50 protein-coding genes, 1 tRNA gene and 4 pseudogenes (2 of these 55 cut by a window edge) are annotated in these 57,671 nt (G+C 59.0%); 34 read left to right on the forward strand and 21 right to left on the reverse strand.

All coding sequences use genetic code 11. The features are described from left to right. Window positions 1-476, forward strand: the 3' portion of a protein-coding gene (locus V6582_RS06945; RefSeq protein ID WP_156634586.1) for a PRC-barrel domain-containing protein. It extends 58 nt beyond the left edge of the window; only the last 476 of its 534 coding nucleotides appear in the window; its start codon lies beyond the left edge, outside the window; the stop codon is at window positions 474-476. A gap of 119 nt (window positions 477-595) precedes the next feature. On the opposite strand, the gene V6582_RS06950 is transcribed toward V6582_RS06945, so the two are convergent. Beyond that, window positions 596-2,017, reverse strand: a complete 1,422-nt coding sequence (locus tag V6582_RS06950) for an MDR family MFS transporter (protein ID WP_156634587.1) — start codon at window positions 2,015-2,017, stop codon at window positions 596-598. A gap of 337 nt (window positions 2,018-2,354) precedes the next feature. Here V6582_RS06950 and V6582_RS06955 point away from each other — a divergent pair, with 337 nt between their 5' ends. Beyond that, window positions 2,355-3,332 carry an MBL fold metallo-hydrolase gene (locus V6582_RS06955; RefSeq protein WP_156634588.1) on the forward strand — a complete coding sequence of 326 codons (978 nt, stop codon included), beginning with the start codon at window positions 2,355-2,357 and terminating at the stop codon, window positions 3,330-3,332. A gap of 44 nt (window positions 3,333-3,376) precedes the next feature. Here the strand turns inward: V6582_RS06955 and V6582_RS06960 are convergent, their stop codons facing one another. Beyond that, the gene (locus V6582_RS06960; RefSeq protein WP_156634589.1) at window positions 3,377-3,826 is read right to left on the reverse strand and encodes a nucleoside deaminase; all 450 of its coding nucleotides are present in this window, start codon (window positions 3,824-3,826) and stop codon (window positions 3,377-3,379) included. A gap of 72 nt (window positions 3,827-3,898) precedes the next feature. Here V6582_RS06960 and V6582_RS06965 point away from each other — a divergent pair, with 72 nt between their 5' ends. The 3 genes from V6582_RS06965 to V6582_RS06975 all read left to right on the forward strand — a co-directional run bounded on the left by V6582_RS06965 (window position 3,899) and on the right by V6582_RS06975 (window position 7,697). Then, window positions 3,899-6,082, forward strand: coding sequence for a pseudouridine synthase (locus V6582_RS06965; protein ID WP_349508939.1), 2,184 nt, complete (start codon window positions 3,899-3,901; stop codon window positions 6,080-6,082). Between the two features lie 6 nt (window positions 6,083-6,088). Continuing rightward, a complete protein-coding gene (rsmD, locus tag V6582_RS06970) occupies window positions 6,089-6,649 on the forward strand; it encodes a 16S rRNA (guanine(966)-N(2))-methyltransferase RsmD (RefSeq protein WP_156548521.1) in 561 nt (186 codons plus the stop codon). Window positions 6,650-6,818: 169 nt separating this feature from the next. Beyond that, complete coding sequence (locus tag V6582_RS06975) at window positions 6,819-7,697, forward strand: patatin-like phospholipase family protein (protein WP_071202464.1); 879 nt, start codon at window positions 6,819-6,821, stop codon at window positions 7,695-7,697. Window positions 7,698-7,745: 48 nt separating this feature from the next. On the opposite strand, the gene V6582_RS06980 is transcribed toward V6582_RS06975, so the two are convergent. Next, window positions 7,746-9,554, reverse strand: coding sequence for a monovalent cation:proton antiporter-2 (CPA2) family protein (locus V6582_RS06980; protein ID WP_156634591.1), 1,809 nt, complete (start codon window positions 9,552-9,554; stop codon window positions 7,746-7,748). Between the two features lie 212 nt (window positions 9,555-9,766). Between V6582_RS06980 and V6582_RS06985 the strand changes: the two genes are divergently transcribed. From V6582_RS06985 to lpxK, 6 genes are all read left to right on the forward strand, one after another. Further along, a complete protein-coding gene (locus V6582_RS06985) occupies window positions 9,767-11,113 on the forward strand; it encodes a TldD/PmbA family protein (RefSeq protein WP_156634592.1) in 1,347 nt (448 codons plus the stop codon). Window positions 11,114-11,155: 42 nt separating this feature from the next. Beyond that, window positions 11,156-11,968 carry a 3'(2'),5'-bisphosphate nucleotidase CysQ gene (locus V6582_RS06990; protein ID WP_156634593.1) on the forward strand — a complete coding sequence of 271 codons (813 nt, stop codon included), beginning with the start codon at window positions 11,156-11,158 and terminating at the stop codon, window positions 11,966-11,968. Window positions 11,969-12,081: 113 nt separating this feature from the next. Beyond that, window positions 12,082-12,318 carry a DUF4170 domain-containing protein gene (locus V6582_RS06995; RefSeq protein ID WP_070151784.1) on the forward strand — a complete coding sequence of 79 codons (237 nt, stop codon included), beginning with the start codon at window positions 12,082-12,084 and terminating at the stop codon, window positions 12,316-12,318. 168 nt (window positions 12,319-12,486) lie between these two features. After that, complete coding sequence (gene waaA / locus V6582_RS07000; RefSeq protein ID WP_156634594.1) at window positions 12,487-13,806, forward strand: lipid IV(A) 3-deoxy-D-manno-octulosonic acid transferase; 1,320 nt, start codon at window positions 12,487-12,489, stop codon at window positions 13,804-13,806. Next, window positions 13,803-14,543, forward strand: a complete 741-nt coding sequence (locus V6582_RS07005) for an HAD family hydrolase (RefSeq protein ID WP_156634595.1) — start codon at window positions 13,803-13,805, stop codon at window positions 14,541-14,543. The genes waaA and V6582_RS07005 overlap by 4 nt, the downstream gene beginning before the upstream one ends. A gap of 10 nt (window positions 14,544-14,553) precedes the next feature. After that, window positions 14,554-15,624 carry a tetraacyldisaccharide 4'-kinase gene (lpxK, locus tag V6582_RS07010; protein ID WP_156634596.1) on the forward strand — a complete coding sequence of 357 codons (1,071 nt, stop codon included), beginning with the start codon at window positions 14,554-14,556 and terminating at the stop codon, window positions 15,622-15,624. Window positions 15,625-15,660: 36 nt separating this feature from the next. Here lpxK and V6582_RS07015 read toward each other — a convergent pair whose 3' ends face one another. Continuing rightward, a complete protein-coding gene (locus V6582_RS07015; RefSeq protein ID WP_156634597.1) occupies window positions 15,661-15,891 on the reverse strand; it encodes a DUF2093 domain-containing protein in 231 nt (76 codons plus the stop codon). Between the two features lie 116 nt (window positions 15,892-16,007). Further along, window positions 16,008-17,861 carry a DNA mismatch repair endonuclease MutL gene (mutL, locus tag V6582_RS07020; RefSeq protein ID WP_156634598.1) on the reverse strand — a complete coding sequence of 618 codons (1,854 nt, stop codon included), beginning with the start codon at window positions 17,859-17,861 and terminating at the stop codon, window positions 16,008-16,010. Between the two features lie 363 nt (window positions 17,862-18,224). On the opposite strand from mutL, the gene V6582_RS07025 reads away from it, so the two are divergent. Further along, on the forward strand, window positions 18,225-19,889 hold the full coding sequence (locus V6582_RS07025; RefSeq protein ID WP_156634599.1) for a response regulator: 1,665 nt from the start codon (window positions 18,225-18,227) through the stop codon (window positions 19,887-19,889). Between the two features lie 397 nt (window positions 19,890-20,286). Next, a complete protein-coding gene (locus V6582_RS07030; protein ID WP_156634600.1) occupies window positions 20,287-21,654 on the forward strand; it encodes a putative bifunctional diguanylate cyclase/phosphodiesterase in 1,368 nt (455 codons plus the stop codon). Here V6582_RS07030 and V6582_RS07035 read toward each other — a convergent pair. The 3 genes from V6582_RS07035 to V6582_RS07045 all read right to left on the reverse strand — a co-directional run bounded on the left by V6582_RS07035 (window position 21,643) and on the right by V6582_RS07045 (window position 24,564). After that, window positions 21,643-22,065 (reverse strand): VOC family protein, encoded by a 423-nt coding sequence (locus tag V6582_RS07035; protein WP_156634601.1) that lies wholly within the window; start codon window positions 22,063-22,065, stop codon window positions 21,643-21,645. The genes V6582_RS07030 and V6582_RS07035 overlap by 12 nt on opposite strands. Before the next feature lie 14 nt (window positions 22,066-22,079). Beyond that, a complete protein-coding gene (locus V6582_RS07040; RefSeq protein WP_156634602.1) occupies window positions 22,080-22,865 on the reverse strand; it encodes an RlmE family RNA methyltransferase in 786 nt (261 codons plus the stop codon). A 133-nt stretch (window positions 22,866-22,998) separates the two neighbouring features. After that, window positions 22,999-24,564 carry a Ppx/GppA phosphatase family protein gene (locus V6582_RS07045; RefSeq protein ID WP_420360232.1) on the reverse strand — a complete coding sequence of 522 codons (1,566 nt, stop codon included), beginning with the start codon at window positions 24,562-24,564 and terminating at the stop codon, window positions 22,999-23,001. A gap of 286 nt (window positions 24,565-24,850) precedes the next feature. Between V6582_RS07045 and V6582_RS07050 the strand changes: the two genes are divergently transcribed. From V6582_RS07050 to V6582_RS07060, 3 genes are all read left to right on the forward strand, one after another. Next, window positions 24,851-25,093 carry a hypothetical protein gene (locus V6582_RS07050; protein WP_156634603.1) on the forward strand — a complete coding sequence of 81 codons (243 nt, stop codon included), beginning with the start codon at window positions 24,851-24,853 and terminating at the stop codon, window positions 25,091-25,093. Between the two features lie 33 nt (window positions 25,094-25,126). Further along, window positions 25,127-25,200, forward strand: a tRNA-Gln gene (locus V6582_RS07055). A 145-nt stretch (window positions 25,201-25,345) separates the two neighbouring features. Then, the gene (locus V6582_RS07060; RefSeq protein WP_156634604.1) at window positions 25,346-25,591 is read left to right on the forward strand and encodes a DUF6538 domain-containing protein; all 246 of its coding nucleotides are present in this window, start codon (window positions 25,346-25,348) and stop codon (window positions 25,589-25,591) included. 26 nt (window positions 25,592-25,617) lie between these two features. Here V6582_RS07060 and V6582_RS07065 read toward each other — a convergent pair. Beyond that, window positions 25,618-26,480 (reverse strand): annotated as a pseudogene (locus tag V6582_RS07065) (IS3 family transposase); the annotation flags it as partial. A gap of 75 nt (window positions 26,481-26,555) precedes the next feature. Between V6582_RS07065 and V6582_RS07070 the strand changes: the two are divergent. After that, a complete protein-coding gene (locus tag V6582_RS07070; protein ID WP_060718548.1) occupies window positions 26,556-27,584 on the forward strand; it encodes an IS110 family transposase in 1,029 nt (342 codons plus the stop codon). A gap of 258 nt (window positions 27,585-27,842) precedes the next feature. Here the strand turns inward: V6582_RS07070 and V6582_RS07075 are convergent. Together V6582_RS07075 and V6582_RS07080 are read right to left on the reverse strand one after the other, a co-directional pair. Then, window positions 27,843-28,105, reverse strand: a pseudogene (locus V6582_RS07075) (transposase); the annotation flags it as partial. 91 nt (window positions 28,106-28,196) lie between these two features. Beyond that, on the reverse strand, window positions 28,197-33,014 hold the full coding sequence (locus V6582_RS07080) for an AAA family ATPase (protein WP_156631861.1): 4,818 nt from the start codon (window positions 33,012-33,014) through the stop codon (window positions 28,197-28,199). Window positions 33,015-33,445: 431 nt separating this feature from the next. On the opposite strand from V6582_RS07080, the gene V6582_RS07085 reads away from it, so the two are divergent. From V6582_RS07085 to V6582_RS07100, 4 genes are all read left to right on the forward strand, one after another. After that, complete coding sequence (locus V6582_RS07085; protein WP_156631862.1) at window positions 33,446-34,342, forward strand: AraC family transcriptional regulator; 897 nt, start codon at window positions 33,446-33,448, stop codon at window positions 34,340-34,342. 78 nt (window positions 34,343-34,420) lie between these two features. Beyond that, window positions 34,421-34,663: a hypothetical protein gene (locus V6582_RS07090; protein ID WP_337739253.1), complete on the forward strand. Its 243-nt coding sequence runs from the start codon at window positions 34,421-34,423 to the stop codon at window positions 34,661-34,663. Beyond that, on the forward strand, window positions 34,606-34,938 hold the full coding sequence (locus tag V6582_RS07095; RefSeq protein WP_337739254.1) for an isochorismatase family protein: 333 nt from the start codon (window positions 34,606-34,608) through the stop codon (window positions 34,936-34,938). Before V6582_RS07090 ends, V6582_RS07095 begins: the two co-directional genes overlap by 58 nt. Then, window positions 34,935-35,117, forward strand: coding sequence for an MFS transporter (locus V6582_RS07100; protein ID WP_337739255.1), 183 nt, complete (start codon window positions 34,935-34,937; stop codon window positions 35,115-35,117). Before V6582_RS07095 ends, V6582_RS07100 begins: the two co-directional genes overlap by 4 nt. On the opposite strand, the gene V6582_RS07105 is transcribed toward V6582_RS07100, so the two are convergent. From V6582_RS07105 to V6582_RS07115, 3 genes are all read right to left on the reverse strand, one after another. After that, window positions 35,101-35,277: a hypothetical protein gene (locus V6582_RS07105; RefSeq protein WP_156631864.1), complete on the reverse strand. Its 177-nt coding sequence runs from the start codon at window positions 35,275-35,277 to the stop codon at window positions 35,101-35,103. The two genes, V6582_RS07100 and V6582_RS07105, sit on opposite strands and share 17 nt — an antisense overlap. 63 nt (window positions 35,278-35,340) lie before the next feature. Then, a complete protein-coding gene (locus V6582_RS07110; protein ID WP_156631865.1) occupies window positions 35,341-35,763 on the reverse strand; it encodes a response regulator transcription factor in 423 nt (140 codons plus the stop codon). Between the two features lie 38 nt (window positions 35,764-35,801). Beyond that, window positions 35,802-36,437: a response regulator transcription factor gene (locus V6582_RS07115; protein ID WP_156631866.1), complete on the reverse strand. Its 636-nt coding sequence runs from the start codon at window positions 36,435-36,437 to the stop codon at window positions 35,802-35,804. Window positions 36,438-36,606: 169 nt separating this feature from the next. On the opposite strand from V6582_RS07115, the gene V6582_RS07120 reads away from it, so the two are divergent. Further along, on the forward strand, window positions 36,607-37,182 hold the full coding sequence (locus tag V6582_RS07120) for a helix-turn-helix transcriptional regulator (protein WP_197434377.1): 576 nt from the start codon (window positions 36,607-36,609) through the stop codon (window positions 37,180-37,182). Between the two features lie 371 nt (window positions 37,183-37,553). Here V6582_RS07120 and V6582_RS07125 read toward each other — a convergent pair. Then, window positions 37,554-38,402, reverse strand: a pseudogene (locus V6582_RS07125) (LysR substrate-binding domain-containing protein). On the opposite strand from V6582_RS07125, the pseudogene V6582_RS07130 reads away from it, so the two are divergent. From V6582_RS07130 to V6582_RS07165, 8 genes and pseudogenes are all read left to right on the forward strand, one after another. Further along, window positions 38,317-38,814 (forward strand): annotated as a pseudogene (locus tag V6582_RS07130) (VOC family protein); the annotation flags it as partial. The pseudogenes V6582_RS07125 and V6582_RS07130 overlap by 86 nt on opposite strands. Before the next feature lie 172 nt (window positions 38,815-38,986). After that, a complete protein-coding gene (locus tag V6582_RS07135; protein ID WP_420360187.1) occupies window positions 38,987-39,607 on the forward strand; it encodes an alpha/beta hydrolase in 621 nt (206 codons plus the stop codon). Between the two features lie 230 nt (window positions 39,608-39,837). Then, on the forward strand, window positions 39,838-40,527 hold the full coding sequence (locus V6582_RS07140) for a hydrolase (protein WP_156631868.1): 690 nt from the start codon (window positions 39,838-39,840) through the stop codon (window positions 40,525-40,527). A gap of 68 nt (window positions 40,528-40,595) precedes the next feature. Further along, window positions 40,596-40,883 (forward strand): XapX domain-containing protein, encoded by a 288-nt coding sequence (locus V6582_RS07145; RefSeq protein ID WP_156631869.1) that lies wholly within the window; start codon window positions 40,596-40,598, stop codon window positions 40,881-40,883. Between the two features lie 80 nt (window positions 40,884-40,963). After that, window positions 40,964-42,841, forward strand: a complete 1,878-nt coding sequence (locus V6582_RS07150; protein ID WP_156631870.1) for an amidohydrolase — start codon at window positions 40,964-40,966, stop codon at window positions 42,839-42,841. 190 nt (window positions 42,842-43,031) lie between these two features. Continuing rightward, window positions 43,032-43,472, forward strand: a complete 441-nt coding sequence (locus V6582_RS07155) for a DoxX family protein (RefSeq protein WP_156631871.1) — start codon at window positions 43,032-43,034, stop codon at window positions 43,470-43,472. Next, the gene (locus V6582_RS07160) at window positions 43,469-45,067 is read left to right on the forward strand and encodes an MFS transporter (RefSeq protein WP_156631872.1); all 1,599 of its coding nucleotides are present in this window, start codon (window positions 43,469-43,471) and stop codon (window positions 45,065-45,067) included. Before V6582_RS07155 ends, V6582_RS07160 begins: the two co-directional genes overlap by 4 nt. 329 nt (window positions 45,068-45,396) lie before the next feature. Beyond that, complete coding sequence (locus tag V6582_RS07165) at window positions 45,397-46,233, forward strand: alpha/beta fold hydrolase (RefSeq protein ID WP_156631873.1); 837 nt, start codon at window positions 45,397-45,399, stop codon at window positions 46,231-46,233. A gap of 835 nt (window positions 46,234-47,068) precedes the next feature. On the opposite strand, the gene V6582_RS07170 is transcribed toward V6582_RS07165, so the two are convergent. Genes V6582_RS07170 through V6582_RS07180 form a run of 3 tightly spaced genes read right to left on the reverse strand, consistent with a single transcriptional unit; the run spans window position 47,069 to window position 48,899 of the window. After that, window positions 47,069-47,458 (reverse strand): limonene-1,2-epoxide hydrolase family protein, encoded by a 390-nt coding sequence (locus tag V6582_RS07170; protein WP_156631874.1) that lies wholly within the window; start codon window positions 47,456-47,458, stop codon window positions 47,069-47,071. Window positions 47,459-47,508: 50 nt separating this feature from the next. Beyond that, the gene (locus V6582_RS07175; protein WP_156631875.1) at window positions 47,509-48,111 is read right to left on the reverse strand and encodes an NADPH-dependent F420 reductase; all 603 of its coding nucleotides are present in this window, start codon (window positions 48,109-48,111) and stop codon (window positions 47,509-47,511) included. 29 nt (window positions 48,112-48,140) lie between these two features. After that, on the reverse strand, window positions 48,141-48,899 hold the full coding sequence (locus V6582_RS07180) for an SDR family oxidoreductase (protein ID WP_156631876.1): 759 nt from the start codon (window positions 48,897-48,899) through the stop codon (window positions 48,141-48,143). A 109-nt stretch (window positions 48,900-49,008) separates the two neighbouring features. Between V6582_RS07180 and V6582_RS07185 the strand changes: the two genes are divergently transcribed. Beyond that, entirely contained in the window at window positions 49,009-49,935 is a 927-nt protein-coding gene (locus V6582_RS07185) for a LysR family transcriptional regulator (protein ID WP_156631877.1), read from the forward strand. 1,901 nt (window positions 49,936-51,836) lie between these two features. Here V6582_RS07185 and V6582_RS07190 read toward each other — a convergent pair. Further along, a complete protein-coding gene (locus V6582_RS07190) occupies window positions 51,837-53,111 on the reverse strand; it encodes an NAD(P)/FAD-dependent oxidoreductase (protein ID WP_156631878.1) in 1,275 nt (424 codons plus the stop codon). Here V6582_RS07190 and V6582_RS07195 point away from each other — a divergent pair. Then, the gene (locus tag V6582_RS07195) at window positions 53,110-53,343 is read left to right on the forward strand and encodes a hypothetical protein (protein WP_156631879.1); all 234 of its coding nucleotides are present in this window, start codon (window positions 53,110-53,112) and stop codon (window positions 53,341-53,343) included. The two genes, V6582_RS07190 and V6582_RS07195, sit on opposite strands and share 2 nt — an antisense overlap. A 9-nt stretch (window positions 53,344-53,352) precedes the next feature. Here V6582_RS07195 and mqo read toward each other — a convergent pair whose 3' ends face one another. Next, on the reverse strand, window positions 53,353-55,065 hold the full coding sequence (gene mqo / locus V6582_RS07200; RefSeq protein ID WP_156631880.1) for a malate dehydrogenase (quinone): 1,713 nt from the start codon (window positions 55,063-55,065) through the stop codon (window positions 53,353-53,355). Window positions 55,066-55,412: 347 nt separating this feature from the next. Between mqo and V6582_RS07205 the strand changes: the two genes are divergently transcribed. Both V6582_RS07205 and V6582_RS07210 read left to right on the forward strand, forming a co-directional pair. After that, window positions 55,413-56,090 (forward strand): response regulator transcription factor, encoded by a 678-nt coding sequence (locus tag V6582_RS07205; RefSeq protein ID WP_156631881.1) that lies wholly within the window; start codon window positions 55,413-55,415, stop codon window positions 56,088-56,090. Continuing rightward, window positions 56,050-57,456, forward strand: coding sequence for a sensor histidine kinase (locus V6582_RS07210; RefSeq protein ID WP_234889671.1), 1,407 nt, complete (start codon window positions 56,050-56,052; stop codon window positions 57,454-57,456). The genes V6582_RS07205 and V6582_RS07210 overlap by 41 nt, the downstream gene beginning before the upstream one ends. Window positions 57,457-57,562: 106 nt before the next feature. Here V6582_RS07210 and V6582_RS07215 read toward each other — a convergent pair whose 3' ends face one another. Next, window positions 57,563-57,671 carry the 3' portion of a (R)-mandelonitrile lyase gene (locus tag V6582_RS07215; protein WP_156631882.1) on the reverse strand. The gene runs 290 nt beyond the window's last position, so the window shows 109 of its 399 coding nt (coding positions 291-399); its start codon lies beyond the right edge, outside the window; it ends in the stop codon at window positions 57,563-57,565.

Consider the following 57,671-nt stretch of genomic DNA (forward strand, 5'->3'; position numbering starts at 1 on the left):
CGCCAATGGCCTTTGCGCAGAGTGCAACGACGCCAGCCGCGCCCGGCACCACAACAACCGCTCCAAGCACCAGCACCGCCCCGGCAACGACGACGCCTGGCGCATCGGCTGCCATGGATACCTATCTGACCCAGCAGGGCAGCGACCAGTTGGCCGCATCGAACTATGTCGGCCAGAACGTCTATGCCGGTGACAAGAGCATTGGTGAGATCAAGGATCTGATCATGCAGCAGAATGGCGGCCTCGTCGCAGCTGTGATCGGTGTGGGTGGCTTCCTCGGTATCGGCGAAAAGAATGTTGCCGTTCCCGTCAGCAAGATCACGGTGACCCGTGATGCCCAGAACGCAGACAAGCTGCGTCTGACGACCACGGAAACCGCTGAAACCTTGAAGGCCGCTCCGGAATTCAAGACGCTGGAAGACCAGAAGGCCGATGCAGGCTCAACGGCTTCGACGCCAGCCACAGTTACCAAGTAATACAGTGATGGCTAGCCGCACAGGCTAATACCGACAGGCTAGCTTCATGAGATAAAAGGCGGGACCGCAAGGCTCCCGCCTTTTTTATGCGATTTTCTCAGCTGTTATTTTACCAACTGTTATTTAGCAGGAACGTTTTCCGCCTCCACGGCACCGGGTGCCAAAGGCTGTCGATGGCCGGATACGTCGGCACCGGCATTCTTGTCCATGAAGATATAGGGAATGACGGCAGCCAGCGACAAAAAGGCCACGACGGCAAAAGCCATATGAAAATCAGCAAGATCCAGACGACCGCCGGTGAGCATGGTGCTGATTTCCAGAACGAAAGCGGCGCAGGCAACGCCGAGCGCCAGACTGACCTGTTGCAGCACCGAGGCAATCGAGGTTGCCTGGCTCGCCTCTTTGTTGTCGATATTGGCATAGCCCAGCGCATTGGTGCCAGTGAAGAAGAACGACCGGCAGAACCCGGCCAGTAGCAGGAAGAACATCAGCAGCGCATGCGGGGTCTGCGGCGTGAAAAATGCGTTGAGAAATGTGGTCGCGGCACCGCAGACGCCAGCCACGATCAACACGCTGCGAAAACCGGCGGCAGCAAACACCCGGCGCGCCAGGAATTTCGTGCTGATCGCCCCGATGGCGCCGACAAAAGTCGTCAGGCCGGATTCGAATGGTGTCATGCCGAAGCCGAGTTGCAGCATCAGCGGCATTAGAAAGGGAATGGCGCCTGCCGAAATCCGAAACAGCGTCCCCCCGATCTGGGCGGCGCGAAAGGCCGGTTTGCGAAACAGGGTGAGATCCAGAAGCGGTGCCGGATGGCGCCTGGCATGCACGACATAAAGAACGCCGCAGAACAGGCCGATACCAGTTGCGGCAATACCGACAATCGGCGGCAAGGCTGGCAGGCTCATGACCGACAGGCCGAAAACGACACCCGCCGCAGACAGCGACGTCAGGGCAAATCCGGTCCAGTCAATCGGCGCCGTCTTGATGCGCTCGATTTCCGGCAGGAAAATTGTCGATAGGACAACGCCCAGCACACTGATCGGCACATTGATCAGGAAAATCCAGTGCCAGCTAAAATAGGTGGTGATGAAGCCGCCGACCGGCGGTCCGGCCAGCGGACCGACAAGGGCTGGAATGGTCAGCAGCGCCATGGCCGAGACCAGTTCCTCCCGCTTGGTGGTGCGCAGCAGAACCAGACGGCCAACCGGCGTCATCATCGCCCCGCCCATGCCTTGCAAAAACCGGGCAGCGACAAATTCCACCAGAGAGCTGGACATAGCGCAGCAGACGGACCCGACGATGAAAACCCCCATCGCCGCCCTGAAGATCTGCTTGGCCCCGAATTTATCCGCCATCCAGCCGCTGACCGGAATGAAGATGGCAAGCGCTACCATATAAGATGTCAATGCCAGTTTCAGCGTGATCGGCCCGACGCCGAGATCGTTGGCAATGGCGGGCAGCGCGGTCGCGATCACCGTCGAGTCCATATTTTCCATGAACAAGGCCACGGCCAGGATGAGCGGAACGATGCGGTTCATGAGCAGCACTCTTTGAAAATCACGGAAAATCACGGCGAAAATTCAAGGCCCGACGAAAAACGACGGCTGGCGCGTCCTTCTAGTCCCCTCATCCCATATCTGACAATCGTTATCCTCCCGATAAGCCTGGCTATCACGTACACGTTACGCATTGCCAATCATCGGCGACAGGCCATCAACTTTGCCGCAATTCATTCTGTTTGCTGGATAATTTCTCTCCAAAAATCCGGTGAGCCGGAGAAATCACCCGCCGCGCCATTGAAACGGCATAGACCCGCCGCTACCTGTGAAAGCTGTAAGCTATGAAAATGGGGACGAGGAGGTTGTAATGGTTTCAATGAACAGGCGAACAATGATCGCAGGGGCTGCTTTGGGCGCCTTGTCGGCCCCGGCGCTGATAACGCGGGCAGCCTTTGCGCAAGCGGAGACATCGATGGATATCAATCATGCCATGCCCCCGGAGACCCACAGGTTCCAGCTCGGCGGGTTTGAAGTCGTGGTCATCAAGGACGGCACGCGGGTTTCCGACAAGCCGGGCGAGACCTTTGGCATCAACCAGAGCCCGGAAACGGTGTCGGCGCTGCTGCAAAAGAATTTCCTGCCGACCGACAAATTCGTCAACGGCTTTTCGCCGGTGCTGATCAATACCGGCTCGGATGTCATCCTGTTCGATACCGGCATGGGCGAACAGGGCCGCGTCAACGGCATGGGACGGTTGAGCGAAGGCATGATGGCGGCAGGCTATTCGCCTGACGATGTGACCATCGTCGTTCTCACCCATATGCATGGCGACCATATCGGCGGGCTGATGGAAAAGGGCAAACCGGCCTTCACCAAGGCGCGTTATATCGCCGGGCAGCGCGAATATGATTTCTGGACCAATTCCGCCCGCGCAGGCACGCCAGCCGAAGGCGGACAGAAAGCGGTTCTGGCCAATGTGAAGCCGCTAGCCGAGAAAATCACCTTCCTTGGCGATCAAGGCGGCGATGTGGTCTCCGGCATTCGCGGCGAGGCCGCTTTCGGCCATTCGCCGGGCCATATGATTTTCCATGTCGAATCCAAGGGCAAGCGCCTGCTGTTGACCGCAGACACCGCCAACCATTTCGTGCTGTCGCTGCAACGTCCCGATTGGGAAGTGAAATTCGACATGGACAAGGCTCAGGCCGCCGCCACTCGTAAACGGGTGTTCGACATGGCAGCAACCGACAAGGTTGCCTTCCTGGGCTATCACATGCCCTTCCCCTCGGTCGGCTATGTCGAAACGCTCGATACCGGCTACCGATTCGTGCCGAAGAGCTATCAATTCGATCTTTGATCGCTTGCGCCGCGCCGCCAATCGGGGGCGCGGCAATATTTCCGTCATCGCTTGGCGGTGAAAAAATCCTTCAGCAGAGCGGCAGCCTCGGTCTCGCCGATTGCGGCATAGACATCCGGCGCGTGATGGCAGGTGGGCTGGCTGTAAAAACGCGCACCATGATCGACGCCCCCGCCCTTTTCATCGGGTGCCCCATAATAAAGTCGGCGGATGCGGGCAAAGGAAATTGCCGCCGCGCACATCGTACAGGGTTCCAGCGTCACATAGAGATCGGCGCCCGCCAGCCGTTCGTCCTCCAGAATGGCGCAGGCGCGGCGGATCGCCAGGATTTCCGCATGGGCCGTGACATCCTGCAAGGCGCGGGTTTCATTGCCAGCCCGGGCCAAAATGACGCCGTCCTTGACCAGCACGGCGCCAATTGGCACCTCGCCGCGCGCGCCAGCCAGGCGGGCCTCTTCCAGGGCAACATCCATGAAACGGATTGTCGGCGTCATGATGGGTGAACTTTCCACTTAACCAAGCCTTCGCGAACTGATAGGACACAGCAAACGACAGGCAAGCAAAAAATGACCGATAAAGAAAAGTTCAAGCGGCCGGGCAGCAAACCCGCAGGCCGCCCCTTCAAGACATCTGCCGATAAACCCGGCAAATCCGGCCCGAAAAGCTTTGGTGCCCAGAAAAGCTTTGGCGCAAAGTCCGATGCGGCACCGCGTGCCAAATCGGATGCGGCACCGCGCCAAAAACCTGATGCGGGACCGCGCCCCAAACCTGATGCGGCACCGCGCAAGAGCGCAGCACCTGCTGCCAAGACAGGCAGCGAGGACACGCTGAAGCCCGAGCGGATTTCCAAGCTGCTGGCCCGCGCCGGTATCGCTTCGCGCCGTGACGTGGAACGCATGATCATGGAAGGCCGTGTGGCCGTCAATGGCAAGGTGCTGGACAGCCCGGTGCTGAACGCCACCCTGGCCGACAGGATCGAAGTGGATGGCGAGGCCATTCGCGGCATCGAGCGCACCCGGCTCTGGCTCTATCACAAGCCATCCGGCCTGGTGACCACCAATTCCGACCCGGAGGGCCGCCCGACCGTCTTCGACAACCTGCCGGAGGAATTGCCTCGGGTGATGTCGATTGGCCGGCTCGATATCAATACCGAAGGCCTGCTGCTGTTGACCAATGACGGCGGCTTGGCGCGGGTGCTGGAACTGCCGACCACCGGCTGGCTGCGCCGCTACCGCGTGCGCGCCTATGGCGAAATCGACCAGGCCAAGCTGGATACGCTGAAGGACGGCATCGCCGTTGACGGCGTGCTCTACGGTGCCATCGACGCGGTTCTGGACCGCAGCCAAGGCCATAATGTCTGGATCACCATGGGCTTGCGCGAAGGCAAGAACCGGGAAATCAAGAATGTGCTCGGCGCGCTTGGCCTTGAGGTCAACCGGCTGATTCGCATTTCCTATGGTCCGTTCCAGTTGGGCGACCTGCCGGAATCCCAGGTGCAGGAAGTGCGTGGCCGCATGTTGCGCGATCAGTTCGGTCCGCGCCTGATCGAGGAATCCAAGGCCAATTTCGACGCGCCGCTCTATTCCAACGCACCTGCCGAGGAAGACGATGCTCCCGCGCCGAAAGCCAAGGCGAAAGCCGAGGAAGGCAATTGGAAGAAGGAAACACGGGCACCCAAGCCGCGCGGCTTCGACAACCGTGAGGACGCCCGCGAAAAGGCACTCAGCCGGCTCGACACCCGCCGCGACGGCGCAAAGCCTGCCTTTGGCAGCAAACCCGGATTTGGCAGCAAGCCTGGCTTCAAGGGAAAACCTGCTGCCGGGCGTGATGGCGACGATGCCAGCCGCGATGGCAAGCCAAAGCGCATGCCGCTTGGCCAGAGCCGCACCGCCAATGTCTGGATGGCGCCGGGCGCTCGTCCGGTGTCTGAAAAGAAGGCGGCAAGCGACGAAGCTCGCAAAAGCGGGCCACGGTCGCGCCCGGATGGGGCGCCGCAGACCAAGCGTTATGGCCGCACCATGGATGGTGCGCCCACCAAGAGCCTTTCGCGTCACGACCCGGATCGTGGGCATTATGCCGGCAGCGACGATAAAGATTTGCGCGTCAAGGTCAGCCGCGCCCGCGATGCCGAAGGCGAATGGATTCGCGCTGAAGGCCCAGACAGCAAACCAGCCGGACGTGGCGGACGCGATGGCGAAGGCTTTGGCGGCAAGCGCGATTTCGGCGCCAAGCGGGATGGCGCAGATCGTGGTGCCCGGCCTGCATATGGTGACAAACCTGCATATGGTGATCGGCCAGCACGTGGCGAGCGTGCAGCGCCAAGCGATCGTCCATCGCGGGGCCAATGGCCCGCACGTGGAGATCGTCCGGAGCGGGGCGAAAGACCAGATCGCAGCGCGGCTCCGGCCCGCAGTGATCGCCCCTATTCCGGCCGCCCCACCGGAGAAAGAGCCGAACGGCCAACCGGCGACCGGCCTTATGACGGACGGCCAAAATCCCGTTCTGCCTCTGGCGATAAGCCGTCCTTTGGTGGGAAACCATCGTTTGGCGGAAAACCGGCGGGCAAATCCTCATTCGGCGGCAAGCCGTCTTCCGGTGGAAAGCCCGCCTTTGGCGGTAAGCCTGGCGGCAAGCCTTCCTTCGGCGGCAAGCCGGGTGGAAAGTCCGGTGGAGATCGGCCAGGTGCGGGTCGCGGCCCATCGCGCGGTCCTTCTTCCGGCCCATCCGGCGGCCCCCGGGGCAAGAGGTAAGCCGACATGCGGATTGTTGGTGGAGAATTTCGGGGGCGTAGCCTTGCCGCGCCCAAGACCGACGCCATCCGGCCGACCATCGACCGGACACGCGAAAGCCTGTTCAACATCCTGATGCACGCCCATCCCGAATGTCTTGATGGCACGCGGGTTCTCGACCTGTTTGCCGGCACTGGCGCCATCGGGCTGGAAGCCCTGTCGCGCGGTTGCCGTTCGGCGCTGTTTGTCGAAAATAGTGTCGAAGGCCGTGGCCTGCTGTGGGAAAATATCGACAATCTTGGCCTGCATGGCCGCGCCAAGATCCTGCGACGCGATGCCACCGACCTCGGTTCGGTCAGCACGATGGAACCCTTCCATCTGCTGTTTGCCGATCCGCCCTATGGCAAAGGCCTCGGCGAAAAGGCCTTTGCCGCTGCCCACCAGGGCGGTTGGCTGGTGCCCGGAGCTTTGGCTCTACTGGAAGAGCGCGCCGATGTCCTGGTCCAGGCGCCCGAAGCCTTCGCTCTACTGGAAGAGCGGATCTTCGGCGATACAAGAATTTCATTCTTTGCCTATAGACCGGGTTGAAACGGCAGCGCGATTTCTTAAATCCGCTGCGATATAGAGTTTGTCAGAGAAAAGCAGTCTCCGATTTCACAGGACGCTTCGGGCTGCTTTCTCGCATTTTTCTTGCATATCTGACGGAAAGCCAATCGATGCTTTTGTTGGACATGCTCCAAAAGGTCCGTTTGAAATCATGCCGCAGGATGTCCAATCCCATAAATCCCTCGTTGAGGTAGGACCCAGCACGCCAACGGTTGCCGTGGCGTTGGGGGCTGGCGGTGCGCGGGGCCTTGCCCATATTCATGTGCTGGAAGCCCTTGAGGAAATGGGGATCGAGCCTGTGGCGATTGCCGGTTCCTCCATCGGTGCCATTATCGGGGCCGGCAAGGCTGCGGGCATGTCGGCAGCCGAAATGCGTGACCATGCGCTGGAAACCGTCGGCAAGCGCAATGAAGTCTTCAAGCGGATCTGGGGCCTGCGCCCGCCGACCATGCGCCATGCCATCGGCGGGTTCCGGCTCGGACAGTTCAATCTGGAGCGTATTCTGCGCGCCTTCTTGCCATCCCGGATTCCCGATGATTTTTCCGGCCTTGGCATTCCGCTGAAAGTGATCTCCACCGATTATTACGGCCATTGCGAACAGGTCAGCGAAGACGGCGATCTTTATCAGGCGCTGGCTGCTTCCGCTGCCATTCCCGCCCTGTTCATGCCTGTCATGTTGAACGGGCGGCTGATGATCGATGGCGGCATCTTCAATCCCGTCCCTTATGAACATCTGATGGGCCTTGCCGATATCGTCATCGGCATCGACATCGTCGGCGGCCCGGTCGGAGTGGACGATATCCCGAACCGCATTGACAGCCTGTTCGGCGCCTCTCAGCTGATGATGCAATCGCATCTCGCCCTGAAACTCAAGCTTGGCCCACCAGCCATTTTCCTGCGCCCGCCGGTCAATGGTTTCGGCGTGATGGATTTCATGAAGGCCAAGCAGATCTTCGAGGTGTCCGCCCCTGTCAAAGACGAGGTCAAGCGGGCCTTGGAAGCGCAATTTGCGCTTCTCGCTCAGCGCTAGAGTCTGCCTTTCCGGGAAAACCCGGTTCCAGTTTTCCTAAGGCAAACTCTAAGCAGCCGTATCCCTGTCTTTTTCCTGATCTTTCTCGGTCTCATGTCCCCGTTTGGGTTTGATCAGCGGTTCCGGCTGGACAGGTCTGTTATACAGCATGTGGGCGCCGCCCTTGATGCCTTCTACTGCCTGAATGCGCAGGCGCTCATCGTCCCGGCGACGGATATCGGCCTCGATGGCCTCGGCCATGTCCTCATCGACACCCAGCGCCTCAATGGTCTTGCGCCCGAATTTCAAGCCTGATTCCACCGTTTCGCGCAGTTCATATTCGACATTGCGCGCCCGCAGCCACAGGCTGTGAACACGGTCATAGGAGCGCACGAACAGCCGCGCCTGGGGAAATTCGGAGGCGACCAGGTCTACGATCCGGTCGGTGACTTCGCGCTTCTGGGTGCAGACCGCCACCACCTTGGCCTTTTCGATGCCAGCGGCCCGCAACATGTCCAGCCGCGTGCCATCGCCGAAATAAATACGGAACCCGAAGGAGGCGGCCTGACGGATACGGTCGGCGGAATCGTCGATAATCGTCACGTCCCGGCCGCTGGCCAACAACACCTGGGCGGCGATCTGGCCAAAACGCGAAAAGCCGATCATCAACACATCCGAACCGGCACCGTCAAAATCCTCATCCAGCTCCTCATGCTGATCGCGCGACAGAAGCCGGGAGGAGAGCGCCGCGACCACCGGCGTCAGCGCCATGGTGAGCGTGACGATGGAAATCAGCAGCGACGACGTGGCGCTGGAAAACACCCCCGCCGAGACGGCGGTGGTAAACAGCACGAAACCGAATTCACCGCCCTGCGGCAGGATGGCGGCAATGCGAATGGCATCATCATGGCGGGACCCGGCCAGCCGGCATAGAGCGTAAATGCTGATCCCCTTGATCAACATCACCACCGGCACGGCGACGGCCAACAGCCAGAGATTGGCAAAAATCACGTTGAACTGGACGGACAGGCCCACCGCCATGAAAAACAGGGCCTGGAGAATGCCGCGAAACGGCTCGATATCGGCTTCCAATTCATGGCGATAAGAGGATTCGGCCAGCATGACACCGGCCAGAAAGGCCCCCATGGCCATGGAAAGGCCAACCGCCTGCATCAGCATGGCCGATCCGAGCACGATGAACAGGGCGGCGGCAATCATCACCTCGCGGGCGCCGGTGCGGGCCATGACCTGGAACAGCGGATTGAGCAAATAGCGCCCGGCCAGGATCATCGCCAGCGTCGCGGTGACGGCAACGCCGATATCGATCCATAACGAGCTGGGCGCAGGCGCCGCCTGGGCACCGAGAATGGAAATCAGCGCCAGCAGCGGCACGATCGCCAGGTCCTGGAAGAGCAGGACGGAAAAGGTACGCTGGCCGTATTGGCTGTTGAGGTCACTGCGATCATTGAGGATCTGCAACGCAAAAGCGGTAGAGGACAGCGACAGGCCAAAACCGGCAATCACCGCGCCGCGCCAGTCAAGAAGGTCAAACACCAGCGCCACGCCCGTCAGCAGCGCTCCGCCCAACATCACCTGGGCGGTGCCCAGACCAAAAATATCGGCCCGCATTTTCCACAGGGTCGAGGGTTTCAACTCCAGCCCGATGACGAACAGCAGAAAGACGATGCCAAGCTCGGCAACAGAAAGGATTTCCTCCGCCCCGGTAATGACATGGGCGACAGGACCGATGACGGCGCCTGCCGCCAGATAGCCGAGCACCGTGCCAAGGCCGAGCTTGCGGAAAATCGGTGCGGCGACCACGGCGCCGCCCAAAAGTACGAGAGCCTCGGTAAACAACAGGGTGGGTGCGGTGCTCATGCTCAGCCTTTCCGGTGCAAGCCTTCCAGAGCAGGGTTCGACTGATCTGCCCTTGATGCGGAAGGGAATGCAAACTATAGCGACCTCATCGCACCCTATCGAGTGCAAACAGGTCGCTATAGCACTTTATCCCTGCTGCATAATTTTCTCCTCAAACCGATTCCGGTTTACGGAATTATGCAGTAAATGGAAGTGACGAGAAAGGCCAAGCCATGTCATCTGAAAATTCTCCCGAACATCTTTTGTCGCGCGCCCACCAACTGGTCGATCTGGCCCGCAAGGCCGGAGCCGAGCGGGCTGACGCCGTCGTGGTGCGCTCCCGCGCCCATTCGGTCAGCGTGCGGCTGGGCAAGGTCGAACAGACCGAATCCTCGGAAAGCGACGATTTTTCGCTACGGGTGTTTATCGGCAACCGCGTCGCGTCCGTCTCGGCCAATCCGGGCTTTGACCTGACGGCGCTGGCCGAACGCGCCGTTGCCATGGCGAGGGTTTCGCCGGAAGACCCGTATACCGGCCTTGCCGATGAAGAGGATCTGGCCCGGACCTATCCGGATCTGCAACTTTACGACCCGACCGAAGTGTCGAGCGATGCGCTGCGCGATGCGGCCCTTGCCATGGAAGAGGCAGCTCTTGCCGTCAAAGGCGTCAGTAATTCGCTGGGAGCCAGTGCATCGGCGGGCATGGGCGGCTTGGTCCTCGTCACCTCGCACGGCTTTTCCGGCCACTACCAGGCCTCGCGCTTTTCCCGCTCGACCGGGGTAATCGCTGGCGAAGGCACGTCGATGGAGCGCGACCACGATTATGACAGCCGCCTCTATTTCGCCGAGCTGGACAGTCCTGAAGAGATTGGCAGGCGCGCAGGCGAGCGCACGGTGCGCCGGATCAATCCGCGCAAGGCCGATACCGCCAAGAACCTGACGGTTGTGCTTGATCCGCGCGTCGCACGCGGCTTTGTCGGCCATATCGCTGGCGCCATCAATGGTGCGGCGGTGGCCCGCAAAACGTCTTTCCTGCGTGACCGGATGGGCCAGCAGGTGCTGAAATCCGGCCTTGATATCACCGACGATCCGACCCGGGTGCGCGGCTCGTCCTCGCGTCCCTTCGATGGCGAAGGGGTGATGGGCAAGCCTCTGACGATGATCGAGGACGGCGTTTTGCGCCATTGGTTCCTGTCGACGTCGGCGGCGCGCGAACTGGGCTTGAAAACCAATGGCCGCGGCGCGCGCGGTGGCACCTCCGTCTCGCCCTCCTCCTCCAATCTGGCGCTGGAGCCGGGCGACATCACGCCGGAAGCGCTGATATCAGGTATTTCCAGTGGATTTTACATTACCGACATGATCGGCCATGGGGTTGACATGATCACCGGCGATTACAGCCGAGGGGCCTCCGGTTTCTGGATCGAGAATGGCGAACTGACCTATCCGGTGTCGGAAGTGACGATTGCTTCCAACCTGAAGCACATGTTCATGGCGATGACGCCAGCCAATGACATCGACCGCAAATTCGGCGTCGCGGCTCCGACCCTTGCCATCGAAGGCCTGACGATTGCAGGGAAATAACCACATCGACAAGGACCGTAAAGGGTGAGCAGCACAAGCCAAATGCCAGATCTTCAAGCCGATCTCGACCTCATTGCCGAGGCAGCGCGGCAGGCTGGCGAGGTGGCGCTTGCCTATTTCGGGGCCGACCCGGATGTCTGGTGGAAAAACGAGGGCCAATCACCGGTCAGCGCGGCGGATTATGCTGCCAACAGCCTGCTGGAAAAGCTCCTGCGCGGCGCACGCCCTTCTTATGGCTGGCTTTCGGAGGAAAATGACGACGATGAAAGCCGGCTAAGCCGCGACATCGTCTTCGTCATCGACCCGATCGATGGCACCCGCGCCTTCCTGGCCGGTGAAAAGACCTGGTGTGTGTCCGTCGCGGTCGTGCATCGTGGCCGCCCGGTGGCGGCCGCCCTGGTCGCCCCTGCGCTTGGCGAAACCTTTCTGGCGACCGCCGATGGGCAAGCAAGTTTGAACGGCAAAACGATCGCCGTTGCCAACCGCCTGCCCCATCAAAGCCTGCGGGTGGCGACGCCTGCCGAATTGCTCAAGGCCTTCAGGGACGGTGTGCGCGAGCGGCTGGAACGGGTCGCCCATATTCCTTCGCTCGCCTATCGGCTGGCGCTGGTGGCAGATGGGCGGATCGATGCGACGCTGGTGATGAAAAACTCCCATGACTGGGACCTGGCCGCTGCCGACCTCATTCTTGAACGGGCCGGCGGGGCGCTGACCGATATCCACGGCAAGCCGCTGCTCTACAACCGGCCGCAGGTGCGCCATGGCCATCTTCTGGCCGGATCGAACGCCGTCCTGCCGGAACTGCTGGCCGCCTTTTCGGCAGGACCGGAGACTGCATCGGACAAGGGCCGATAAGATGTAGAATGAACAACCCCATGCTGGGCATGGCAGGCGGGCGGCGGCGGTTGACCTTGCTGTAAAAATCAAGCAGATGACATCTGCGGGAGAATGATGATGGGAAAGATGAGATGACCGAGAAAAACGACAGGAAACAGCTTCTGCATCTGGTGTTCGGCGGAGAGCTGAGCAATCTGGCCGAGGTTCAATTCCGTAACCTTGAGGAATTGGACATCGTCGGGATCTTCCCTGATTATGCAACCGCACTTTCCGCATGGAAAAGCAAAGCGCAGCAGACAGTCGACAATGCCCATATGCGGTATTTCATTGTGCATATGCATCGCCTGCTGACCCCTGGCGAACAATAATACCAAGGCTCGAAGCGTCATCTTCCATGGCGCTTCGGATGAAGCGTAGACTTGACTGACATTTGGTGCCGCCCGCGGACCATGACGGTTTGCGGATAAAAACACGCCTGATTGACGGATCGCGGCCTCGCAGCCATGACCCTCTGGCGTATTTAGGGTTGGAGAAGGATGAGCGCATTGGCACGCATCGCACTGACCGCCTATCGCTGGGCAGGGATCGTCGCCTTTCCGTGTGCAGGATTGTTCCTGTCCATTCGCGCCGCCAAGGGCAAGGAAGATCGCTCCCGGCGGCTGGAACGGGTCGGCTATGCCGCCGCCAACCGGCCGCGCGGGCCGCTGGTCTGGGTTCATGCCGCCAGCGTCGGCGAGATGATGGCAGTGACGGCCCTGATGCGGGAACTGCGTCGCTGCGAGATCAATGTTCTCCTGACCACAGGCACGACGACCTCTGCCCAGATTGCCGGTGACCGTCTTCAGGACGGCGTCATCCACCAATATGTGCCAATCGATGCCCTGCCCGCCGTGCGCCGGTTTCTCGATTATTGGCAGCCGGACATGATGATCGGCGTGGAATCGGAGATCTGGCCGACCATGCTTCAAGACCTGCATGACCGGCAGATCCCGCAGATCCTGGTCAATGCCCGAATTTCCGACCGCTCCTTTGCCCGCTGGCAGCGCCATCCCAATGTGGCGTCCTCGCTATTTTCCAAGCTTGCCATGGTGGTGGCGCAATCGGAAGTCGATGCCGAACGGTTCCGCGATCTCGGCGCCTGGCCGGTCAGCGTCTCCGGCAATATCAAGGTAGACACGGACGCCCCACCCTGCGACAGCGATCTTTTGTCGAGCTATGAGCGACAGATTGGCCATCGCAAGACCTGGGCGGCAATTTCCACCGCCGAGGGCGAGGAAAAGATCGCCGCCATGGTCCACCGCGCCCTGAAAGCTCATATGGGCCAGCTCAGCATCGTTGTTCCGCGCCATCCGGAACGGGCCGATGCCATCGAGGCAATGATGATCGAGCAGGGGCTGACGGTTGCCCGCCGCAGCCGCAACGATCCGATCACGCCGCAGACCGATGTGTTTCTGGGCGATACAATTGGCGAAATGGGCCTTTATCTGCGGCTGACGGATATCGCCTTCGTCGGTCGCTCCATGATGAAGGAAGGCGGCGGCGGCAATCCGATGGAGCCTGCCGTGCTGGGCTGCGCGGTGCTGAGCGGCCCGCATGTGGAGAATTTCCGCGAAAGCTACCAGCGTCTGGTGCGCCATGGCGCCGCCCGCGTGGTGCGCGATGCCGAAACCCTGGCGAAGGCCGTGCATTTCCTGATGAACAACCACCTGGCACGCCATAAAATGTCCGATTCCGGCATGGAAGCCGTGCAGGACATGCGCGGCGCGCTGACGGCGACCATCAAGGCGATGGAACCCTACATCAATCCCTTGACCGTCAAGGCGCGCCTCGAACCGAAGACGGCAGCGGGCGAATGACAGGAAGCGGCATTGTGACCGATGATCTTGCCCGATCGGCCCCTGAAATTCGCGGCATCCTGTTCGACAAGGACGGCACGCTGCTGGATTACGACGCCAGCTGGGCGCCGGTGAACCAGCAACTGGCGCTGATGGCCGCCGATGGCGACCAGACGCTGGCCGATCAATTGCTCGGCGCCTGCGGCATGGACCCCGAAAGCGGCTATGTGGTTCCCGACAGTCTGTTGGCAGCGGGCAATGCCCGCGAGATCGCCGAGGGACTGGCCAAGGCGGGCTCACCCTTCGATGCCGATTATCTCACCGAAGCGCTGGATGCGATTTTCGCCAATGCCGCCGAGCTGTCCGTGCCGGTGACCGATCTTGGCGCGCTGTTTGCCAAGCTCAAGGCACGCGGCCTGAAGATCGGCATCGCTTCCTCTGACAATGAGCGCTCGATCCGCGCCATCGTCCAGCGGTTCGGGCTTGAGCCGCATGTGGATTTTATTGCGGGTTACGATAGCGGGTTCGGCTGCAAGCCGGAGCCAGGCATGGTGCATGGCTTTTGCCAGGCAACAGGCCTTGCTCCCGCCCATGTGGCAGTGGTCGGCGACAATAATCACGACCTGTTGATGGGCCGCAATGCCGGAGCCGGGCTTTCCATCGCCGTGCTGACCGGCACCGGATCACGCCTGACGCTGGAAGCGGGTAGCGATTTCTGCCTGAACGACATTACCGAACTTGAACAGGTCCTGGGTTGAGGGGCAGCCGATGAAGCTGCTTGCACCCTCTTTTTGGTGGCAAAAGACCGACTGGTGGAAAAAAGCCGGCTTTCCTGCCCTGGCGCTTTGGCCACTGTCTTTCCTCTATGGCCGAATTGCCGCCCGGCGCATGCGCGGGTCGTCAGCCTATGGTCCCGCGGTACCGGTGATCTGTATCGGCAATGTCACGCTTGGCGGCGCTGGCAAGACGCCAACGGCCCTGGCTCTGGCCAAGGCCGCCCTTGCCATGGGCCTGAAGCCCGGCTTTCTCAGCCGTGGCTATGGTGGATCGGTCCGCCGCCCGACTTTGGTCGATCCGGGCCACCACACCGCCAATGATGTCGGCGACGAACCGCTGCTCCTGGCCTCGGTGGCGCCGACAGTGGTTGCAGCGCGCCGCCGCGAAGGGGCCAGGGAACTGGAGCGCCAAGGCATCGACCTGATCATCATGGATGACGGATTTCAAAGCGCACAGATCCGCATTGACTGCGCCGTGGTGGTGACCGACAGTTACAAAGGCGACGGCAACGGTTTCGTCTTTCCCGCCGGGCCATTGCGGGCGCCGCTGGCAATCCAGTTTCAAAAGCTGGACATGCTGCTGGTGGTCGGCAAGGGCGATGCCGCCATTCCGCTGGTGCGGCGGGCCGCACGCATGGGCAAGCCGGTATTGACCGCGCAGCTTCAACCCCTGCCCGGCCCAAACCTCAGGGGTCAGCGCCTGCTGGCCTATGCAGGCATTGCCGATCCGGAAAAATTCTACCGCACCCTGCGTGAAATGGGTGGAGACATCGTCGTGGCCAGAGGGTTTGGCGATCACCAGCCCTTGTCCGCTGCGGCAATTGCCGAGCTGATCGAAGAGGCTGAGGCCAACGATCTTCTGCTAGTGACGACCGCCAAGGATCAGGCCCGGCTACGGGGTTCAAGTCGGGGGCGTGCAAGTCTGCGTAGCGCGCGACAAGACCGGGCAGAGGAACTGCTGGCCAAATCCAGCGTGATTGAGATCGAGATGATCTTTGATGACCCGGCTGTGCCAGCACGGGTGATCGACCAGGCGCGGGATCGGTTTCGCAGGTCTCGGTAGCGCAAGCCGCATTGCCCGCGCACCGGGTCGGGCCGCTTACCGCTTCTGGTTTGGCAGGTTGCCGGTGCGCTTTTCCGCTTCGAGCGAGGCCGCCGCATCGACATAGGCTTCCTGGCGGTCGACGCTCCAGTATTTCAGCTCATCGATGGTGATCGGCCGGCCGGTGATGGCGCAGACCACGTAGGAGCCGGGAAAGGTAATCTGGAAATCCGCATCCAGATATTTCACCGTGGCCTCGCGATTTCCACGGCTTTCGAAGCGATTCATGGAGTGGTCCTAACTCTCTTCTTGTTCTTGTCGTTTTGTACTGCTTGCCGTTGCGTGCCAAACCGGCAGTAGCATGCCGCCTATAAATGCACACAAACTGCCCTTGCAATCAACCTTCAACTGCGACCGAACAGCCGCTCGATATCCGACAGTTTCAGCTCAATATAAGTTGGACGCCCGTGATTGCATTGGCCGGAACCGGGCGTTTCCTCCATTTTTCGCAGCAGCGCATTCATTTCCTCGACCCGCAGCAGCCGACCGGAGCGCACCGACCCGTGGCAGGCCATGGTGGCGGCCACATGCTCCAGCCGGGCAAACAGGCTGCCCGCCGTTTCCCATTCGGCAATTTCATCGGCCAATTGCCGGACAAGTCCCGGCACATCCACTTCGCCCAGCATGGCAGGCGTTTCGCGCACCGCAATCGCTCCCGGCCCGAACCGCTCGATAGCAAGGCCCAGCCGGTCGAGGTTTTCGGCATGATCCATCAGCCGGTCGCAGTCTTCTTCCGGCAGGCCGATGATTTCGGGAATGAGCAGGCCCTGGCTGGGCAATCTGCGACCCGATAGCGCCTTGCGCATATCCTCAAACACCAGACGCTCATGGGCGGCATGCTGATCGACGATCACCAGGCCGTCCTGCGTCTGGGCGACGATATAATTGGCGTGAACCTGCGCCCGCGCCGCGCCAAGGCGAAACGAGCCACTTTCCATCGCCATCGCCACCGGCTCGGAGATCTGCGAGGGCGAGACATGCCCATCCGCCCGAGCCGCCGGCAGCGCCAGACCGTCAAACCGGTTCTGACCACCATCAAGCGGCCTATGGGGGGATGTATCGACGCTCCATGAAGAAGGCTGCGGCGGGCGTGCATGATAGGTTGGCGTATAGGTGTTACCCGCAGCCCCATTCGTACCCTCGGAAAAACCACCGTCCGAGCCAGGGCGAAAGGCCCGCAGCATGGCCCCGGCCCCTGCCGTCGATGACCGGTCGCCTTCGCGCGCCAAGGCCTGACGGATCGCCCCGACGATCAGGCCACGCACCAGGCCGGGATCACGAAACCGCACATCCGACTTGGCCGGATGGACATTGACATCCACCAGAGCCGAATCGACCGTCAGCGCCAGCACTGCCACCGGATAGCGGCCATGCGGCACGGTTTCGGCATAGGCGCCGCGAATGGCCGACAGGATCAGCTTGTCCTGCACCGGACGGCCATTGACGAAGGCATATTGATGGGCGGAATTGCCACGGTTGAAAGTCGGCACACCAGCAAAGCCGCCCAGATGCACGTCCTCTCGCTCAGCGTCGAGCGCAATGGCATTATCCCGGAAATCGGGGCCGAGAACCTGGGCAATTCGGGCGAGATGATCGTCGCCGGTCGATGGCAATTCCAGGGTCGAGCGGTCGGAGCCGGACAGGACAAAACGGATCTTCGGAAAGGCGATGGCCATGCGCTTGACCATTTCGGTAATCGCAGCGGCCTCAGCCCTTTCGGTTTTCAGAAATTTCAGCCGGGCTGGCGTGGCGAAAAACAGGTCACGCACCTCAACAACCGTGCCGGGATTGCCGGGTGCGGGGCGCACCTCTCCAACCTTGCCGCCTTCCACCGCGATCTGAAAAGCACTGGCGCTGTCTGCTCTGCGGCTGGCAATGGTCAGGCGCGCTACCGAGCCGATGGAGGGCAGCGCCTCGCCGCGAAAGCCGAGGCTCTTGATGTCCATCAACGAATCATTGAGCTTGGAGGTGCAATGACGGCGAACCGCCAGCGCCAGATCCTGCCCATCCATACCGCACCCATTGTCGGTGATGCGCAACAGGGCCTTGCCGCCACCCGCCGTGGCGATCTCAATGCGGCTTGCCCCGGCATCGATGGCGTTTTCGATCAATTCCTTGGCGGCACTGGCGGGGCGCTCGATCACTTCACCAGCGGCGATCTGGTTGATCAAGGTTTCCGAAAGCTGTTTGATGCTCATACGCTTATTGTCGCCAATTGTCGGCCAAGAAGAAAGCCCGGCAAGGGCGCAATTCACCGCGATCTTTCCCTAACTCTCGCCCCTGTCATTAAGGGGGCATTAATCGAATACCAATAGGCTTAATTCAACTTTAATCGTTTTTGATCGCGGTCGCCGAAGAAAACCCGTTGCTCCGGTTGGCGTGACCCACTCCTGCACTGTTTGGTATCATCGCGGCACGACGAAAACGCAAAAAAGCTCTATAGGCTGCATGTTTCTACCGGGAGTCGATTCCGATCCGGCTGGCCATGCAGTAAACATAGGTTGGTAGGATAATGCGGCCGATGCTTATCTTGAACGAGATGCAACGCCTTGGAGGCGAAGATGCATAAGCAACCGGGCGACAGGCAGGCAACGGACCGGACCTGGGCAAGCGCCCTGGTTCTGGAACATAGCCTTCTCGATGCCGTCTGCGATGCGCAGGGCAGCGCGCTTCTGGTTGTCGATAGCGACGATATTATCGTCTATGCAAGCCCGCAATTGTTGAACTTCTTCGAAATTCCGGAATTCTATCTGCAAGCGGGCACCAGGCTCCGGGACTGCCTGGGCGCGATTTACGATCACTGCATCCGCGCCATCCTGTCCCCCAACCCACCGTCAAGAGAAGAATGGCTGGCCGAGCGGGTTGCCTCTCACTGGCGCGAACGTTTCGAAACACTCGATAGAACCGTCAAGAAGCGCACAGTGCGCCAGCTCAATCGGCGGCTTGCCAATGGCTTTGGCATTTGTTCAATTTCCGATATTACCGAACAGAAAAAGCGCGAAGAACAATGGCGCACCGATCTGGAACGGGTCGAAGTAACGGAAAATATTCTCGACAGCCTGCCGCAACCGGTCATGGTCTGGGATCGCCAGCATATCATTGTTGGCATCAATAAGGCGTTCGCCGCCATGATGGGGGTAAGTGAAGACGCCATTCTGGGTCGCCCTGCCGCAGACCTGCTTGAAAGCCGCTTCCTCGCCAGTTTGCAACAGGCTGAGCAGCAGCTCGGTGTTCGCGAGCGTTTCATCCGGATTGCCGATCCCGCTTCGTCGCAAGCCTCACCCGCAGCTTATATCAACCGGATCGGCAAGATCGACCGCAGCTTTTGCGTAGTGACCTTTGCAAGCGTCGACGGCGCCGCCCATCTGCTCCGCCCAACGATCCGGGCAGAAAGCAGAAATGCATCAAGCCTCGCAGCCCACATCAACTCACCCCTATCTCCGCCGCAAAAGCAGCCGCAACCGGCAACCGAGCCTCAACGAGAAGACAGCCTGCGGCAACGTGTGTTGATTGCCAGCAGCGATCCGATTTTCCTCGCAAATGCCGTGGGCGCATTGCCGCAAGAGGCAAGCGATCGCTGCATCGTTCATAGCCTTTACGAATTGCGCGCCGTCATTGAGCTCGCCAGATCGATGGCCATGTCCATTGACCTGATCATTACCGACAGAGCCATGTCCGTCAGCCGGGAGCAGCTTGCACTCGATGATACAACGCGAACCCTCGTCGCTGACCGCAACAGCGTCGCAGCGCGCCTGACCCAGCATCTACAGCCACGGGCTGCGGCGTCTGCGCAGACGGCGCATCACCCGGCAGGCATCGTCCGCGCGCCAAAGAAGACAGTAGAAATCCTTGTTGTCGAAGACAATGAGGTCAACCAGATCGTGTTTTCGCAAATCCTCGAAGGACTTGGACGCAGCTACAAGCTGGCGGTCAACGGTGCGGATGCCTTAGCGATCTGGCAGGCTGAACGTCCCGCCATCGTGCTGATGGATATTTCGCTACCGGATATCAATGGCATGGATCTCTGCCGCCTGATGCGGCAAAGGCAACGGGCCGGAGATCCCCGCACGGCCATTATCGGTGTACTGGTGCCAGCCTTCGACCACGACCGGGGACGGTGCCTGGACGCGGGCATGGACGATGTCATCGTCAAGCCGCTCAGCCCCGACATGATCGAACAGCTTCTGGATCGTCATCTCGAGACAAGCCATCACGCAACGGCATGATGGCTTGATCTGGCGTGTGGCTCTGAAACTGACAAATCTCCTCGTCCAAAATCGAGGTCGCCGGAGAGAAACAGCCAATATCCACTGTTCGGCCCCAGTTCATACCACGCCGGACACCATGGACAGCGCCTTGCATTTTATAAAATGCAAAAATAATACTGGAACGCCCCATATTCGCTGCATAATTGCGTAAACTTCAACCCGGTTTCCCGAAAAGACAAACGGCATCAAGGATCACGCCGGTTTTTCCGCTTCAATGTGAACCTGACGGCCCGCCAGGGGTATGCAGTAAATCACGGGTAAAAATCCACAGTGCCGGCTGGCCAAACGATAGAATTTTATTAATTTTTAATGCGCATGGTAGTCCTGTGAAGTGTGACTTTTTTTGGGATAATGAATGGGTGCGGCCAACACCATAGTGCCAGACATCGATCAGGGAGAGGCCAAGGCTTTTACCGATCCGCTGACGGGGCTTGGCAATCGCCACAGACTGCAGGAGAGAATCCGCAGCCTATCGGCGGAGCGTGCCGCCGATCCCGCACCATTTACCGTGGCTTTGGTCAATCTGGATGGTTTCAAGCCGATCAACGACCTGTTCGGGTCGCTGGCGGGCGATGAAATCCTGTGCCAGGTCGCACATCGCCTCAAGGCCTGCATTCCCGATGGCGCCATTGTCACCCGTCACGATGGCGACGAGTTTGCCGTGGTCCTGCCGCTGATTTTCGAACAGATCAGCGCCGAGCGGATCGGCAATCTGATTAAGGACGTGCTATCGGCGCCCTATGACCTCGGCGACCGCAATGTCCGGCTTTCAGCCTCACTGGGCTTTGCAATCTTTCCCTTTGCCGGAGACGATGTCGACACGCTGATGAAGAGCGCCGAAACGGCGCTTTATCGCTCGAAACGGCGCGGACGCGGCCAGATAACCATCTATTCACGAGAAATTGCCCAGGAAATGCGCCGCTCCACCCAGTTGGAGCAAGCCCTGCGCAATGCGATCATCAACGATGCCGTCGATACGCATTTCCAGCCGATCGTCTCGCTTGCCGATGGCAAGGTTCTGGGCTTCGAGGCGCTGGCCCGCTGGATCGACCCCGATCTCGGCTTCGTCTCGCCAGCAATCTTCGTGCCGCTGGCCGAGGACCGGGGCTTTATCGATACGCTGTCGGAAACCCTGCTGCGCAAGGCTGCGGAAGCGGCGCTGACCTGGCCGCGAGAACTGTTCTTGTCCTTCAACCTTTCCTCGGTGCAATTGACGGACTCCGGCACGGCCTCCCGCACGCTGTCCATCGTCAACAGCGTCGGCCTTGATCCGTCGCGGCTGGAACTGGAAATTACCGAGACCGCGGTGATGAGTTCCGCCGACATGGCCGGGCGGATCATTGCCGAACTGCGTGCGGCAGGCGTGCGCATCTCGCTTGACGATTTCGGCACCGGCCAATCCAGCCTTGGACGCTTAAGGGAATTCACCTTCGACAAGGTCAAGATCGATCGGGCCTTCGTCTCGGCGATCACCACCGACACCACTTCCGAACATATCGTCCGGGCGATCATTACCATGTGCGAAGGTCTGAAGCTGCAAGTGGTGGCAGAAGGCATCGAAACTCTCAGTGAAGCCACCCGGCTCCTGGCCTTGGGCTGCACCATGGGCCAGGGCTATTATTTTGGCAGGCCCGCCGATGCGATGGCAACACTGCGCTATCTGTCACGCCAATATTCCGACTTCGCCGCTCGCAGGCAGACGGGGCCATTTTCAGGCTATTGAGTCGATGGGATTATAATCAGCCGCCAATTCCTCTGGCCGCTCGCAGACCGCCGATAATTTATTGCCATCGGGATCACGGACATAACAGGCATAGAAATGCGCATGAAAAGGCCGCAGACCCGGCGCACCTTCATCTGAACCGCCATTAGCCAATGCTGCCGCGTAAAAAGCCTCGACATCCGACCGGCTACCAGCATTGAGCGTCACCATGGAACCATTGCCGAAGCTGGCGGCCTTGCCATCATAAGGGCTTACGAGCCAGAACCGGCATCGTACATCTGAAGACGCGCCATAGCCGATTTCGTCTTCTTCCGTCACCCGGCGGATGAAGCCAAGCGCGCCGAGGCAGGCATCGTAAAACCGTCCGGATCGCTCCAGGTCGTTGGAGCCGAGCGTGATATAGAGGAGCATGGACCCGTTCTCGCTCAATCCTGATCCTCGTCAGCCGTGGCATCCTCGCGCGGATCATACGGCATGGGACCATCGTCTTCCACTTCATGACCCAGCGCATTGCCGGAGCGCCTGCCTTTGAAGCCCTTGGCGAGCAGGAACATTTCAACCGATTCCTGACGTGATGACGCCGGCTTGATATGGATGACCTGCTTGAAATTCTGCTTGAGCATGTTGAGCAGGTCTTTTTCCGTACCGCCCTGGAAGGTTTTCGCCAGGAAATGCCCGCCTTCGGCCAGCACTTCCACAGCGAAATAGGCAGCCACTTCGCAGAGATGCATGGTGCGAATATGATCGGTCTTCTGGTGGCCGGTGGTGGGTGCCGCCATATCGGAAATCACCACATCCGGCACACCGCCGACCGCTTCCATCAACAGGGCGGGCGCCTCCGGATCGAGAAAGTCGAGTTGCAGGATCTTCACGCCCGGCAATTGCGTCATTTCCAGGAAGTCGATGGCCGCGACCCGGATATCCTCATCGGTGGAACCGGTGACATTGGCGGCAATCTGCGACCAGCTGCCCGGTGCCGCCCCCAGATCGATAATACGTCGGGCGCCTTTGAGAATATTGTGCTTCTCATCGATCTCCAGCAGCTTGAACGCTGCGCGCGCGCGGTAGCCCTCCAGCTTGGCCCGCTGCACATAGGGATCGTTGATATGCCGCTCCAGCCAGCGCCGCGAAGACGCCTTCAGCTTGCCCTTCTTGACCTTCTGGCCCAGTTTTCGTCCGGTGCGGTTGCCGCCGACAGGTGGTTTGGTCATGCTTGCTGCTCAACTCCTGACAGCGCCCTGTGCAAATCCTGCACGCCGGTTCGCTGTAAAACTCTTTTGTGCCCTATGGGATCGTGCAGAAAATTGGAACCCGCACCATCCCATAGGTTTTGTTTGTTTCCGTTTACAAATGCGGGCCACGGTCCCGGCTGCCCGGCGGGCGGCGGCCGCGATTGCGCCGCCAGACCCCGTCATCGGCCATCATGTCGGTCAACAGCCCTTCCCTCAAGCCCCGATCCGCCACCCGCATGCGGCTGGAGGGCCAACGCCTGCGGATTGCTTCCAGAATGGCGCAGCCAGCCAGAACCAGATCCGCCCGGTCCGGGCCGATACAGGGATTGGCGGCGCGGCTCTGGTAATCCCAGGAAAGCAGCTTGGCCTGCATGGCCGAGACCTCGTCATCGCTCAGCCATAGCCCATCCACCCGGCGACGGTCATAGCGCGGCAGATCGAGATGTACGCCAGCCAGTGTCGTCACCGTGCCGGACGTGCCGATCAGGTGGAAATCGACATCGGCAGCAGAATGGCCAAGCGCCTCGACCGAGGGGCAATCGAACTGATCGAGCATGCCCGCCACTTCGGTAATCATCGCTTCGAAAACCGTGGGCGAAACATCGCGCCCACCATGGCGCTCCGACAGCGTGACCACGCCGACCGGCAGCGACGTCCAGTGAGTGATGTGATTGGCGAGACGGCTGGAGCGATTATCCCCGATGCGGATCACCGCGATTTCCGAGGACCCGCCACCGATATCAAACAGCACGACCGAACGGGTTTCGCGTCCGACCAGCGAGGAGCAACCGGACACCGCCAGCCGCGCCTCCGTCTCGCGGTTGATGATTTCCAGCTCAAGCCCGGTCTCCGCCCGCACCCGCTCCAGAAATGCCTCGCCATTCTCCGCAGCCCGGCAGGCCTCCGTGGCGATCAGCCGCTTGCCGCGCAGCTCCACCCCATGCAGTTTGGAGGCGCAAACCTTCAAGGCCTCGATGGCGCGGTCCATCGCCTCCTGCGAGAGCCGCCCCGTTGCAGCCAGCCCCTCGCCCAGACGCACGATGCGCGAAAAGGCATCCACCACCCGGAATTGGCCGGGCCGAGTTGGCTGGGCAATCAGCAACCGGCAATTATTGGTGCCGAGATCAAGCGCCGCGTAGAAATCAACGGGATGGTCGTCGGAAGGCCCATGGCTGGAATGATGACCATGATGCTGTCCGTGATGCGGATGATGGCCCTGTCCTCCCTGGCCCTGTCCACCTTGACCGTGCCCACCATGTCCATGTCCGCCATGGCGGCTTCGGCCATGCTGGGCCTCGCCGGAGGCCGCACCCGGCTTCTGACCCGCGACGGCTGGTGGGCAATAGCTTGCAGAGGCAGGCTTGGCTTCCACGCTGCGGCCAGGCTGCAAGGGACGCACCTGGGCGTTCTGCCGGCCCCGGTTCTTGCGTCGCTTCCGGGGGGATTTTTTGGCAGCACCGCCGGTTTCGCCAGCAAGCGCATTTCCCTGAATATGGGATTCTTTGGTATGAGGCCCCTGCGGATTAGTCCGTTGAATGTTGGATAAGCTCACCTCGCGGGGCGCATACCCGGCAGAGCCTTGATCACGATGATGGTGTTCTGCCTGCCGTTCAGCCGGGGCCGCTGTGCCTTGCGTTTCCACGCCCTGATGCGGAGCAGCATGGCCCTGCCCCGGCAAGGTGTTGCCACGGCCTTTCCTGCGACGCTTACGCTTTCGGCCCGGCGCCTGCTGGGCTGCCTGCTGATCTTGTTGTATGGGACGTCGATCCGGCTCGGCCAAAGCCGTCCGGTCCTGCGTCACGGGGTTAGCTGGCGGCCCGGATTTCCGGCCTTTCCGCTTACCCCTACCGCGTCTCGAAGGCTTACCCTCGGTACGGTTTGACGTTGACGCCCCGTTTTCTGGCGGAAATCCGCCATTGCCAGGGTCTACCACTGATGTCTTCCATAGCGCCGCGCAAAGTCTGATGGGAAAACCTGAGAGGAAAGTCCGTTTCAGATATGCCGCTGGCGATCATTTGATTTTCGTTGGTAAAATTGTAGCAGGCCCGGCAAGCTTCTCCAAACGCTTTTTAAACCCCACCCTCTCCGATCAAAGAAGGCCGAAACCAACGCCACCCAAGGGGCGAAACCGCTACAAAACCGATTTGTTTGAACAGGTTCACTTTTTTGCAAAAAGACAGTTGCAATCAACCAGCTTTTGTTTATAAGCCGCATCCATCAGACGGCAACGCCGCCCCTGCTGGGGAATAGTTCAACGGTAGAACGACGGACTCTGACTCCGTTAATCTTGGTTCGAATCCAGGTTCCCCAGCCAATTCTCCCTAAAAGCCCTTAATTCCTTGATTTTCAAGTCGTGCCGGATATCGTTTTGGCATCATAGGCGACCTGGTGCCCAAAGGTGATGCCCAGCCGAATTCGGCGCGGGCGAACCTTCAGGCTTGATACAGGGTCTGTTCGTCATGGCTGTGCGCCACGAGGTTGAGAACCTCATCCGCCGCGGAAACATCTTCTACTGGCGCCCCCGGGTTCCGGCCGCTTTCACTCAATGCCAGCCCGGCAGCCGGCTTTCACTTAGCCTTCATTGTTCCGACCATAAAAAGGCTCAGATCATTGGCCGAAAGCTCAATACGCGGCTGGCCGAATTGAAGACGCATTCGAAGGAATGCGATGTCCAAGCAGCAGCTCCAGAAACAGTGGACTTGTAACGGATTTGTGCCGGTCACCTATCTCACTATGCCACCTTTGCTTCGAAAGCGATGGGGCTGATGCCGCCCAGATATGAATGGCGCCTACGTGGATTGTAGAAGCCGTTGATGTACTGGAAGATGGCGGTTTCTGCGTGCCGTCTGGTTGGCCAAGTCTGACGCCAGAGCACCTCTGCCTTCAGGCTTTTGAAGAAGGTCTCGACCGCAGCATTATCATAGCAGTTGCCCTTGCCTGACATCGATGGCCGCACGCCGTGGACCTGCAGCTTTTTCTGGAAGTCGTAGGAGCAATATTGGCTGCCGCGATTGGAATGGAAAATACATCCTTTGGGTGGCTGACGCAGGTTTATGCCATTTCCAAGGCTCGGATCGCCAGGTCCTTCTTCATCCGGTCGCTGACAGCCCAACCAACCACGCGCCGACTGAACAGATCGATGACGACCGCAAGGTAGAGCCAGCCCTCAGTGGTCCAGATATAGCTGATGTCGCCAGCCCATTTCTGGTTAGGCGCAGCAGCCAGAAAATCCCCGTCCAGCAGATTGGGAGCAACGCCAAGGTGGTGCTGGCTATCGGTGGTGACCTTGTGGCGGCGTGTGCGAATAGGCCGTATCCCATTGATCTTCATCAACCGTCCCACACGACGCTCGCTCACTTCAAGCCCCACCTCTTTGAGCTCCATGGTCATCCGAGGCCTGCCATAGGTGCCACGGCTCAAGGTATATTGCTCGCGGATGTGCGCCAGCAGCTTCAGATCTGTGCGAACACGCTGGCAGGTGGGGCGCGACGCCCAGGCCCGATAGCCGCGCGTGGACACCTGCAAGACGCGGCATAGTCCTTCGACAGGCCAGCGATCGCGGTGCTCATGAGCGAAGGCAAATCTCACGATTTTTGATGATGTGGACACCCCCACCACTACCGCCGAGAATATCGGCAGGGACCAATCAAACGTTGGAAAGGAAACGGGATGTCCAGGCTGACAATCGGAATCGACCTTGCAAAGAATGTCTTCCAGGTTCACGGCATTGATGACAGCAGTCGTGTCGTGATCGCTCAGAAACTCCGGCGCACACACCTTCTTGCATTCTTTGCCAAGCTGGAGCCGAGTCTGATCGGCATGGAGGCGTGCGGCTCCGCGCATCACTGGGCTCGCGAACTGACAGGCATGGGCCATGAGGTCAAGCTGATGGCGCCGGCTTATGTGAAGCCGTACGTGAAGCGGGGGAAGAACGACATGGTGGATGCCGAGGCGATCTGCGAGGCTGTGACCCGGCCGACCATGCGGTTCGTTCCAATCAAAACCGCGTCGCAGCAGTCGATCCTGATGGTGCACAAGTCGCGTGCTCTCCTCATCCGGCAGAGGACCATGCTGGTGAACGCCTTACGAGGCCATCTCACCGAGATCGGCATCGTGGCGCCGGTCGGGATCGAAAGAACGGCAGAGCTCGTCGAGCGGGTGCTCGCACACGAGCCGACAGAGCTGGACGTTCCGCCGCTCGTGACTGACATTGTCGTATCCTTGGCCAGGCAAATCGACTCCCTGACCGCCGAGGTCAGGACACTTGAAGCCAAGATACGCGAATGGCAACGAACGAGCGAAGCAGGCCGCAGGCTTGCGACGATCCCGGGCGTCGGCGTCATCACTGCCACAGCACTGGCGGCGACGGTGCCTGATGCGTCAGTCTTCAGGTCGGGGCGAGAATTTGCCGCATGGCTCGGGCTGACGCCACGATCGAATTCGTCTGGAGGAAAAGAGCGCCTCGGCAGGATCACGAAGGCCGGGAACCGATATCTGCGAACGCTGCTGATCGTCGGCGCGACAGCCGTCCTCAGGCATGTCAGGCATAAGATGCACGGGCCGCTCATCGAGTGGGTCAGGAAATTGTTGTTAACGAAGCCCCCGCGCCTGACGACCGTGGCGCTGGCGAACAAGATGGCGCGGATCGCATGGGCCGTGATGACTCGGCAGACGGTATACACAAACGCCATCGCATAGAAACCGACGCACCAGCGTCACCGAGTTCGGAGGGCCTGCCAGACGATCGTGATGAATACCGGTTCCGCCGGGGATCAGGACAACCCGTTCGCGAGACTGCATCTGCAGAATGCGCTTTTTTGATTGGGACCATGATCCGCGGATTTCATCAAGGCCCGCGGCCGTTCGGCCGATCATCAGAGAGGCCGGACATATGCGAGCAGCCAGCCGGGTTCAAAAAGATCAGAAGAAAGGCTTGACCGAGGGGGTGTCCACATATGGCTCGCGAAGAACTGCGTAGCTTTTTTTAGAATGTCCCTCTCCTCCTTGAGGATACGGTTTTCCAGGCGCAGCCGCTCATTCTCACGGGCCAGATCGGCCTGTGGCTCCGTTACCAGATCTGTCGGGCGATAGTGAGAAATCCACTTGCCAAGCGTCGACTTGGCCTCACCCAAATCCGCTGCAATCCGTTCCCGTGACAGCCCGATGGTCAGCGCAATCCGAACAGCCTCTCGCTTAAAATCTTCAGTATGTTTCATCATCTCGCTGGTCTCATGATCCAAGCTTAAAACGATCAGGTCACCGGCACAATTCCGTTACAAGTCCAAGGCTTAGCCGATTGCAAAACTGATGTCAGACGGCAGTTTGCCGGTGAATCGGCAGCAAAAATGCAAACGTTGTTCCAACGCTCTCCCCGGTAACGCTTAGCACGCCCTCATGAGCGTCGATGATCGACTTGCAGATCGCCAGGCCCATGCCCATGCCCGTAGCCTTGGTCGTAAACATGGGCTCGAAGATCTGTGATGCGATCTCCGGAGATATTCCACTGCCGAAGTCTCGCACCGTCACCACGATCTCGACTTCGGTCCGTGTCGAGACAATCTCGATCTTGCGGCTTTGGGCAGGAAGATCGTTCATCGCCTCCATACCGTTGTGTACGAGATTCAACACCACCTGCTTGAGCTGAGTCGCATCGCCAAGCACTGTGGCTCCCGCAGCAGACAGTTCGAGGAGGACGTCGGTACCATGGCGCTCGACCTCGGATCTTGCGATGCGCAAAACCTCCAGAATGACTTCATTGACGTCAACGACCTGCTCGACCTTCGGGGCCTGCTTCGAGAGCGCCCGCAAAGCGCGGATGATCTCATGGGCGCGCGAGACGCTGGTCTCGATTTCGGTCAGGACGCTCAGCGTTTCCGCGATGTCCGGTTCGGCGCGGCTAAGCCAGCGAAGGCCGGCACCTGCGTTTGTCGCAATGGCAGACAAGGGTTGGCCGAGCTCGTGCGTGACGGACGCGGCGATACCACCGAGGAGGGTCAGACGCGCGTTCTTTTCGAGTTCAGCTCTGGCGCCTGCAAGCGCCTGCTCACTGCGGGAGCGCAGTTCGTTTTCCTGCAGCAACTTGGTATAAAGCCTGGCGTTTTCCAGCGAAATTGCCGCCTGTGAGGCGAGAAGCTTGAGCAGGGCAACAGTATCAGAAGCGAAGACGCCTTCAAGATAGTCGTTCTGGAGGCAGAGCAGACCAGTCAGTTCGCCACGGCGAAGCAGCGGCACGCAGAGGATGGAGCGGCCGGTCGCGGATACCTTGTCGGCGGCCCAGGCTCCGAAGTCGGACCCGGAGATGACGAAGGGGGTGCGGGTCTGCAGCGCCCGGTCAATCACCGAATAGGGTGGGCTGATGCCATAACGATCCGGATCGAGGGTGCTGACGCGAACGCTGTCGCCTTCAGTCCAAGCGGAAGCCTCCGCCTCCAACCTGCCATCGGAGATCTTGAGCAGCAGCCCGCGATTGGCGCCTGCATGAATGAGCAATCGTGTCATCAAAGTTTCGATGACCCGGTCGAGGACGATCTCCTCCGACAGCGCGAGCGAGGTTCCGAGCACGGTTTCCAGTTCGCCGGTTGCAGAGGCGAGCCCGAGCGTTGGAGAGGGCGGCCGCGCATTGTCGGGCGCACGTGTGGCTAGAAGGGTTTTTGCCTTGCTGATCGCGCCCCAGCGTTCATAGGCCTCGGCCGCAAACGTCAGGTAGGCACTGGCACTGATACGATTGCCCATTTCTACACAGCAGACCGAAGCGCGTTCAAGGGCGAGCGCATGCTCATGCTCGAAGCGTGACGAACTGGCCGCGGTTGCCGCCTTCTCATAGAGGGTCAGGGCGCCAGCATAGTTCTTTTCAAGACGGGCGATCTCTGCTTCAAGCAGCAGCAACTTATTGTTGAAGTTCAATGGATTGAGCTCTGCCCAATAGGCGAAGCGATTGCGAAGCTCGTCCAACCGGGCGCGGTCGCCAGATCCGGTTACCAGATCTCTGCCGCGGGCTGCGATAGCGAGACCAAGGAAAAACTTGCAGTAGGCGGTGTCGATGTGGGCAAGAAGAAAGGGGGTGAGGGCATCGGCCATCATAAGCTTCTCGACCGCGGCGTCATAAGCGCCGTTGAAATAGAGCAAGGTGCCTTCGTAATAAGTCACCCAGAAGGTCGTTGTGGGCGAAACAATCGGCGGGATTTCCGACTTTGGACCTGTTTCAGATCCAGGTTGGCCCGTGCCTTCGGCGAGATCGACGACCAACCGAAGTTGCGCCGCGAGGATGTGCTCAATGTCGGTATAGCCAAAGCGCCGGGTGACAAGGATCGAGTCTTCGGCCTCCCGTCGAATGTTGGGTATCTCGTCGCCCATGACAATGAGATCCGACACGAGATGGTTTCGCGCATAGCACACCCAGCCAACGTCGCCGGCGGTATGGGCGGCATGGATCGCTTCACGCACCAGTTCCAGAGCGTAGGGCATGGATTGGGTCCAGGGCGCGATCTGATCGACCCCCACCAGCACGGAGGTGCGAAGGTGTTCGAACCCGTACTTATCCACCAGCGCCCGGGCCGCGAGGCCGAAGCTCAGGCCATCGTGATAGGCACCGTATTTGTCGGCAATAATTACGCCGAACCAGCCGAGACCATAGGTCGACTCCGGGCAGGCACCGTGCTCCAGCGTCAGCTCAACCATCTTCGCCAAATGAAGAAAGCGGAGGCCGTCTGTGGTGAACACAGAGGAAATCAGTGGTGCGAGCAGCGACATGGCCGCCCGAATTTTCGGATCCTCCATGGTGGGAAGATGTTCGAGATCTGAAATCTGCCTGCCTGCGAGCCGTCGCCGGATGTCGCGATAGGCCTGGTCCTGTTCCTCTTCGCTTGACCCGCGTGCCAGTTTGACGCCGAGTTCGTCGAGACCCAGCAGCGACTCGTCTATGGCGCCGTCATAGTCGGATTTCAGCGTCAGCAAGTTGGCGCGAAGCCGGAAGACAGCGCTTCTGTCCAGGGCCGATCGCGCATACTGGAGGAGATCCTTCAGCCTGGCCTCTGCGGCTTCGAGCGACGCTGCGCCCAACAGCGCCTCACACAGTAGGGTATGCGCACTGAACGATAGCGCATAGTGGTCTGCCCAAAGGTCGTCCTGGACCAAGCTGACTGCAGTCTCTCCGTAACGGACCGCCTGACTGAAGGCCGCAGAGCGCCTTGCATGCACAAGCGCTGCCAGAAGGGCTTCAATAAACAGCTTTCGCTTCTCAATCGGCAGATGTTCGGCCCGACATTGCTCAATCTGATTGGCGATTGCGAAGGCTGCAGCGTTCGTTCCGCAGTCCCATAAAGACATCATCACGTCGACCAGATGGAGGTGGCGCCCGCGCCTTGTCGGCCCGTCCATAAGCCAATAGGCCGCCTCCTGAATACGGTCATGGGCGAAACTCAGTCTTGTCGGCGACAGCAAGACGAAGCCGGAGCGCGCCAGCGGTGCAGCAAGCTGCAGGAGGCTGTCTTCCGATTGGCCCAGAGCGCTGGCGAGAACTGACTTTTCCGCTTCGGGACCGATGCAGGCCATTGTCTGCAAGAGACGAAGTGCCTCCTGCCCCTCCTTTTCCAGGCGGGCTGTCACGAAGGAAATGATGTTTTCGCTCGCCGGGTAGCGAGCCACGTCTTCGACCCTGCACAGCCACGCTTGTTCGCCGGGGGAGAAATAGACGACACCATCCTGTACCAGTGCCTGCAGCAGTCTTCGCAGATAGAAGGGGTTCCCCCCTGTCTTTTCCTGAAGCGTCGCGGCCAGATCCAGAAGGCCCTGCGGTGCATCTGAGAAAATCGCCTCGAGCATCTGGCGTGTGGACTGCAGAGACAGCGGATGCAGGTAAAGCTCGGCCAGTTCCGCCATGGAGACACGTGCATCCGCCATGAGTCGGTCTGAAAGGGCCTGCGCCTCTCCCGACTGATCGCGCCGGGCGACGATCAGGAGAAGTCCCGTGACCGGCTCGCTCACCAAGACCGAGAGGAAGGAGCGAGTGGCTTCGTCGGCCCATTGCACGTCGTCGAGAAAGAGGATCAAGGGGCTAAGCGTCGTTGCCGCGACCGACAGGACCGTGCGCAATGCCCGCTGCAACCGGAGCTGGACCATGGGGCCAGACACCTCGATCCGGGTGGCCTGAGGTCCGGTCAGGACTTCCATTGAAGGCAGGAGGTCAAGCAGCAGCGGCGCGTTACCCTGCAGCTCGCGGGCCAGCGCCTTGCGAAGGGATGCAAGGGTCGAATGGTCGGCTCGCATCGCCTCATCGATGAAGGCGCTGATCGCCTGCACGACCGGGCCGTAGGGGACTTCAGACTGATGCTGGTCACTCTTGCCCTGAATGAACAGGGCCTTTTCGGCTGCCTCCTTGCCGAGGCTGTGAATGAGGCTCGACTTTCCAACGCCGGGCTGGCCATGCACCGATATCATCGACGGCTTGCCGTGATCCAGAAAGCCCTCCAGCACGTCGGCGAGGATCTCTTCCTCTTCCCCACGACCGAAAAGCGCAGAGGTCCCGAGCTGAGCGAAGGGCGTATCGACGCGACCGATTTCGAAGTCGGTGATGGAGCGTTTCTCGCGCCATTCCTGCTCGCAGCGCGCAAGATCGACCTCCAGCGCGAGGGCAGTCTGGTAACGCGCGGCAGGCTCCTTCGCGAGCAGACGCTTGAGGATCTGCCCAATCACCGCCGGCAGGCCAGCCAAGATGCTGGTTGCATTCATCGGTTCAAGTGCAAGATGGGCATGGCGCCATTCGACCGGAGAGTTGGCCGCCAGCGGAAAGATCCCGGTTAGATGCCTGAAGAGGATCATGCCAAGTGCGTAAAGGTCGCTTCGACTGTCGGAGTGTGGGGCGACATGCCTCAATTGCTCCGGTGCGCGATAGACGATCTCATCGATCACGCCGATCGTCTGCGCTGAGGTCGTTATGGGCAGTGTCCTCAGACGGAGGCCGCCATGGCGATCGATCGCAAAGTCTATCGGATGCAAGGATCCAAGAGGAGCACAATCGACATGGGCTGCCGAAAGCGCCCGGACCATGGAAAGAGCCAAGGGTAGAAAGTCGTCCAGAGGCGCTGGCGAAGGCGATAGCAATTTCAGGATGATGCTCACGGTGTCGAACACCAGAACGTGATGCTCGGGTTCCTCAACAATTGCGACAGGTCAGTCGAGCCAGGCGTCGGCATTCGGGTGGCGACGCAAGTGCGGGTCGATCTGTTGCGATCGCGATCCTTCGCGCGCGCGCGGGAGGATGAGCGCGTCCCACACGCCATCACCCTGTGACAAATGACAGAGGCTGGCACCCACGGACTGCCAGACAAGTGTTTGGTTACTGGCTCGAAGCCATGCTTGATCGAACATTCCGCTGTCTCTGGCTAACTGCAGCATGGTCTTTACCCGAAGATGCACCTTACTCCGGAATAGCACTGAAGCCGAGTGCTGTCTTTGCCGCACGTGCTGTCATTCGGGCCGAACTTGCTGCGAATGCGAATTCTCGGCATTGCAGACGACCTATCGGACTTTTATGATGAATGCTTATAGAGAGGCCAAGGGGCATGTCGTCACTCCACGACCATGGTATATTCAAATTCCCTCAGGCGGGTGTCATCAACTCTTCTGCGGGCCGGCGGTGGCAAAACCTGGGTGCGGAAGTGCGTGCGCATCCGGCTTGCGAACTGCCCGCCATCTGCAGCACCCAGATGGAGATCACGCTCGCGCTCCAGGGAACGCCCTCCGGCATCGTTCATCGTCGCGGTGACGGGCGATTTCAGTCGACCGCGGTCCGCAGCGGCACCCTCTGGTTCTGCCCTATCGGGGTCCAGGAAGACTGCATCCGCATAACCGAGCCTCTGCCCGAGATCCTGCATCTCTATCTCCCCGAGCATCAGTTTGACTCGATCGGCGAATTGACATCACGGCCTGTGGTTTCAGGCAACATCGCCTACCTCGCTGAAGTGCCCGATGAATTCGTTCGGCAATTGTGTTTCCGAGTCCTACAAGAGATGCGATACGAAACGGCAGCCGGAGACCTGCTTGTCGAGCAACTGTCCATGGCGCTCGCACTCCATCTTCTCTCAAGCTACTCGGGAAACAGCATCACAACACCGCCGACCGAGGTGAACGGCGCCCTGAGCCCAGCCAGGCGCAACCGGGTTATCGACTATGTCGAGGAGAACCTGGAAGATGATTTGACCGTTGCAGAGCTCGCCGAGGTGGCATGCCTCAGCCGCTATCATTTTGCCCGGTCGTTCAAGGCGGCGCTCGGACAGTCGCCATCGGATTATGTGGCCACTCGTCGGCTTGCTCACGGACAAAAGCTTCTCGATGACCCTAGGCTATTGCTTTCGGAGGTCGCCTTCCGTTGCCGTTTTTCCTCGCAGGCTGCTTTCGGGCGCGCGTTCCGACGACACACAGGGATGTCTCCCGGTGACTATCGTCGACACCGGGTGTGAACGCCCTGCCTTCATCGCGTGCAAAACAGTGAAACGTCCAAATCGGCTGTATAACCGACAAGAGACTGACGGTGCCGGATGGCATTGGCTCCTCGTCGTTGCTTCTCCATGACCGACTTCCAGTCCCAGATGGCATTTGCCACCAAGAGCATCAATGCCGTGAACCTGCGCACCAATGCAGCGCTGGTCGCCAATGCCGTGAAGGCCTTCAACGTCTCGACGATCCTGACCACCGTTGCAGAAAAGAGCTTTTCCGGTCCGATGTGCGACGAGATCACAGCACCTTTCCCGGTCAGCCGATGCTCGACCGCACGTCGATGAACACATGGGAAGACGCGGCCGTGATTGCAGACGTCAACCGCATCGCCAAGAGGCGGATCGTGCTTTGCGGCCTTTGGACGAGTGTGTGCATCGTCGGCCCTGCCCTTACGGCGATAGACCAGGGTTTCGAGGTCTGTGTGATTGCCGATGCCTGTGGCGACGTCAGCACGGAAGCGTATGACCGCGCCATGGAACGCATGGTGCAGGCCGGCGCAAGCATATTCTCGATCGGCGGGAACTTACGATCGCCATCGAGGCGGAGTTGGTCGCGGTGAGCTTCGTTCTAGGACTGCTCGTCTGGCACGGGCTTCTCACCGTAGAGATCCTCCTTGGCCTGACGCTCGCCTGTGGTAAGGCTGCCGCCAATGCCGGGCCGACTTGGCCGGCCATACTCCCCGATCCCGTTCCAAGAGCGCAACTGCGCAACGCAGTGGCGCTCACCTCTGAGGCGTGAGCGAGGGTGCAGCCGCGCCGGAAGAGATGTCGAATAGTTTTTCGTTGAATCCTGGGCGGCGCATCTGCGCCAGCATGAAAGCGCTTCCCATGCGAATGCCTAGCACCACGGCAAGCTCCTCAGCCACCATCATGGCATAGACCGTCCCGTGGTGCGGCATTTAATGGCCATTTCGGCAAAGTCGTAAGATATACGGCGGGCCGACGCCTAGCTGGCTGACCGGTTAAGCCTGCGGCTGCATGCTAATGGCCCGTTCTATGCAGGCGATCAGTGCTTCCGCTTGATAGGGCTTCTGCAGGACGCAGACCGGCGCATCGATGTTCGCACACACCGGCGTCTCGGGAAAGGCCGTGATGAAGATCATCGGCACGGGATCCTTGCACTCCCTCAGGAAAGCATAGAGCTCGACACCACTCATACCGGGCATCTGCACGTCCGAGACGAGACAGGCCGAGCGACCATTATTCTGCGATTGAAGAAAATCTTCGGCGGAAGAATAGGTCGCAACGTCGAAACCGCAGGATCTCAAAAGGCTGCTGGTGGCACGCAGAACCTCGACTTCGTCGTCGATTACGGAAATGAGCCTGGGAGCATGCACCTTGATCTGCCAATCTCCGGTCGGGGACCGGGTTCGTCTGCATGCCATGATAGCGGAATTTCACAACTTTTCGACTATACTAGAGTTTATCGACTGGCCGACGTGCCCTGATTTCGCGCAATGGCCTCGGACATCTTAACGAGATCGGCAAAGGTCTTGGCCATCATCTTGCGCATGATCTTGCCCCGATGGATCTTCACGGTAATCTCGCTTAACTCAAGTTCGCCGGCGATTTGCTTGTTCATCAATCCGCTGGTCGCCATTTCCATGATCTGCCGTTCGCGCGGGGTCAACGACGAGAAACGCTCCTGCAGCTCCGCTTCAATCTTCGTCTCTCCCTTGACCACGGCCCGCGTCAGACAGGCGGCAGCGACCGCGTCGAGCATGTCCTGATCGCGAAACGGTTTTGGCAGGAAGTCCACTGCACCTGCCTTCATCGCGCGAACCGACATCGGGATATCACCGTGGCCGGTGACGAAGACGATCGGTATCTCGCTGCCCATCTCCGAAAGTTTCTTTTGAAAATCGAGGCCGCTGGTGAACGGAAGCCTGACGTCCAGGATCAAGCAGTCGGCTTCTTCCAAGCCTTCCTTGTCCCGGCAAAGATCCAGCGGCGTCGCATAACATTTCACGCGGTAGCCAACCGAACGCAGAAGGCTATCGACGGAAGTGCGGACGATGTGCTCGTCATCCACAACGAGAACGAGAGGGCTCACGGACATCCTTCGACTTTCAGGGATCGAGACGATCCTCTTTCCTTAGACCCAGCCACAACCATACGGCAACTATACATGTGTATGCGAGGCTAGCACTGCAGTTTAACGTCTATCAATTCCTGTACAATTTCCCCGCAGCGTCATTCGTCCGATGATCCCCATAAAGCAGAGACAAATGGGGCTTGTCATGTCAGCACATCCGTTTCAGATCGACGATCGTATTCACCGAACGCAGCACGGCGCTGCTTCCATGGCTTCACAACACATCCAGGTCACACAGCTACTGGCTCACGCCGTATCGCTTGTCGAGAAGGACGAAGAAGGCGCCATAGACCTCATCAAGAGAGCCTCGGCACTTTTTGGCAACCTCTTTGGCGACCTGGACATCTCGAACGAGCCTGAGCCATCGGCGCGAGGCAGCTTGGCCCCGTGGCAGGCGGAGCGGGTGAAGCAGCATATCGACAAAGAGTGTGCCCGACGGATCAACAATGACGATCTCGCCCGGATCACACGCCTGAGCACAGGCTATTTCTCCGCCGCCTTTCGCGCCAGTTTCGGAACCACGCCGCACGACTATATATCACGGAGGCGCATCGATCATGCAAAGCAGTTGATGCTCACCACCGACACGCCGCTTTGCGAAATCGCGATCGCTTGCGGCTTTGCCGACCAGTCGCATTTCTGCCGCGTCTTCCGCCGCATCACGGGCCAGACACCAGCCGCCTGGCGGCGGAACAGTCGGGTCGCGTGAAGACAGCCGCTGCCCTGCCCACCGCTTACCCAATTCTACGCCGATGTGCGTGCACAGATGACGTGATCGGGCGGCGCATCGGTGCCGTGCGCCCAGCCTTACGCTTCAGAGCAGCCTAGCGGCACGCGACATTCCGACCTTTCAAGTTCCTACGCCATTTTTGACCGCAGTGGAGGCTACATCCGCGTCTCGCTGCGGCTTCATCGTCATGCTCCACACAGAGGCTATGCGTCTGGCGTGCGAAGGACATGAAGCGGACATCTCAAATTCAGAAACGTAGACGTCCGCGTCTCGACTTTAACGACCTCGGCCTAATCCACGAGGAACATAGCTCACGAGCTCTTCCTTCCCGCCGCAGGGGAAGCGCTTCATCAAGAAATCGTGGTCATGAGCGAAGGGATCTGCTGTTCGAAAAACTTCGAGAACGCAGCAATTCGGGGCGGCAATGCCTGATACGGAGGATAATAGAGGGTCAGCCATAGATCGGGTGGCGCCCAGTTGCGCAGGACGTAAACCAAGCGCCCAGTTCGCAAATGCTCGGTGATATGAAAGCCTGGCAGCATGGCAATGCCTGCACCATCGACAGCCATATCAGCGAGAACTTCCCCGCTATTGGCACTGAAAACGCGTCCTGCAGAAATCGTAACACTTGTTCCGCCATCTGACAGAACCCAGTTCTCGCGTCGACTTTCTCCACTATAGGCCAGACAATCATCGGGCGATGAGCTGATCGGGATTTGACATATCGACAAACCGGCTTCCCGGTGCGGCCACTAGAATGCGCGGCACGACCCTGATCTTGCGCCAGATGGTGAACTTGTCGGAAGGCTGCGCCGAAATGCGGATCGTCAGATCAAAATCGTCCTCCATGATGTTGACCAGCCCGTCCGACAGCGAAACCTCAAAACTGATCCTCGGATAAAGCTCTCGAAACCCTGAAGAATTGGGGGAAGAACCGCCTTTCCGAACCAGGTGGGCGCGCTGATCCGCAGACGGCCCTGATCTACTTTGTTCGTATCGCGAATATCTTTTCGAGCGGTTTCAAGAGTTTCGAGCGCTGGTTGGATCTGGGCCGCGAAGATTGCACCATCGGTCGTCAGGGAGACCTGCCGCGTGGTGCGGACAAAGAGTTGCAGCGCCGAAGTCGCAATTCGTGGCTTCGCCGGCGCCAGTTTCAACCTGCATGATACGGCCGCTACGTCCGAACTGCTCAGCTTCATGGGCTACCAAAAGAGCGAACAGCAAGGCGATACCACCCGCTTCATCATTCCCGGCGGCAATGGCGCCGATACAATTGACCTAAAGGTAATGCCGGGGACGGCTTTTAATCGCCAAGGTGCCGGCTCGGTCCATCACATCGCCTTTGCAGTCGAAAATCGGCAAAAGCAGCTCGGTGTGCGAAACGCATTGGTGGACACCGGTTACCATGTGACCCCAGTGATTGACCGCGATTACTTCTGGGCCATCTACTTTCGGACACCAGGCGGCATATTGTTCGAAATCGCCACAAACGAGCCGGGCTTCGACCGGGACGAGGATGGTGCACATCTGGGCGAGATGCTCAAACTTCCAGCCCAGTATGAGCCCTTTCGCGGGCAGATCGAGGCAGGTCTCACCCCCCTCGCCGCCTAGAGCCTCAACACCTCACGAACAGACAAATCTGCAGCGCGGCGTCCAAGACGTTCCGCATCGCCACAGCGTATCCAAGCACCATCCAATCCGAAGGGAAATCTGTCATGGAAATGTCTTCATCGCACAAACCTACCGTTGTGCTCGTCCACGGAGCATGGGCCGACGGCTCTAGCTGGCGCCGTGTCATCAGGTTGCTGCTGGAAAAGGGGATCGATGTCGTCGCGGTGCAGAATCCGACGACGTCGTCGCGACGCGGCGGGTCCTCGACTCCATCAAGGGGCCGGTCGTACTGGTCGGACATAGCTGGGGTGGGACCGTTATCACCGAAGCAGGTAACGATCCGAATGTAAGAGCCCTGGTTTACGTCGCTGCCTTCGCCCCGGATGCTGGACAATCAACCGGTGATCAGGTGGGCGCGCATGAAGCCCCTCCCGGCCTGACTGGCGTGACTGACATCGGCAATGGAAAGCTCATGATGAGTGTCGAAAGCTGGATCAGCAACGTCGCTCAGGATCTTCCGGAAGGCGAGGCAAGACTTCTCGCCGCTGTGCAGACACCGCTTGGCCTTCCGACGTTCAATGACAAGGTCACCCAAACGGCCTGGTCAGACAGATCCACGTTCTATGTCGTTTCCACCGAAGATCGCGCGGTGAGCGTTGAGTTGCAACGTGAGCTGGCTATCAAAATGACGGCTAAGACAACGGAGCTTCACGCAAGCCACATGTCGTTGCTGTCGGCGCCAGCAGCATTGGCGGAGGTCATCTACGGGGCGGTGATGGACGTTTCCATCTAGGCCATCGAGATCCAATCGTTGCAAAAATCGCAACAGATTCCCAACTATTATTGCAATTTCGCACTGTGCGGCGATGGCCTACTTTTGATTTCAGCAGCCAAGGCAACGTGTGGACGAAAACACCGAGGTCGAACCTGCCACACGAAGCCCTTCACGAGCGCCGCGACAGGATGTCTGGCTGCTCACCAACCTGCCGCATCAGCGGTCCAACAACCAAAAAGGAACTGACAATGTCCAAGCTCGAAGTCCTGACCCCCGCCAACAGCCAGCTCATTTTCATCGACCAGCAGCCGCAGATGGCGTTCGGCGTGCAGTCGATCGACCGGCAGGTTCTGAAAAACAATGTCGTTGGCCTGGCCAAGGCCGGAAAGATCTTCAATATTCCGACCACGATTACGACTGTTGAAACACAATCTTTTTCCGGCCACACATTCCCAGAACTGCTGGCCGTCTTCCCGGAAAACGACATTCTCGAGCGCACCTCGATGAACTCCTGGGATGACCAGAATGTCCGCGATGCGCTCGACCGCAACGCCGCCCAGGGTCGCAAGAAGATCGTCGTTTCCGGCCTTTGGACGGAAGTCTGCAACACCACCTTCGCATTGTCGGCACTAAACGACCGCCCGGACTTTGAGATCTACATGGTCGCGGATGCCTCGGGCGGCACCACCGCAGACGGCCACAAATATGCCATGGACCGCATGGTGCAGGCCGGTATCGTTCCGGTCACCTGGCAGCAGGTTCTGCTCGAATGGCAGCGCGACTGGGCCCGCAAGGAAACCTATGACGCCGTCACCACGCTGGTGAAGGAGCATTCCGGCGCCTACGGGATGGGCGTGGACTACGCCTATACCATGGTCCACGGCGCAACCGAGCGCGTCACCCATGGCAAGCGCATCGGCCCGAACCCCGCAAAGTAAAAGGCGCACGGCCGCTCCCCTCAGTGAGCTTTGGGGAGCGGTCCGTCCAACCCGAAGAGGAGAACCCCATGAAACTCTATCTAATGTCTCTCGGTGCAGGCCTGCTGGTCGGGATTGTCTACAGCCTGCTGCAGGTGCGCTCCCCCGCGCCACCAATCATTGCCCTTGTCGGTCTTTTCGGCATTCTACTGGGCGAACAGGTCGTGCCCTTCGCGAAAATTCTCTGGGCCAAGGAACCGGCAGCCGTCTCCTGGCTGAACCATATCAAGCCGCATATGTTCGGACACCTGCCTACAGGCAAGATCGCTGCCGTAAAAGCTGCAGATCGACAGCCGTCTCAAGAACAGCAGAGCTAATTTACGCTGCAGGGAGAGAGGCCGGACCGGTTTTCTCATCCTGGCCCATCCTCCAAATCCATATGACCAGGAGCGCCACCATGTTTGCCGATCTCATTCTTCTCAATGGCCGCATCACCACTCTCGACCGCACCAAACCCACCGCCACTGCCGTTGCCATCAAGGACGGAATGTTCATGCGGGTGGGCGATGACAAGGAGATTGCCGCCCTTGGCGGGCCGGAGACGAAGATTGTCGATCTCAAGGGCAAGCGCGTCCTACCCGGCCTGATCGATAACCACACCCATGTCGTCCGGGGTGGTTTGAACTTCAACATGGAACTGCGCTGGGATGGCGTGCGCAGTCTGGCCGACGCCATGGACATACTGAAGCGGCAGGTGGCAATCACACCTGCACCGCAATGGGTGCGCGTCGTTGGGGGCTTTACCGAGCATCAATTCGTCGAAAAGCGCCTGCCCACGATTGAAGAGATCAATACGGTTGCGCCGGAGACGCCCGTCTTCCTGCTCCATCTCTATGACCGCGCGCTGCTGAACGGAGCCGCCCTTCGTGCAGTCGGTTATACGCGAGACACACCGAACCCGCCGGGTGGCGAAATCACGCGCGACGCCCAGGGCAATCCCACCGGCATGCTGCTGGCCAAGCCCAATGCAGGTATTCTTTATTCGACCTTGGCCAAGGGGCCAAAGCTGCCTTTCGATTACCAGGTCAACTCCACCCGCCATTTCATGCGCGAACTGAACCGTCTTGGCATCACCGGCGTCATAGATGCGGGCGGCGGCTTCCAGAACTATCCCGACGATTACGAAGTTATCCAGAAACTGGCCGATGAGGGCCAGATGACGGTGCGTCTTGCCTATAACCTCTTCACGCAGAAGCCGAAGCAGGAAAAAGAAGACTTCCTCAACTGGACCGCTTCGGTCAAATACAAGCAGGGCACCGATTATTTTCGCCACAACGGAGCCGGCGAGATGCTGGTGTTTTCCGCCGCCGATTTTGAGGATTTCCGCCAGCCGCGGCCGGAGATGGCACCGGAGATGGAAGGCGAGCTGGAAGAGGTCGTGCGCGTCCTTGCCGAGAACCGCTGGCCCTGGCGTCTGCACGCGACCTATGACGAGACCATCACCCGAGCGCTTGACGTCTTCGAGAAGGTCAACAGGGACATTCCGCTGGAGGGGCTGAACTGGTTCTTCGACCATGCAGAAACGATTTCCGAACGCTCCATCGACCGCATTGCCGCGCTCGGCGGCGGCATCGCGACCCAGCACCGTATGGCCTATCAGGGGGAGTATTTCGTAGAGCGCTATGGCCATGGCGTGGCGGAAGCCACCCCGCCCATCCGCCGCATGCTGGAGAAAGGTGTCAATGTTTCTGCCGGAACGGATGCAACACGCGTCGCCTCCTATAATCCGTGGGTGTCACTGTCCTGGATGGTGACCGGCAAGACAGTCGGCGGCATGCAGCTTTATCCCCGCGCCAATTGCCTGGATCGCGAAACGGCGCTGCGCATGTGGACGGAAAAGGTAACGTGGTTCTCCAACGAAGAGGGCAAGAAAGGCCGGATCGAGAAGGGACAGTTTGCCGACTTGATCGTCCCGGACAAGGACTTCTTCTCTTGCGCGGAAGACGAAATCTCTTTCCTCACCTCCGAACTGACCATGGTTGGCGGCAAGGTCGTCTACGGCGCCGGTGATTTTGCGAAACTCGATGAGAACCCTGTCCCGCCGGCCATGCCGGACTGGTCGCCGGTGCGCAAATTCGGCGGTTACGCCGCCTGGGGCGAGCCGGACGGCGCTGGACGCCATTCCCTGCGCCGCAAGGCTATCGTTTCCTGCGGCTGCGCCAGTGACTGTAATGTCCATGGACACGATCATGCCGGTGCCTGGACCTCGAAGCTCCCAATCAAGGATCTCCAAGGCTTCTTCGGCGCCCTCGGCTGCTCGTGCTGGGCGGTTTGAGTTTCGCGAGTGTATCGGAAAATCCCGGCGGCAGAGAGTCTCTGCCGCCATGCATTGATTGAGCCCGACCGAACTATTTCATTCAACGCAATAAACTCGCAATTATTGTTGCAATTGTTGTTCGCCCATCGCGCCCGCACACTCCTCACATCAGAACCCTTCAAGTTTCTCAAGATCAGAGGAAATAGTGATGTCTTCCCCTACCCTTTCCAATCGGCATGGCGGTGTTTTCCGGAACTTGCTGACCCGGCCCCCATTGAAGACCCTGGCCCTCGTGGCCCTTTGCGCCGCTTACATTCAGGGCCCAATCACCAAGATTGCTGATTTTCAGGGTGCGATTGCTGAAATGGAACATTTCGGCCTGACCCCGCCGGCAGCATTTGCAGTGGTGGTCATCCTGTTCGAACTCACCGCTTCGGCCATGGTCATCACCGGCTACTTCCGCTGGCTGGCCGCGCTCGCCCTTGCGGGCTTCACCCTGCAGGCCACGCTGATTGCCCTGCGCTTCTGGGAGCTCGCTCCTGGGATGGACCGGATGATGGCGACCAACGCCTTTTTTGAACATCTCGGACTGGCCGGTGCATTCGTGCTCGTTGCCATCTCCGATCTTGCGAAAGGATCCAAGCCATGAGCGGCGCCAAATCCTCAACAGGCACATTCGCCCCGCTTTATCAGCCGGTTTTCGCGGTGCTCTGGGCGGCAACCGTGCTCGGCAATACCGGCAGCTTCATGCGCGATGTCGCAAGCTCATGGCTGATGACCGATCTTTCCGCCTCGCCGGCTGCGGTCGCCATGGTGCAGGCCGCCGGGACTTTGCCGATCTTTTTGCTCGCCATTCCTGCCGGTGTGCTCACCGATATCCTGGACCGCCGCAAATTCCTGATCGCGGTGCAAGTGCTGCTAGCCTCTGTCAGTGCGACCTTAATGGTTCTCGCCAATACCGGTTTGCTCTCAGTGAGCGCCCTGATCGGCCTCACTTTCATGGGTGGCATAGGTGCTGCTTTGATGGGTCCGACCTGGCAGGCCATCGTGCCGGAATTGGTGAAGCGCGAGGATGTGAAAAACGCGGTTGCGCTGAACTCGCTGGGTATCAATATTGCCCGCTCCATCGGCCCCGCAGCGGGCGGCCTGTTGCTGGCTGCCTTCGGGGCGGGCGTCACCTATGGTGTGGATGTCGCCAGCTACCTTATCGTCATTGCCGCCCTTGTCTGGTGGCCGCGCGCCAGAAATGCCGATGATGCGCTGGCGGAGGGCTTCCTTGGGGCGTTCCGGGCCGGTCTTCGCTATACCCGCGCCAGCCGTCCGCTCCATGTGGTGCTGTTGCGCGCCGCCATTTTCTTCGCCTTTGCCAGCGCTGTCTGGGCCCTTCTCCCGCTCGTTGCTCGGCAAATGCTCGGCGGGGATGCTGGCTTTTATGGCATCTTGCTCGGTTCGGTCGGTGCCGGTGCCATTGCCGGCGCCCTGGCCATGCCACGCCTTCGCACTCGCTTCGATGCGGATGCGCTGTTGCTCGGCTCTGCCGTTGTTACCGCACTTGTCATGGGTGCTCTGTCGCTGGCGCCACCGAAGTGGATGGCCATACTCGTCCTTCTCTTTCTCGGAGGAGCCTGGATTACTGCGCTCACGACGTTGAATGGCGCGGCACAGGCCATCTTGCCAAACTGGGTACGAGGCCGGGGACTTGCCGTCTATCTAACCGTATTCAACGGCGCGATGACGGCGGGAAGTCTCGGTTGGGGTGCGTTCGGCGAAGCTGCGGGCGTGCCCGCCACGCTTCTGGTCGGGGCCGTCGGATTGCTGGCGGCAGGCCTCATCATGCATCGCGTCAAGCTGCCTTCAGGCGATATGGACATGGTGCCATCCAACCATTGGCCGGAACCTCTGGTCGCAGAACCCGTCGCCCATGATCGCGGTCCCGTATTGATCCTCATCGAGTACCGTGTCGAGAAACATCATCGTACGGCGTTCCTTCACGCCATCGACAAGCTCTCGGAGGAGCGCCGCCGCGATGGTGCCTATGGATGGGGTGTTACGGAAGATTCCGCCGATCCGGAGAAGATTGTCGAATGGTTCATGGTCGAATCCTGGGCGGAACATCTGCGACAGCACAAGCGCGTGTCCAATGCCGATGCCGATATACAGGGCAAGGTGCTTGCCTATCACATTGGTCCGGAAAAGCCGGTCGTACGCCACTTCCTTACGATCAGGCGGCCGGGCATGGTCTGAAGCCGTTCCGTCTCGACCACTGAGAGGGCCGAAGACGCGACTTCGGCCCCTGATTATTGCGAAAATGACAATCAAATCGGAACCATTCCAACAATTGTCGCAACGCATTCACTTCGGCATGATCTCCTCATTAGACGAAGACGCCTCGCCTGATGAGATCAAAGACAACTCAAAGGGCCGCGCTGATGACCTCTGAATTTTTTCCCATGACCCGTCGCAACGTTCTCACCACGACAGCCACGATGGCGGCGGCAAACGCGCTTCTTCCCGTATTTCCCTCTGCAGCACTTGCTGCTTCAACCACCACATTAACCGACGGAGACAAGACAATGGCATATGTTACCACCAAGGACGGCGTTGACATCTTCTACAAGGATTGGGGCCCGAAGGACGCCCAGCCAATCATGTTCCACCACGGCTGGCCGCTGTCCTCTGATGATTGGGATGCTCAGATGCTGTTCTTCCTCTCCAAGGGCTTCCGCGTCATCGCCCATGACCGCCGCGGCCACGGCCGCTCTGCCCAGGTGTCTGACGGCCACGATATGGACCACTACGCCTCCGACGCCTTCGCCGTGGTCGAGGCACTCGACCTTAGGAATGTCGTGCACATCGGCCATTCCACCGGTGGTGGCGAGGTGGCCCGCTACGTGGCAAACCATGGTCAACCGTCTGGTCGCACCGCGAAAGCCGTTCTGGTTTCCGCTGTTCCGCCGATCATGGTGAAGACAGCATCCAATCCGGAAGGTCTGCCGATGGAAGTGTTCGACGGCTTCCGCTCCGCCCTCGCCGCGAGCCGCGCCCAATTCTTCCGTGACGTTCCGGCAGGCCCCTTCTACGGCTTCAACCGTGATGGCGCGAATGTGCAGGAAGGCGTGATCCAGAATTGGTGGCGTCAGGGCATGATGGGCAGCGCCAAGGCCCACTATGATGGCATCAAGGCTTTTTCTGAGACCGATCAGACCGAAGACCTGAAGACCATCACGCTGCCGACGCTGGTCCTGCATGGCGAAGACGATCAGATCGTTCCGATTGCCGACTCTGCCCACAAGGCTATCAAGCTTCTGAAGAACGGGACGCTCAAGACTTATCCCGGCTTCTCGCATGGCATGTTGACCGTCAATGCCGATGTGCTGAACGCCGATCTCCTGGCCTTCATTCAGTCGTGACAGTCTGAATATTCGCCAATTGAGGCCGCAGCATCATCGTGCCGCGGCCTCACGCACGCGGCTCACCCAGAAGGGCGAGCCTTGAGCTACTGCCAGGGCGCTAGCAATGAATGCCCTGTATTTGCTTCCCATTCATGTATCAGCCAGTCTTCCATCCAGTCGCCACGGATCGTCCTGCTATTCGTCAAGCACACGTCGATCTTAATCGCCGCTACATCCGCTGAGCGTGGATGCGTCTGACCAAGCGCGATATGGAAGCTGTCCGCTTAGATTCCCCTTGTCGCATGCCATTTCTTTCCGGGGTTTGTGCCAGCCTGAGGTTCCATTTTACGACCAGCTACTCCCTCCTCACCGGGGGATGTTAAGCGAAAAGCGGGCGGACAGGCGCCGTGAAGCCCGCCGCCGGGGCCTATGTCCGCTTCCAGGCAAGCGCGATGACGCACCTCTATGACCGACATGAAGGCACAATGCTGCCACGCGAAAATGCTTGCCTCACCTCCGGTTTGGCGCTGCCGAACGGAAATTATTACCGCTGTTCCGCCATATTGACGTCAGCCCAAAGCCGGGGCACAAAGATGGCATCCACGGTCGCTCGCGGCGGGAAAACATCGGGAAAACAAAGAGAACAGCTCTAAGTCTTAGAAATAATGCGATTATCTAGGCTCGCCAGCCATTTCTCCGAGACTACCCTGATTTCCTCGTTTCCGATATGGGGCCGGGAGCCGACTGTCCGATGCTAGGGTGCCGAAAGGCGATAGCGGACATCCAACCATGTATTGGTACTGCTGTCCGAGTTTGACCCAAAGGCGGCCTCTTGTCAGAGGCAGCGATCCGACTACTTGCCGATCTGGTTCAACTGCCGGTCGAAGTCTGCCGGATCGAAATAATCACGCCAGACCGTGATCACGCCGTTCTCGACGGTCACTGTCCCCATGACGGGCAGCGTGATCCGTCCGCCGTTTTCGTGGAGGAAGATGTCGATCCGCTCGTTCAGCACGACGTTTCCCGCCGCCGCGATTTGCACCACCTTCCAGTCGACAGTAAACTTGTTGCCGATGCCGAAATCGCGGTGGAATTTTCGAACGTTCTCGCGGCCGGTGATATCGGGAAAGGGCACGTTGTCGTAGAGGACGTCTTCGGCGAGCATGGCGATGGCCTCATCGATCCGATTGGCGCTCCAGTGGTCGAAAAACGTCTGTGCTATTTCGATGGCTGTGGTGGACATAGCGGGCTCCTGAATTGTTGAATATTGGCGGCGCGGAAGGTTAAAAGACCTCAGTCGAATTTCACGAGGTTGTGCGCTGGCAAAGGACCGCCCGGAAACTGGACGAGGCGACTCCCAACGGCGAGGTCACCGAGATCGATGCCGAAGAAGCCAAGACGGTCGATCAGCGCGCCGATCTGCGCCTTGGCAGCGGCGTCGTCTCCGGAATAGAACAGCACGCGCTTGCCGCCTTCGCTGGTCGGGTCACCGGCGAGCACAGCGGCTGACAGATGGTTGAACGCCTTTACGACCCGAGCACCAGGAACCATCTCGACGAACACATCCGATGACGTCCGACCGCCGAGGTCTGCGGGCTGGAACAGTGGCGCTTCGATCGGGTTGTTGGTGTCGACGACGATCCCACCGTTCCAGTTGGGCAGACCGGCCATCGCCGCAGGAAGCTTCGACCAATTGACGGCGATGAAGACGATGTCTTTCGATGCGGCTTCCTCGCGCGAGCCGGCGGTAATCGATGGGCCGAGCGAGGCGACGAGTTCGGCAAGCGTTTCAGGGCCGCGGCTGTTGGAAAGCGTGGCTGCGATGCCCTTCCGTGCGAGAGTTGTCGCGATGGCGCGACCAATGTTTCCAGCGCCGATGATTCCGATGGATGTCATGGATTTGTCTCCTTGTTGAGAATGGTCGATTAGGCTGCCTGTCCGCCGTCGACGTTGAGTGTTGCTCCGGTGATGTAGCTGGCGTCCGGGCCGGCGAGGAATGCGACCGCTGCGGCAATGTCTTCCGGCTTGCCGTAGCGCCCAAGCGCCGCAAGTCCCTTCAAAGTGTCTGCAAAGGGGCCGTTTGCCGGGTTCATGTCGGTGTCGATCGCACCGGGCTGAATCAGGTTGACGGTAATGTTGCGCGGGCCGAGATCACGGGACCAGCCGCGCGTATAGGCGCCCACTGCAGCTTTTGTTGCGATGTAGTCGGCCGCACCCGGAAAGGGAATGTGAACCGCGCCCGTTGTCCCGATCGAGACGATCCGTCCGCCGTCTGACATCAGAGGAACAGCAGCGCGGACTGCGGCTGCGACACCCTTGACGTTGATGTCGATCTGTCGATCGAACGCCGTGATATCTGCATTCACGTCGCCGACGCCGCCGGTGATGAACACGCCTGCCGAATTGACCAGGATATCCAGCCGGCCGAACGCGTCATGCGCCTGTCGCACAAGGTCCGCAACCTCTGACGCCTTCGCCTGATCCGCCTTGATTGCCAGAGACCGACGCCCAAGGGCTTCGACCGCGCGCACGATCTCCTCTGCCTTGTCGCCAGAGGTTGAATAGCTGAATACCACATCCGCTCCGTCATGGGCCAGGCGCTTGACGATGGCTGCGCCGATGCCCCGCGATCCGCCGGTCACGAGAGCCGCCTTGCCCAGGAGAGGCTGAGAATTCCGTGTCATCTGTTTGCTCCTTACGATCTTTGATGACGCAGATATGCACGATCTATTTCTCTTTGATTAGCTGGAATTGGCTTGTTATATCTTCAACGATCACTTGAAAGGAGCGACGATGGAAACACTGGCGAATCTTGAATCCTTTGTCCGCAGCGCGGAGCATGGCAGTTTCTCCGAAGCGGCCAGACGCATGTCGCTCACTCCGGCCGCCGTCAGCCGCAACGTCGCCATGCTGGAGCGCAACCTCGGTATCCGACTGTTCCATCGCTCGACGCGGAAGCTCGTTCTCACCGAGGCGGGCGAGAGCTTCAGATTGGCGGTCTCCGATAGCCTCGACATCATACAGGCAGCGATCGGAGGTGCGGCTGTGCAGGGTGAGCCGAAGGGTGTGCTCAAGGTCAGCCTGCCGCCCACCCTCGGCGTGCTGCATATCCTTCCCCATCTGCCGGAGTTTCTGAGGCTCTATCCGGGTGTGAAGCCGGAATGTCATTTCGATGCCAGACCCGTCGACCTTGTGGCCGATGGCTATGATGCAGCGATCGGCGGAGGCTTCGATCTGAACCCGGGCATTGTCGCCCGAACGCTGGCTCCGGTTCACATCATTGCGGTGGCATCACCGGGCTATATCGCAGGTCGCGTGCCGCCGTTCGACCCGGCGGGGTTGAAGGCCCTGGACAGCGTCGTGATGCGTTTGAGGCAGAGCGGACGCATCCGCCAATGGACGATGCGCGATGCGGCTGGCCGTGAGGCGGCTGCGGAGTTATCCGAAACTCTGGTCGTCAACGATCCCGCCGCCATGCTCAGTGCTGCCGTTCTAGGAGTGGGCGTCGCCCTAGTTCCGAAAGCAGACGCCCAGCCTCATCTCAAGGCCGGGCGTCTGGTCCGGCTGTTGCCGCGGTGGTATTCCGATGCAGGCGCGATTTCGGTGTACTTCGCAAGCCGATCACAGCTCCCTGCAAAGACCCGTGTCTTTATCGATTTTGTGACGGCTCTGGCAGAGCGCAATCAGTGGTCAGAGCAGTTTGCCGGCAGTCTCGGGTAACCGCATTTGGCGCACTGGGGACACGATGCCGCCGCCGGGACGATGTCTGCTTCTGGGCAAGTACGGCACGACCTCTATGGCCGACAATGAGGCGCGAAGCGGGCGTGACCACTAGCGAAGCAGACTGAAAGCTCTCAGGAACTCATGCCAGTGCTGCGGATGACAGAAATGAAGGCGTGAAGCGGCCAGCCGCGCAGCGACCGCACGACGGTGAACTCGACCCAGAAGCGGAAATTATTTCCGCTCCACACTCATATTGACTGATGCCCAAAGCCAGGGCACAAAGATGGCATCCACGGTCGCTCGCGATGGGAAAACAGAGAGAATTTCAAGGCTTATCGTCTAAGACATTGAAATCATGTGAGAATATAGGTTCCCCAGCCAATTTTCTACAGCGTATTTCCTCGTTTTTATCCAGAACATACACAGTCAGTTGGGAACTTTGTTCTCGCTTGTAGAGCAATTCCGCTGGGGAGCACACGCGATCAGTAAATGCTGAAATAATTGAAAACTTGACGTATGCCCACAGCGACGAGGCAAAAGAGACAAAGATTTAATTGACGACTTGCTGCATGATTATTTTTCCATCAGAGAAAACTCGATGAAGCTCTTCAGAGCGAAAATATCATGATCGATTTAGCTGCATCCCTTGAAAAAATCAGACATTTAAATCTAAATAACCTCATACTTTCAATAACACACAAATAATAATTTTACGCGACAACATTCCGGAAAATGTTGCTGATTATTGCGATGGTGTTTTGAAAAAACATGAAGGTGAACTTCAAAATCTTGATTCCGACAATCAACCAATTAAGCATATTTTGACATAGGCTATGGAACTCGAAACTTTTACGTCTTCTAACGAAGATGCTGAAAAAATCGGATCTAAACCAAAGAATCAAAGAAAATCCTAATCATCGACAATTCTGAGTTGACACTTCCGGCACAGCAAGCCAATCAAATGACATCTAAGGGAGGCCGGGGGCGTCTGTGGAACTAATAGGATTATGGATTATTTGCGGAGCTGTGACCGCAATCATTGCCACGTCGAAGGGCCGTAGTGGCGTAGGCTGGTTTTTTGTCGGCTTGCTCATCTCCATATTTGGTATCATTCTTGTTGCCTGCCTTCCATCACTGAAGGAGACAGAAACACCATCTGTCCCAGAGGCAACTCGCATCCAGCCGACCAAGGCTTGTCCGGATTGCGGTGAAACCATCCTCCACATTGCCAATGTCTGCAAACATTGCGGCTTCCGCTTTGACGGAAGGCAACAAAGACATCCTGCCTGATTCGAGGCTCCGCACATGAAGTACATATGGATTTCTATTGCCGTCGCTCTTGCCTGCGTTGCGGCTATCTATGTCGCAGGCATCCGCATTGTCGTCATACAGCCAATTGGGGCTATACCCAAAGGCGTGACAGCAGTTGTCGCCGGAATTGAAAACGTCAATTTTGTTGATAGTCCAGACGCAATATGTATGCGTCGAATGGGAGGCGTCAGTCTTTTATGCCGAGGAATGACCGCAGCCGCTATCGCGAATAACAGTAAGATCCTCCTTAGACTTCCCTACAGCAGCATCCTGTTTAAGCTCTCCGGCGCACCAGACCTAGACAGTTAGTAGCTTCGCAACTTTGCGGACTGATTACCTCTGCCTAAAAACGGTCCGAAACGAGGACCGTTAAAGGTCCCAACTTGGATATTTCAGGCCGCCCGCTTACACCATCCGTCGAAGATTTCCGCCGTGAGATAGATGGCGTTGTATTTCGTTCTCGCAGCCTCCTATGTTCGGCGGCTCTGCTGCATTTCTTGCTGCAATATTTCTGCGGTTTGACGTTCCTCACCTGAACACCACGGCAATGCTAGCATGCGTAACACAATGATATTACTTACATAATTCTAATTTCTCGCCTGCCCATCCCTCATGGTTTCTTTTTGAGTAATCAATCGGGCGCTATGCTGGCCGCTCAGGTAAATCCACAGCCAGCTCCATGCGACAGCAAGTCTTGAGCGCGTGCCGATGAGAAAATAGATATGCGCGAGACCCCATATCCACCATGCGAGACTTCCCGTTAACTTCACCTTGCCAAAGTCAACGATGGCCGCGCTCTGGCCGATGGTGGCAAGGCTACCTTGATGCCGGTAATGGAATGGCGCGGGAGCGGGTTTGCCTTTCAGTCTTGCCTTGATCACTTTGGCGACATAGGCGCCCTGTTGTTTGGCTGCGGGCGCAATACCGGGCACGGGCGTGTTATTGTCTTGGATGACCGACGCCGTGTCTCCGATCACAAAGACATCGGGCATTCCCGGAGAGGTCAGATCTTTTTCAACAACGACGCGACCCGCCCTGTCGGCGGGAACACTGAGCCAACGCGCCGCAGCTGATGCCTGAACGCCAGCCGCCCAGACGATGGTCCGGCTTGGAGTGAACTGTTCACCAATCTGAACGCCCTCGCTTGAGCACTGTGTAACGGGCTGCCCAAGACGAACCTCAACGCCGAGTTTTTCCAACACGCCTTGCGCATAGGCAGACAGTTCCGGCGCAAAGCTTGGCAGCACGCGCTGGCCCGCCTCGACCAGGATCACCTTTGTCCTGCGGGTATCGATGGCGCGAAATTCCTTGGGGAGAGTCTTGTGCGCCAGCTCGGCGATAATACCGGCAAGCTCGACGCCTGTCGGGCCAGCCCCAACAATGGTAAAGGTCAAAAGCGCCTCACGCATCGCCGGGCCAGGGGTGGTTTCTGCCTGCTCGAAGGCCAGAAGGAGGCGGCGGCGAATTGTCGTGGCATCCTCAAGCGTCTTGAGGCCCGGCGCCACAGGCTCCCATTCATCGCGTCCGAAATAGGCATGGGTCGCTCCGGTGGCCAGAACAAGCGTGTCGTAGGATATGGATGCACCACTGCGTAACATGACCTGCTTTGCAGCGACATCGACGCCGCCGACTTCACCCAGCAATGTCGAAACCTCCTGCCGGTCGCTATAGAGATGGCGAATGGGCCAGGCGATTTCCGAGGTGGAGAGAATGGTTGTTGCAACCTGATAAAGAAGAGGTTGGAAAAGATGATGGTTTCGCCGATCGATCAGCGTTATCCGTGCTCCGCTGCCTTTGAGATCATGGACCAGCTGAAGCCCGCCAAAGCCACCGCCAACAACCACGACGTGATGATCACTCATGATCGATCTTTCTCTTTTTAAACCGGGTGAAATTCAGCTCAATCTAATCGCAGACCATGTGCAGAACATTACAGTTGAATTCTGGCCTATGATCTGGCCCACAACTTACGGCTATCGCACTGATGCTACAGTATTGTGTGCTTCACAAAACACACAATACTGCATTCAAGGGCATATATTTATGTCAGCATCCGTCGAATGCACGCCACAGCGCGCATTCATTCTGGCGTAATCCCAGAATTTACAGCGCCATGTCCGGCACACGCTTGATGTCTCCCGCCGGTGCGCTGACGCCTGGCTTTGTTATTGCGGACATGTCGATTGCCGGTGGTGCGAGCGTCAGTTGAAGGCGCTCTGCTGTCGCCGCCCATTCCTTGGCCAGCATGTCGGGGTTTTCATTGAGGTTGACGCCATAGCTTGGCACCATGGTGCGCACCTTCTCCTGCCATTCCGGTGTCGCCAATTTCTCGGCAAACACTTTCTGAAGCAGATCCAGCATGATCGGGGCAGCCGTTGACGCCCCCGGAGAAGCGCCGAGCAGGGCGGCAATGCTGCCATCCTTGGCCGCCACAATTTCTGTTCCGAGCTTGAGAATGCCGCCCTTTTTGGCGTCTCTCTTGATGATTTGAACGCGCTGGCCTGCCTGCCAAAGGCGCCAATCCTCGGCCTTGGCATTGGGAAAATAGGCACGCAGAGCCTCATGCCGATCTGCGTCTGACAGCAAAAGCTGCCCGGCCAGATATTCGACCAGATCAAACTCATCATAGCCAACCTTCAGCATGGGCCAGATGTTTTCGAGCGTGATTGTCGCTGGCAGATCGAACAGCGATCCTTCCTTCAGGAACTTTGTCGAGAAGGTTGCGAAGGGGCCAAACAACAGGTGGCGCTTGCCTTCAAACACGCGGGTGTCGAGATGCGGAACCGACATCGGAGGCGCACCGGTGGAGGCCTGACCATAGGCCTTGGCAAAATGCTGGTTTGCAATCTCCGGCTTGTCGCAGACCAGGAAAGAACCGCCGACGGGGAAGCCCGCGTAATCATCGCCTTCCGGAATGCCGGCCATCTGCAGAAGGTGCAACGCACCACCGCCCGCACCGATGAACACGAACTTCGCCTTGACCGTGCTTGACGATCCATCCTTGCGATTGGAGGTGCTGACGTTCCACGATCCGTCGCTGTTCTTTTCGATAGCCTCCACTTCGCTGGAGGTGTGCAGCGTAAAGTTTGGATGGCTCTTCAGATGCGTGACGTACTGGCGGGTCACTTCGCCCCAATCGGCGTCTGTGCCAAGGGGGCTCCAGGTGGCGGCGAGCTTCTGGGCGCGGTCACGCCCGTCCATCATCAGCGGCACCCATTCGGCAATCTTGTCATGATCGGTCGAAAACTGCATGCCGGAAAACAGCGGGCTTGCTTTCAACGCGTCAAACCGCTTGGCAAGAAACGCCGTGTTCTCATCGCCCCAGACGAAACTCATATGCGGGGTCGAGTTGAGGAACGAGCGCGGATTTTTCAGCACGCCAACGTCGACCTGATGGGCAAGGAACTGGCGGGTGATCTGGAAGGCTGAATTGATCTCAATCGCCTTTTCGATATGCACATTGCCTTTCGCATCCATCGGCGAATAATTCAGCTCGGCCAGTGCAGAATGGCCCGTGCCGGCATTGTTCCAGCCGTTTGAGCTTTCCATGGCCACGGTGTCGAGCCGCTCGAGCATTTCAATCGTCCAGTTCGGCTCAAGTTGGCTGAGCAAAACACCCAGCGTCGCACTCATGATGCCGCCGCCGATCAACAGGACATCCACGGTTTTTTCCGGCGCTTGCGCCCAGCTGGGTACAGAGGTCGCACCGAGAACGACAGCCCCTGTGGCCGCCGATCCCAAAAGCTGACGGCGGCTTAAAACCGGGCCTTGGACGCCTGCGGCAATGGATGGGTTGTCTTTACGATGAACGGGCATCTGGCACCTAATTGAGTTTAAGGGCGACTGCGATTGCCGTGGGCTTTGACGATCGCACCATATAGTCACAAGTCAGCACGCGACTTTCTGTCGCGCAGGTACTGGGGTTTGACGCAGTGAAATGACAAAAGCCATTAAATAGAAATTTAAGAACGGCCATCCCGGTCCCGGACGTCAAGCCTGGCTATGTGCATCCGCGCGTTGAATCACACACCGCACAATTGCGCTATTTTTTGAAAAACCGTAGGAGTGAAACAGCAAACCGGTATTTGAAACGCGCGTGTGCTCTGGCAATAATGGATGACCTGCAACATCTATGGAGGTACCGACGCATCAAGGAATAGGCCATGGCGAAAGTTATCCTTATCGAGGATGATGAAGATACGGCACACGATATCTGCGCTGAGCTGAAAGATTACGGATACGCCGTTGACTGGGAATCCGATGGTGCCAGGGGCCTTGAACGCGCAAGGAATGGCGGGGCTGATATCCTGATCGTTGACCGTATGCTGCCTGGTATGGATGGCCTTGCTGTGATTGATACATTGCGGCGCGAACAGGTTCGCACGCCTGTGCTTGTCATCAGCGCCCTCAGTGCCGTCAACGACCGTGTGCGCGGCCTGCGGGCCGGTGGCGACGACTATCTCACCAAGCCCTTTGCGATCCTCGAACTTGTAGCCCGCGTGGAAGCTCTCCTTCGCCGCCCCGCTGACATGTCGGCAAAAGTGCTGCGGGTTGGACCGCTTGAGCTGGATCTTCTGGAGCGCAGCGCTTGCCGCGGCGAAAGGGAGATTGAGCTTCTTCCCCGTGAATTCAAGCTGCTCGAATATATGATGCGCCATTGCGAACAGCTGCTCACACGAGGAATGCTGTTTGAGGAAGTCTGGAAATATAAATTCGTTCCCGATTCAAACCTCATCGATGTGCATATGGGTCGGCTCAGGCGAAAAATTGATCATCCGGGAGATCACCCCATGATTTCCAATGTTCGTGGAGAAGGTTTTGTACTTCGCGCGCCCGATTGAATGGGTCCGGCAATCCCGTTTCCGCTATGTGGTGGCGCTGGTGGCGGCAATAACGGTCACCATGGTGCTGAGCTTTTGCTTTGCTTATTTTCAAACCACTGGCCGTGAGTTGATCAATCAACTGGATGAGCTGGTTTTGCAAGAAGCAAGCGTCATCACGCAAGGTGCTCTTCTGGGGCGGATGGATGCCTATGAGGAACGCGTGCGGCAAGACCCGCGACGGGTGAAACCAACGGGTATTTTCACAGCCGATGGTCACCGTGTGTCGGGAAATGTCCAGCATTTTCCGGCAAGCCTGGTGCTGGATATGCCGCCCAGACAGGTTTCCATTGTGCGCACCGACCAAACACCACCGCGTCAACAGCGGGCGCGCGCGGTTGCGCGGCGCCTGCCGGATGGTAATATTCTGTTGGTTGGTTGGAGTACGGCCGATAATGAGCAGGCCGCCTCCATGGTGGAGAGAGGTCTGCTATTTGGCTTGGTTCCGGTGCTGACGTTTGGCTTGGCGGCAGCGGTGTTTTTCGGTTTGAACGCCCATAGGCGCGTCAACGAAATGCAAATCCGGATCGCACAGATTGTTGCGGGCGATTTGAAACAGCGCCTGCCCTACCGCAATGTGCAGGACCCGCTCGACAACCTTGCACAAATCGTCAACGGCATGCTCGACGAAATGCAAACCTTCATCGAAGACCTCACCGCCGTCGGTGACGATATAGCCCATGATTTGAGAACACCTCTGGCCCGAGTTCGCCTCGGCCTGGAAAGGGCGCGGCGCAATGCGACCTCCGTTGAGGACATGCAGCTCGCCACGGATCGGGCGATTTCAGGAATTGACCACGCGATCTCCATTGTCACGGCCATTTTGCGTGTTCGAGAGATTGAACAAGCGCGCCGACTTCAGGCATTTGACAAAGTGGAACTCGCGGATCTCGTTCTGGAAGTCGGGGACCTCTACGAGCCCATTGCCGAAGAGAAGCAGTTGACACTGACGGTGAGGGCGGATGTCAATATTGTCGTTCACGGAGATCGGGATCTGATTTTCGAGGCAGTCGCCAATCTCGTTGATAACGCTATAAAATTCACGCCCGAAGGCGGCAGGATCGATGTTTGCCTTATCGTGGAAGACGAGCGAAAAGCGCTCCGCGTGAGCGACACCGGTCCAGGTGTGCCAGAGAGCGAGAGAAATCTGCTTATTCAGCGCTTTTACCGATCAGACCGAAGCCGCCACACAAGAGGGTTGGGGTTGGGATTAACCTTGGTGGCGGCAATTACCAAATTGCATGGCTTCCGGTTCGACGTGCTGCCAACCAAGGGCTTCACGACGGAGATCACGTTTCCACAAAATGTACGCGACAAGGACGAATGACGTCGCCGTCACAAGCATGCGGTCTGGCGCAGGTAGGAGACCTGGCACAGGTGTGCGCCCGGGCGTCTCGAATGCAGCGCATTGTTGTGGCGGAGCGTAAACCCGATCACACGGATCGATACTGCTCGTCCGTCACCTGCTCCAGCCAGTCGACCACCTTTCCATCCAATTGCTCCTGAATGGCGATATGGGTCATGGCTGTGGCGGCGGAAGCG

It is taken from the genome of Agrobacterium vitis, from assembly GCF_037039395.1.
GTDB lineage: Bacteria > Pseudomonadota > Alphaproteobacteria > Rhizobiales > Rhizobiaceae > Allorhizobium > Allorhizobium vitis_E.

Bases quoted from the DNA above. Each gene is read 5' to 3' on its own strand.
- mqo (WP_156631880.1), bottom strand. From the start codon at position 55,065: ATGCCCGTTCATCGTAAAGACAACCCATCCATTGCCGCAGGCGTCCAA.
- V6582_RS07190 (WP_156631878.1), bottom strand. From the start codon at position 53,111: ATGAGTGATCATCACGTCGTGGTTGTTGGCGGTGGCTTTGGCGGGCTT.
- V6582_RS07155 (WP_156631871.1), top strand. From the start codon at position 43,032: ATGTCTTCCCCTACCCTTTCCAATCGGCATGGCGGTGTTTTCCGGAAC.
- V6582_RS07145 (WP_156631869.1), top strand. From the start codon at position 40,596: ATGAAACTCTATCTAATGTCTCTCGGTGCAGGCCTGCTGGTCGGGATT.
- V6582_RS07070 (WP_060718548.1), top strand. From the start codon at position 26,556: ATGTCCAGGCTGACAATCGGAATCGACCTTGCAAAGAATGTCTTCCAG.
- V6582_RS07105 (WP_156631864.1), bottom strand. From the start codon at position 35,277: ATGCCGCACCACGGGACGGTCTATGCCATGATGGTGGCTGAGGAGCTT.
- V6582_RS07115 (WP_156631866.1), bottom strand. From the start codon at position 36,437: ATGTCCGTGAGCCCTCTCGTTCTCGTTGTGGATGACGAGCACATCGTC.
- V6582_RS07210 (WP_234889671.1), top strand. From the start codon at position 56,050: ATGTTCGTGGAGAAGGTTTTGTACTTCGCGCGCCCGATTGAATGGGTC.
- V6582_RS07160 (WP_156631872.1), top strand. From the start codon at position 43,469: ATGAGCGGCGCCAAATCCTCAACAGGCACATTCGCCCCGCTTTATCAG.
- V6582_RS07025 (WP_156634599.1), top strand. From the start codon at position 18,225: ATGCATAAGCAACCGGGCGACAGGCAGGCAACGGACCGGACCTGGGCA.
- V6582_RS07175 (WP_156631875.1), bottom strand. From the start codon at position 48,111: ATGACATCCATCGGAATCATCGGCGCTGGAAACATTGGTCGCGCCATC.
- rsmD (WP_156548521.1), top strand. From the start codon at position 6,089: ATGCGGATTGTTGGTGGAGAATTTCGGGGGCGTAGCCTTGCCGCGCCC.
- V6582_RS06950 (WP_156634587.1), bottom strand. From the start codon at position 2,017: ATGAACCGCATCGTTCCGCTCATCCTGGCCGTGGCCTTGTTCATGGAA.
- V6582_RS07035 (WP_156634601.1), bottom strand. From the start codon at position 22,065: ATGCTCCTCTATATCACGCTCGGCTCCAACGACCTGGAGCGATCCGGA.
- V6582_RS07150 (WP_156631870.1), top strand. From the start codon at position 40,964: ATGTTTGCCGATCTCATTCTTCTCAATGGCCGCATCACCACTCTCGAC.
- V6582_RS07015 (WP_156634597.1), bottom strand. From the start codon at position 15,891: ATGAATCGCTTCGAAAGCCGTGGAAATCGCGAGGCCACGGTGAAATAT.
- V6582_RS07170 (WP_156631874.1), bottom strand. From the start codon at position 47,458: ATGTCCACCACAGCCATCGAAATAGCACAGACGTTTTTCGACCACTGG.
- mutL (WP_156634598.1), bottom strand. From the start codon at position 17,861: ATGAGCATCAAACAGCTTTCGGAAACCTTGATCAACCAGATCGCCGCT.
- V6582_RS07120 (WP_197434377.1), top strand. From the start codon at position 36,607: ATGGGGCTTGTCATGTCAGCACATCCGTTTCAGATCGACGATCGTATT.
- V6582_RS07180 (WP_156631876.1), bottom strand. From the start codon at position 48,899: ATGACACGGAATTCTCAGCCTCTCCTGGGCAAGGCGGCTCTCGTGACC.
- V6582_RS06985 (WP_156634592.1), top strand. From the start codon at position 9,767: ATGTCATCTGAAAATTCTCCCGAACATCTTTTGTCGCGCGCCCACCAA.
- V6582_RS06995 (WP_070151784.1), top strand. From the start codon at position 12,082: ATGACCGAGAAAAACGACAGGAAACAGCTTCTGCATCTGGTGTTCGGC.
- waaA (WP_156634594.1), top strand. From the start codon at position 12,487: ATGAGCGCATTGGCACGCATCGCACTGACCGCCTATCGCTGGGCAGGG.
- V6582_RS06990 (WP_156634593.1), top strand. From the start codon at position 11,156: ATGCCAGATCTTCAAGCCGATCTCGACCTCATTGCCGAGGCAGCGCGG.
- V6582_RS07110 (WP_156631865.1), bottom strand. From the start codon at position 35,763: ATGGCATGCAGACGAACCCGGTCCCCGACCGGAGATTGGCAGATCAAG.
- V6582_RS07140 (WP_156631868.1), top strand. From the start codon at position 39,838: ATGTCCAAGCTCGAAGTCCTGACCCCCGCCAACAGCCAGCTCATTTTC.
- V6582_RS07030 (WP_156634600.1), top strand. From the start codon at position 20,287: ATGGGTGCGGCCAACACCATAGTGCCAGACATCGATCAGGGAGAGGCC.
- V6582_RS07060 (WP_156634604.1), top strand. From the start codon at position 25,346: ATGGCTGTGCGCCACGAGGTTGAGAACCTCATCCGCCGCGGAAACATC.
- V6582_RS06955 (WP_156634588.1), top strand. From the start codon at position 2,355: ATGAACAGGCGAACAATGATCGCAGGGGCTGCTTTGGGCGCCTTGTCG.
- V6582_RS06980 (WP_156634591.1), bottom strand. From the start codon at position 9,554: ATGAGCACCGCACCCACCCTGTTGTTTACCGAGGCTCTCGTACTTTTG.
- lpxK (WP_156634596.1), top strand. From the start codon at position 14,554: ATGAAGCTGCTTGCACCCTCTTTTTGGTGGCAAAAGACCGACTGGTGG.
- V6582_RS07040 (WP_156634602.1), bottom strand. From the start codon at position 22,865: ATGACCAAACCACCTGTCGGCGGCAACCGCACCGGACGAAAACTGGGC.
- V6582_RS06960 (WP_156634589.1), bottom strand. From the start codon at position 3,826: ATGACGCCGACAATCCGTTTCATGGATGTTGCCCTGGAAGAGGCCCGC.
- V6582_RS07185 (WP_156631877.1), top strand. From the start codon at position 49,009: ATGGAAACACTGGCGAATCTTGAATCCTTTGTCCGCAGCGCGGAGCAT.
- V6582_RS07205 (WP_156631881.1), top strand. From the start codon at position 55,413: ATGGCGAAAGTTATCCTTATCGAGGATGATGAAGATACGGCACACGAT.
- V6582_RS07085 (WP_156631862.1), top strand. From the start codon at position 33,446: ATGTCGTCACTCCACGACCATGGTATATTCAAATTCCCTCAGGCGGGT.
- V6582_RS06965 (WP_349508939.1), top strand. From the start codon at position 3,899: ATGACCGATAAAGAAAAGTTCAAGCGGCCGGGCAGCAAACCCGCAGGC.
- V6582_RS07090 (WP_337739253.1), top strand. From the start codon at position 34,421: ATGGCATTGGCTCCTCGTCGTTGCTTCTCCATGACCGACTTCCAGTCC.
- V6582_RS07050 (WP_156634603.1), top strand. From the start codon at position 24,851: ATGGGAAAACCTGAGAGGAAAGTCCGTTTCAGATATGCCGCTGGCGAT.
- V6582_RS06975 (WP_071202464.1), top strand. From the start codon at position 6,819: ATGCCGCAGGATGTCCAATCCCATAAATCCCTCGTTGAGGTAGGACCC.
- V6582_RS07165 (WP_156631873.1), top strand. From the start codon at position 45,397: ATGGCATATGTTACCACCAAGGACGGCGTTGACATCTTCTACAAGGAT.
- V6582_RS07005 (WP_156634595.1), top strand. From the start codon at position 13,803: ATGACAGGAAGCGGCATTGTGACCGATGATCTTGCCCGATCGGCCCCT.
- V6582_RS07195 (WP_156631879.1), top strand. From the start codon at position 53,110: ATGATCGATCTTTCTCTTTTTAAACCGGGTGAAATTCAGCTCAATCTA.